This window comes from Amycolatopsis sp. A133 (assembly GCF_031082405.1).
In the GTDB taxonomy this organism is placed as follows: domain Bacteria; phylum Actinomycetota; class Actinomycetes; order Mycobacteriales; family Pseudonocardiaceae; genus Amycolatopsis.
Genome location: NZ_JAVHJU010000041.1, coordinates 56,836 through 114,506, shown reverse-complemented (window position 1 = coordinate 114,506; position 57,671 = coordinate 56,836). Strand labels below are relative to the sequence as shown.

48 protein-coding genes and 2 tRNA genes (2 of these 50 only partly in view) are annotated in these 57,671 nt (G+C 69.6%); 20 read left to right on the top strand and 30 right to left on the bottom strand.

The genetic code is table 11. The features are described 5' to 3' along the window. From Q5425_RS26595 to Q5425_RS26565, 7 genes are all read right to left on the bottom strand, one after another. Positions 1-431 carry the start of an oligosaccharide flippase family protein gene (locus Q5425_RS26595; RefSeq protein ID WP_308675034.1) on the bottom strand. 994 nt of this gene lie to the left of the window's left edge, so the window shows 431 of its 1,425 coding nt (coding positions 1-431); it begins with the start codon at positions 429-431; its stop codon lies off the left edge, out of view. Then, positions 428-1,687: a glycosyltransferase 87 family protein gene (locus Q5425_RS26590; protein WP_308675033.1), complete on the bottom strand. Its 1,260-nt coding sequence runs from the start codon at positions 1,685-1,687 to the stop codon at positions 428-430. The genes Q5425_RS26595 and Q5425_RS26590 overlap by 4 nt, the downstream gene beginning before the upstream one ends. 156 nt (positions 1,688-1,843) lie before the next feature. Then, a complete protein-coding gene (locus tag Q5425_RS26585) occupies positions 1,844-2,692 on the bottom strand; it encodes a hypothetical protein (protein ID WP_308675032.1) in 849 nt (282 codons plus the stop codon). Further along, positions 2,689-3,747 (bottom strand): glycosyltransferase, encoded by a 1,059-nt coding sequence (locus tag Q5425_RS26580; RefSeq protein WP_308675031.1) that lies wholly within the window; start codon positions 3,745-3,747, stop codon positions 2,689-2,691. Before Q5425_RS26580 ends, Q5425_RS26585 begins: the two co-directional genes overlap by 4 nt. Next, positions 3,722-4,954, bottom strand: a complete 1,233-nt coding sequence (locus Q5425_RS26575; protein WP_308675084.1) for an O-antigen ligase family protein — start codon at positions 4,952-4,954, stop codon at positions 3,722-3,724. The genes Q5425_RS26580 and Q5425_RS26575 overlap by 26 nt, the downstream gene beginning before the upstream one ends. Positions 4,955-4,956: 2 nt before the next feature. Beyond that, positions 4,957-5,922 (bottom strand): polysaccharide deacetylase family protein, encoded by a 966-nt coding sequence (locus Q5425_RS26570; protein WP_308675030.1) that lies wholly within the window; start codon positions 5,920-5,922, stop codon positions 4,957-4,959. After that, positions 5,919-6,755, bottom strand: a complete 837-nt coding sequence (locus tag Q5425_RS26565; protein WP_308675029.1) for a hypothetical protein — start codon at positions 6,753-6,755, stop codon at positions 5,919-5,921. Before Q5425_RS26565 ends, Q5425_RS26570 begins: the two co-directional genes overlap by 4 nt. 407 nt (positions 6,756-7,162) lie before the next feature. On the opposite strand from Q5425_RS26565, the gene Q5425_RS26560 reads away from it, so the two are divergent. From Q5425_RS26560 to Q5425_RS26545, 4 genes are all read left to right on the top strand, one after another. Next, positions 7,163-7,531, top strand: coding sequence for a hypothetical protein (locus Q5425_RS26560; RefSeq protein WP_308675028.1), 369 nt, complete (start codon positions 7,163-7,165; stop codon positions 7,529-7,531). A 114-nt stretch (positions 7,532-7,645) separates the two neighbouring features. Beyond that, on the top strand, positions 7,646-7,987 hold the full coding sequence (locus tag Q5425_RS26555) for a hypothetical protein (protein ID WP_308675027.1): 342 nt from the start codon (positions 7,646-7,648) through the stop codon (positions 7,985-7,987). A 77-nt stretch (positions 7,988-8,064) separates the two neighbouring features. Then, positions 8,065-8,391 carry an ANTAR domain-containing protein gene (locus tag Q5425_RS26550; RefSeq protein WP_308675026.1) on the top strand — a complete coding sequence of 109 codons (327 nt, stop codon included), beginning with the start codon at positions 8,065-8,067 and terminating at the stop codon, positions 8,389-8,391. Between the two features lie 404 nt (positions 8,392-8,795). Then, a complete protein-coding gene (locus Q5425_RS26545; protein ID WP_308675025.1) occupies positions 8,796-9,146 on the top strand; it encodes a hypothetical protein in 351 nt (116 codons plus the stop codon). Between the two features lie 267 nt (positions 9,147-9,413). On the opposite strand, the gene Q5425_RS26540 is transcribed toward Q5425_RS26545, so the two are convergent. Next, positions 9,414-9,617: a hypothetical protein gene (locus Q5425_RS26540; protein ID WP_308675024.1), complete on the bottom strand. Its 204-nt coding sequence runs from the start codon at positions 9,615-9,617 to the stop codon at positions 9,414-9,416. 176 nt (positions 9,618-9,793) lie between these two features. On the opposite strand from Q5425_RS26540, the gene Q5425_RS26535 reads away from it, so the two are divergent. Then, positions 9,794-10,360: a TetR/AcrR family transcriptional regulator gene (locus Q5425_RS26535; protein ID WP_308675023.1), complete on the top strand. Its 567-nt coding sequence runs from the start codon at positions 9,794-9,796 to the stop codon at positions 10,358-10,360. Here the strand turns inward: Q5425_RS26535 and Q5425_RS26530 are convergent. Then, positions 10,357-10,794: a hypothetical protein gene (locus tag Q5425_RS26530; RefSeq protein ID WP_308675022.1), complete on the bottom strand. Its 438-nt coding sequence runs from the start codon at positions 10,792-10,794 to the stop codon at positions 10,357-10,359. The genes Q5425_RS26535 and Q5425_RS26530 overlap by 4 nt on opposite strands. Before the next feature lie 234 nt (positions 10,795-11,028). On the opposite strand from Q5425_RS26530, the gene Q5425_RS26525 reads away from it, so the two are divergent. Beyond that, positions 11,029-13,905 carry a glycoside hydrolase family 9 protein gene (locus Q5425_RS26525; protein WP_308675021.1) on the top strand — a complete coding sequence of 959 codons (2,877 nt, stop codon included), beginning with the start codon at positions 11,029-11,031 and terminating at the stop codon, positions 13,903-13,905. A 160-nt stretch (positions 13,906-14,065) separates the two neighbouring features. Here Q5425_RS26525 and Q5425_RS26520 read toward each other — a convergent pair whose 3' ends face one another. Continuing rightward, positions 14,066-15,313 carry a glycoside hydrolase family 5 protein gene (locus Q5425_RS26520; RefSeq protein WP_308675020.1) on the bottom strand — a complete coding sequence of 416 codons (1,248 nt, stop codon included), beginning with the start codon at positions 15,311-15,313 and terminating at the stop codon, positions 14,066-14,068. A 243-nt stretch (positions 15,314-15,556) separates the two neighbouring features. Here Q5425_RS26520 and Q5425_RS26515 point away from each other — a divergent pair, with 243 nt between their 5' ends. Beyond that, positions 15,557-16,711 (top strand): toll/interleukin-1 receptor domain-containing protein, encoded by a 1,155-nt coding sequence (locus Q5425_RS26515; RefSeq protein ID WP_308675019.1) that lies wholly within the window; start codon positions 15,557-15,559, stop codon positions 16,709-16,711. A gap of 45 nt (positions 16,712-16,756) precedes the next feature. On the opposite strand, the gene Q5425_RS26510 is transcribed toward Q5425_RS26515, so the two are convergent. From Q5425_RS26510 to Q5425_RS26485, 6 genes are all read right to left on the bottom strand, one after another. Next, a complete protein-coding gene (locus Q5425_RS26510) occupies positions 16,757-18,301 on the bottom strand; it encodes an AAA family ATPase (protein WP_308675018.1) in 1,545 nt (514 codons plus the stop codon). 13 nt (positions 18,302-18,314) lie between these two features. Next, positions 18,315-18,797 (bottom strand): hypothetical protein, encoded by a 483-nt coding sequence (locus tag Q5425_RS26505; protein WP_308675017.1) that lies wholly within the window; start codon positions 18,795-18,797, stop codon positions 18,315-18,317. Between the two features lie 37 nt (positions 18,798-18,834). Next, a complete protein-coding gene (locus Q5425_RS26500) occupies positions 18,835-18,990 on the bottom strand; it encodes a hypothetical protein (protein ID WP_308675016.1) in 156 nt (51 codons plus the stop codon). A gap of 1 nt (position 18,991) precedes the next feature. Beyond that, positions 18,992-20,728 (bottom strand): hypothetical protein, encoded by a 1,737-nt coding sequence (locus Q5425_RS26495; protein WP_308675015.1) that lies wholly within the window; start codon positions 20,726-20,728, stop codon positions 18,992-18,994. Beyond that, complete coding sequence (locus Q5425_RS26490; RefSeq protein ID WP_308675014.1) at positions 20,725-21,183, bottom strand: hypothetical protein; 459 nt, start codon at positions 21,181-21,183, stop codon at positions 20,725-20,727. The genes Q5425_RS26495 and Q5425_RS26490 overlap by 4 nt, the downstream gene beginning before the upstream one ends. Before the next feature lie 98 nt (positions 21,184-21,281). Further along, on the bottom strand, positions 21,282-21,815 hold the full coding sequence (locus Q5425_RS26485) for a hypothetical protein (RefSeq protein WP_308675013.1): 534 nt from the start codon (positions 21,813-21,815) through the stop codon (positions 21,282-21,284). A gap of 345 nt (positions 21,816-22,160) precedes the next feature. Between Q5425_RS26485 and Q5425_RS26480 the strand changes: the two genes are divergently transcribed. Further along, positions 22,161-23,069 carry a hypothetical protein gene (locus Q5425_RS26480; RefSeq protein WP_308675012.1) on the top strand — a complete coding sequence of 303 codons (909 nt, stop codon included), beginning with the start codon at positions 22,161-22,163 and terminating at the stop codon, positions 23,067-23,069. Positions 23,070-23,143: 74 nt separating this feature from the next. Here Q5425_RS26480 and Q5425_RS26475 read toward each other — a convergent pair whose 3' ends face one another. From Q5425_RS26475 to Q5425_RS26445, 7 genes are all read right to left on the bottom strand, one after another. Further along, entirely contained in the window at positions 23,144-24,049 is a 906-nt protein-coding gene (locus Q5425_RS26475) for a sulfotransferase domain-containing protein (RefSeq protein WP_308675011.1), read from the bottom strand. A gap of 88 nt (positions 24,050-24,137) precedes the next feature. Then, positions 24,138-25,346 (bottom strand): cytochrome P450, encoded by a 1,209-nt coding sequence (locus Q5425_RS26470; RefSeq protein ID WP_308675010.1) that lies wholly within the window; start codon positions 25,344-25,346, stop codon positions 24,138-24,140. Next, complete coding sequence (locus tag Q5425_RS26465) at positions 25,343-25,876, bottom strand: ATP/GTP-binding protein (protein WP_308675083.1); 534 nt, start codon at positions 25,874-25,876, stop codon at positions 25,343-25,345. Before Q5425_RS26465 ends, Q5425_RS26470 begins: the two co-directional genes overlap by 4 nt. A 52-nt stretch (positions 25,877-25,928) precedes the next feature. Further along, positions 25,929-26,288, bottom strand: a complete 360-nt coding sequence (locus Q5425_RS26460; RefSeq protein ID WP_308675009.1) for a DUF742 domain-containing protein — start codon at positions 26,286-26,288, stop codon at positions 25,929-25,931. A gap of 1 nt (position 26,289) precedes the next feature. Beyond that, positions 26,290-26,706, bottom strand: a complete 417-nt coding sequence (locus Q5425_RS26455; protein WP_308675008.1) for a roadblock/LC7 domain-containing protein — start codon at positions 26,704-26,706, stop codon at positions 26,290-26,292. Continuing rightward, complete coding sequence (locus tag Q5425_RS26450; RefSeq protein WP_308675007.1) at positions 26,703-28,073, bottom strand: ATP-binding protein; 1,371 nt, start codon at positions 28,071-28,073, stop codon at positions 26,703-26,705. The genes Q5425_RS26455 and Q5425_RS26450 overlap by 4 nt, the downstream gene beginning before the upstream one ends. A 255-nt stretch (positions 28,074-28,328) precedes the next feature. Next, complete coding sequence (locus tag Q5425_RS26445; protein WP_308675006.1) at positions 28,329-29,612, bottom strand: hypothetical protein; 1,284 nt, start codon at positions 29,610-29,612, stop codon at positions 28,329-28,331. A 544-nt stretch (positions 29,613-30,156) separates the two neighbouring features. Between Q5425_RS26445 and Q5425_RS26440 the strand changes: the two genes are divergently transcribed. The 7 genes from Q5425_RS26440 (at position 30,157) to Q5425_RS26410 (ending at position 46,179) form a co-directional block, all read left to right on the top strand. Further along, the gene (locus tag Q5425_RS26440; RefSeq protein WP_308675005.1) at positions 30,157-30,519 is read left to right on the top strand and encodes a LuxR C-terminal-related transcriptional regulator; all 363 of its coding nucleotides are present in this window, start codon (positions 30,157-30,159) and stop codon (positions 30,517-30,519) included. A gap of 915 nt (positions 30,520-31,434) precedes the next feature. Next, a complete protein-coding gene (locus tag Q5425_RS26435) occupies positions 31,435-37,008 on the top strand; it encodes a LamG domain-containing protein (RefSeq protein WP_308675004.1) in 5,574 nt (1,857 codons plus the stop codon). Beyond that, entirely contained in the window at positions 36,960-42,758 is a 5,799-nt protein-coding gene (locus Q5425_RS26430) for an RHS repeat-associated core domain-containing protein (protein ID WP_308675003.1), read from the top strand. Before Q5425_RS26435 ends, Q5425_RS26430 begins: the two co-directional genes overlap by 49 nt. After that, positions 42,755-43,081, top strand: a complete 327-nt coding sequence (locus Q5425_RS26425; RefSeq protein WP_308675002.1) for a hypothetical protein — start codon at positions 42,755-42,757, stop codon at positions 43,079-43,081. Before Q5425_RS26430 ends, Q5425_RS26425 begins: the two co-directional genes overlap by 4 nt. A 1,187-nt stretch (positions 43,082-44,268) precedes the next feature. Further along, positions 44,269-44,481, top strand: a complete 213-nt coding sequence (locus Q5425_RS26420) for a hypothetical protein (protein WP_308675001.1) — start codon at positions 44,269-44,271, stop codon at positions 44,479-44,481. Between the two features lie 253 nt (positions 44,482-44,734). Next, a complete protein-coding gene (locus Q5425_RS26415) occupies positions 44,735-45,049 on the top strand; it encodes a hypothetical protein (RefSeq protein ID WP_308675000.1) in 315 nt (104 codons plus the stop codon). Positions 45,050-45,078: 29 nt separating this feature from the next. After that, a complete protein-coding gene (locus Q5425_RS26410) occupies positions 45,079-46,179 on the top strand; it encodes an integrase core domain-containing protein (RefSeq protein WP_308674999.1) in 1,101 nt (366 codons plus the stop codon). 349 nt (positions 46,180-46,528) lie between these two features. Here the strand turns inward: Q5425_RS26410 and Q5425_RS26405 are convergent. Beyond that, a tRNA-Lys gene (locus Q5425_RS26405) sits at positions 46,529-46,601 on the bottom strand. A gap of 164 nt (positions 46,602-46,765) precedes the next feature. Between Q5425_RS26405 and Q5425_RS26400 the strand changes: the two genes are divergently transcribed. After that, complete coding sequence (locus tag Q5425_RS26400; protein WP_308674998.1) at positions 46,766-47,956, top strand: Ig-like domain-containing protein; 1,191 nt, start codon at positions 46,766-46,768, stop codon at positions 47,954-47,956. Here Q5425_RS26400 and proP read toward each other — a convergent pair. The 3 genes from proP to orn form a co-directional block, all read right to left on the bottom strand. Further along, positions 47,953-49,380, bottom strand: a complete 1,428-nt coding sequence (proP, locus tag Q5425_RS26395; protein ID WP_308674997.1) for a glycine betaine/L-proline transporter ProP — start codon at positions 49,378-49,380, stop codon at positions 47,953-47,955. The two genes, Q5425_RS26400 and proP, sit on opposite strands and share 4 nt — an antisense overlap. Before the next feature lie 204 nt (positions 49,381-49,584). Next, positions 49,585-49,660: transfer RNA gene (locus tag Q5425_RS26390), tRNA-His, on the bottom strand. Between the two features lie 77 nt (positions 49,661-49,737). Further along, entirely contained in the window at positions 49,738-50,346 is a 609-nt protein-coding gene (gene orn, locus Q5425_RS26385) for an oligoribonuclease (protein ID WP_308674996.1), read from the bottom strand. A gap of 111 nt (positions 50,347-50,457) precedes the next feature. Here orn and Q5425_RS26380 point away from each other — a divergent pair, with 111 nt between their 5' ends. Then, positions 50,458-51,972: a helicase HerA-like domain-containing protein gene (locus Q5425_RS26380; RefSeq protein ID WP_308674995.1), complete on the top strand. Its 1,515-nt coding sequence runs from the start codon at positions 50,458-50,460 to the stop codon at positions 51,970-51,972. A 66-nt stretch (positions 51,973-52,038) separates the two neighbouring features. Continuing rightward, positions 52,039-52,416 (top strand): DUF3224 domain-containing protein, encoded by a 378-nt coding sequence (locus Q5425_RS26375; protein WP_308674994.1) that lies wholly within the window; start codon positions 52,039-52,041, stop codon positions 52,414-52,416. A 114-nt stretch (positions 52,417-52,530) separates the two neighbouring features. Here the strand turns inward: Q5425_RS26375 and Q5425_RS26370 are convergent, their stop codons facing one another. The 3 genes from Q5425_RS26370 to Q5425_RS26360 all read right to left on the bottom strand — a co-directional run bounded on the left by Q5425_RS26370 (position 52,531) and on the right by Q5425_RS26360 (position 55,763). Then, positions 52,531-53,553 carry a trypsin-like peptidase domain-containing protein gene (locus Q5425_RS26370; RefSeq protein WP_308674993.1) on the bottom strand — a complete coding sequence of 341 codons (1,023 nt, stop codon included), beginning with the start codon at positions 53,551-53,553 and terminating at the stop codon, positions 52,531-52,533. 98 nt (positions 53,554-53,651) lie between these two features. Continuing rightward, positions 53,652-54,974 carry a M20 family metallopeptidase gene (locus Q5425_RS26365; protein ID WP_308674992.1) on the bottom strand — a complete coding sequence of 441 codons (1,323 nt, stop codon included), beginning with the start codon at positions 54,972-54,974 and terminating at the stop codon, positions 53,652-53,654. 9 nt (positions 54,975-54,983) lie between these two features. Beyond that, positions 54,984-55,763, bottom strand: a complete 780-nt coding sequence (locus tag Q5425_RS26360; RefSeq protein ID WP_308674991.1) for a methyltransferase domain-containing protein — start codon at positions 55,761-55,763, stop codon at positions 54,984-54,986. Between the two features lie 148 nt (positions 55,764-55,911). Between Q5425_RS26360 and Q5425_RS26355 the strand changes: the two genes are divergently transcribed. Both Q5425_RS26355 and Q5425_RS26350 read left to right on the top strand, forming a co-directional pair. Next, positions 55,912-56,817: a DNA-3-methyladenine glycosylase 2 family protein gene (locus Q5425_RS26355; RefSeq protein ID WP_308674990.1), complete on the top strand. Its 906-nt coding sequence runs from the start codon at positions 55,912-55,914 to the stop codon at positions 56,815-56,817. Positions 56,818-57,069: 252 nt separating this feature from the next. Further along, on the top strand, positions 57,070-57,671 hold the 5' portion of the coding sequence (locus tag Q5425_RS26350; protein WP_308674989.1) for a M50 family metallopeptidase. 184 nt of this gene lie beyond the right edge of the window; only the first 602 of its 786 coding nucleotides appear in the window; its start codon is at positions 57,070-57,072; its stop codon lies beyond the right edge, outside the window.

Below are 57,671 nucleotides of genomic sequence, written 5' to 3'. Positions count from 1 at the left end.
CGGAAGTCCAGCTCCCGGTGCATCAGGCCCATCTGCACCCCGCCGGCGGCCGAGAACGGCAGGCCGAGCGCGGCCAGCCGGACCAGCCCGGCGGCGTCCGGGGTGCCGAGCAACGCCGTGAGCGGACCGGCGGTGGCCACCAGCGCGACGGCCAGCACGACCCCGGCGCCCACGCTCAGCGTGAGCACCGTGCCCGCCGTCCGGCGCGGGTCGCCTTCGGTCCGGCCGATGACGTCGTAGACCCCGATCGACTGGACGACCTGGCCGAGGTTCACCAGCGCGACGGCCAGGGCCACGGCCCCGAGCTGCCCCTCGGTCAGCAGGGCCGCCAGCACCAGCGTGACCAGCATCTGGCTGCTCTTGCTGACGAGGTTGACCACGCCCAGCCACAGCGAGCCGCGGACCGCGCGGGTCCCGAGAGTGGTCGTCACGCGGCCCGCACCCGCCTCGCGGCGACCACCGCCAGGCCCCACGCGACGACCACCGCGGCCCCGTCCACGGTGACCGCGGCCCGCGCCCCGAACAGCGAGACGACGGCGGAGTCCACTGTGTACAGATGGGCGAAGGGGACGGCGAGCGCGAGGACGGCGAGCCCGGCCGCGCTCCAGCCCGGTTCGCCCCGGTGGCGCCACCACAGCGCGGCGACGGTGGCCATCGCGGGCACGGCGATCAGCACGTCGCCGGGCTGGTGCACCACGCAGACCACCACGGCGAGGACGGTCAGCAGCTCGGCGACCGGCTCCGCGGCGGCGCGGATGAGCAGCGCGCTCGTCACGAGCACCCCGGCGAGCACCACGAGTTCGACGCCGGAGGGCGCCCAGCCGGTGAGGCGGAACAGCACGGCGGCGACGTCGATGCGTTGGGCCGTAACGGAATCCACCGCACCGTAGTCGGTGCCCCGCGCGTGGGTGAGGTTCGCGACGACGACGTCGAGGAACGGCCCGACCCCGCCGCCGCGCACAACGAGGAGCACGACGACCGGCAGGCTGGCGGCGGCGGCGAGCGCGGTGCCCGCGAGCGCCACCCGGCGTGAGCCGCGGGCGAACAACAGGACCGCCAGCGGAAAGCCGTACTGGGGTTTCAGCCACGCGAGCGCGAGCGCCACCGAAGCCCACCCCGGCCGGTCCCGCGCGGCGAGCAGGGCCCCGGCCGCGCCGAGGGCGATCAGCGGGTTGATCTGGCCGACGTAGAGCTGCGCCTTCCCGACCTGGCTGGTCACCAGCAGCGCCGCGACCACCGCCGTGGTGACCACGAACGGCACCGGCAGGTACCGCCGGACGGCACGGGCGGTCAACGCGGCCAGCGCGACCAGCAGCAGGAGCGAAAAGACGGAGAAGGCGACGGCACCGGCCCGGTAACCCGGCAGCGCGAACGGCGCGTGCAGCAGGAGGTGGTAGGGCTGGTAGAGGTTGAAGTCCTGCCGCACCGGCCAGTGCGCGAACATCGCCGCGGGGTCGTAGGGGTTGCCGCCGGCGAGGAATTCGCGGATCGGGAAGTAGAGGGCGTCCCGGAAGTCCTGCAGCCGTTCTTCCCCGAGGACGGCGGGAGTTGGCAGCGGGACCTGCCACGAAGGGGCCAGGGCGTGCCAGGCGCTCACGGCTCCGGCGACGGTCGCGAAGAGGAGGACGAGACGCTGCTTCGGGGACAGTCCGCGATGGGTGAGAGCGGGGCTCTGCGTCGAGGTCATGCCGGCACCACCGCCGCGGAGCGGGTGGGGCGCTGTTCCGGGGCTGGGCCGCCGAGCGCAGCGCGCTGTTGCGAGGTCATGCCGGCACCACCGCCACAGAGCGGGTGGGGCGCTGTTCCGGGGCTGGGCCGCCGAGCGCAGCGCGCTGCAAGGTAGTCACGCCAGCACCACCGCCACCAGCACCGCGTCCGCCGGCAGCACAGCGACCGCCGCGGTCAGCTCACCCTGGTGCCGTCCCGCCGTGGCCACCGCCACCACCGAAGCGCCGTCTCCCTGCTCCTCCGGCAGCCCCGCCGCCAGCTTCGCCGCCGTCTCGGAGAGCTCCGGCGCCACCGGCAGCACCCGAACCGGCCGCCCGGCCGCGCGGCACAGCACCGCCAGCCGGTCGCCGGTCGCCGGGTCGTCCTCGTGCAGCACCGCCACCGGGCGGTGCACCCCCGCCGCAACCAGTGCGCGGCGCACCGGGCCCGGCCCCGCAGCTCCCGGCGTCAGCCGGCGCACCGCCGCCGTCGCCAGCGCGGCCGCGATCGCGGCGACCAGGGCCAGCCCGGTCACCAGCGGCTTGTCCGGGGCCACCGCGACGACCTCGGGCCGCGGGTCGAGCGTCCGGAGCTTGCCGGCCGGGGCGAGCAGGTCCGCGTCGATCATCGCCTTGCCCAGCGCCGTCGCCGTCGCGCCCGCCTGCTCCGCCGTCGCCGCGCGCACCGAGAGCCGCGCCAGGCCGGACGCCGGGACCAGCTCGACCGACACGTGCCCGGCGAGCTCGTCGGGCGAATACCCGGACGCCGGGGCCGCCGCCTGCAGCACCGACGGGCTGCGCGCGAGCTCGACCAGCGCGGGCAGCGCCAGCGACACGACTTCGCCGTATGGCGCGCCGTCCGCCGCGGCGGGACCGGCGAGCAGGCTCACCCGGCCCTGGTACTCCGCGTCGCGCGTCAGGCCGACGATCAGCACGAGCGCACCCACCAGCAGCGCCGCGGCGACGCTCGAGACAACGGACTTCATCGGGCACCTCGGAGCAACTCGTCGTAGGACTTCATGAGCGTGTGCGGGTCGTAGTCGCGTTCGACGGCGCGGATCCCTTCGGCCGCCACGGTTTCCCGCCTCGCCGGGTCGAACAGCAGGTGGTTCAGCGCCGCGGCCGTCGCCGCCGGATCCGCGGGCGGCACCACGATCCCGCCGCCGCCGGCCAGCACCCCGCCGATCCCGCCGACGTCCGTCGCGACCGCCGGCCGTCCGGCCGCCATCGACTCCAGCACCGCCAGCGGCAGGCCCTCCCAGTCGCTGGTGAGGACGGTGACGTCGGCCGCGGCGAGCAGGTCCGGCACGTCCGTGCGGGTGCCGAGGAACTCGATGCGGCGGCCCAGCGCCTGCGCACGGCGCTCGAGGTCCGCACGCAGGCTGCCGTCGCCGGCCAGCCACAGCACGGCGTCGCCGTCGACCGCGGCCCAGGCGTCCAGCAGCACGTCGTGGCGCTTCTGCGGTTCGAGCCGGGCCAGGCAGAGCGCGACCGGCGTCCGCTCCGGAACCCCGAGGGACGCGCGGACCTCCGCGCGGCCGAACACCGGGGACCGGGGGAACACGGCGTTGCGGATCACCACCGGCCGGTCCAGCCCCGACGCCGTCAGCCGGTCCGCGGTGGCGGCGGAGACGGCGACGACCTGGGAGGAGGTGCGGCGCAGGATCCGGGCCGCGGCGGGGTAGTCCTCGTCGGCGACGCCGTGGAAGACGGTGAGCAGCGGCCGCCGCCGTCCGGGGACCAGCGCGAGGCGGGCCACCAGGCTCGCGCCGACGTTGTGGGCCAGCACGACGTCGGGCCGGAACCGCGCGATCGCCCGGCGGGTGGCCCACGCCGCCCGCAGCACCCCCGCCTTGCTGCGGCGGGCGAGCGGCACGGGGAACGCCGGGATGCCGTCCGCGGCCAGCGCGTCGGCGCGGAAGCCGCCGCCGCTGGCGACCGCGGACACCCAGCCGTACTCCTCGCCACGGGCCACCATGCCGGCGACGAGCGTTTCCGCCCCGCCCGCCCCCATTTCACTGATCACGTGCAGCACCCGCATCGGCGCTCCCCTCTCCTTCTCGGCGAATCCGGGTTTCGGCCGCGACGGCGAGCGCGGCCAGCGACCAGAACGGCAGGTAGTACTGCTCGGACAGGAACGTCGAGGTGACCGCGACGGCGAGCAGCGACGCCTGGACGGCGACCGCCTCCGTCCGCCGCGGGCCGGGCCCGGCCCGCCGGACCGTCCGCTCGCTCGCCACCGCGGCGGTGGCGGCCACCCCGGCGAACAGCGCGAACCCGGGCAGGCCCAGCTCCGCGGCGACTTCGAGGTACATGTTGTGCGCCACCGGGGTCTGCTCGTCGACCTCGGCGTTGTGCGACTCCGCGGCGTAGTGCTCGCGGAACCCGCCGGGCCCGACGCCGAGCACCGGGTGCGCGGTCAGCATCCGGGCCGCCGCCTGCCAGCGCAGCTCCCTCGTGTCCACATTGGACGCGGCGATGAAGCTCTTCTCCTGCAGGGCCCGGTCCAGCTGCGGCCCGGCGAACGCCCACGCGCCCAGCCCCAGCGCGGCGACCGCCACGGCCGCGGCGGCGAGCACCCGCCACGGCAGCACCCGCCGCACCAGCAGCCAGCCGACCGCGGCGGTCAGGCCCAGCGCACCGCCGCGGGAGAACGTCGCCGTCGCGCCGGCCACCAGCACGATGCCCGCGGCCGTCAAGACGAACCCGCGCCCCCGGCGGTGCAGCGCCGCGAGCAGGGGGACCGCCGCGACGAGGAAGTAGGCCAGGTCGTTCGGGTCCGGCTGCGGGCCGCTCGCGCGGGCTTCGCCCTCGGCGATCAGGCTGAAGAGGGCACCCGCCCCGGCGACGGTGGCGCCGGCGGCCGCGGCCAGCAGCAGCCACCGGATCGGGACCTCGCGGCTCGCGACGTCCGCCAGCGCCGCGGTGACGACCAGGAACGGCAGCCAGCGCAGGGTGTACTCGGCGGTGAACGGACCGGCCGCGTGCCGCGCCGCCGTCACCGCGAGGACGACGGCGAGGAGCGCGAGGACCGCGTGCAGCGGCGTCGGGCGAGGCGGCTGCCGGTGGCGGACCCGGATCGCGAGCCAGGCCACCGTCAGCAGCGCGGGCGCGACCTTGCCGAGCTGGCTCTGCACGGCCGTCAGGTAGCCCTCGACCGGCGCCAGGGCGACGGTCGCGCACGCGAGGACCCGCAGCAGGGCCGCTTCACGGGTTTCACGCGCCGAGGGCCGGACGACCGCGAGCATAGTCACCGCCCGGCGTCCAACCTGGTCACCGGCCGGGTGCGGCGCACGGCCGTCCGGCGGACGTACTCCCCGGTGCCGACGACGTCGAAGTGCTCGCGCAGCGCGGAAAGCACCCAGCCGAGCCAGGCCGCCTTCCGCCCGCCCGGTGCGGCCATGCCGGGGAAGAACTCCATCCCGGGGGCGTCGGCGGCGCCGAGGACGTCGGTGGGGTGCAGCAGCAGCGAAGGGGAGACCCCACGGACGAGGCAGAGCCGCAGCGCCGTCCGGAAGTACGCCCGGGCCAGCCGCGGCGAGATCTCGTGCAGCTGCAGGAGGTACGAGCCGTGGATCGGCGTGCGCAGCAGCGGCATCGTCGTCACCGGGAGCTCGACCAGCGCGCTGCCTGCGCCCGTTCGCCAGCGGTAGGCGTGCACCGGCGCCAGCACCCGGGAAAAGCCGCCGAACAGCTCGCCGACGCCCTCTTCCGAGGTCCTCGCGGTGCGGTTGTGGTAGGCGCGGGCCAGCGGACCGATCCACGTCGGCAGGGTGCTGGCGTCGTAGGCGTAACCGCGTTCGGCGAGCAGTTCGACCAGATCGCGCGTGACGCTGTAGCCGGGACCGCGGAACCCGCCCGGCCGCGGGGCACCCGCGGCGGCGATCGCGTCTTCGGTGCGGCTCAGCTCGTCCTCGAGCCGGTCGCGGGAGTAGCGGTGCAGCCAGGGTTCGTGGCCGAAGGAGTGGTTGCCCACCTCGTGGCCCGCCGCGGCGATCTCGGCGACCGCCTTGGCGCCGTCTTCGCGGACGACGTCGGCGCCCACGACGAAGACCGTCGTCGTGAGGCCGTGTTCGCCGAGGATCTCCAGCAGCCGCGGCACCGCGGACGGCAGGAAACTGGGCCGGTCCCGCCACGCGGGATCGCCGTGGGTCTTGAGGTAGGCCCAGAGGTTGTCGAGGTCGACCGAGACGCTCGCGAGCGGCCGCGGGCTCACGCGGCTTCTCCCGCGAGGGCGGCCGTGCCCGCGCGCGACTGCACGCCGAGCAGCAGGACACCGCACACGACCACGGTGAGCCCGAGCGCGACCCACGGCCCGTGGCCGCCGACGACGTGGTCGCCGAGGACGGCGATGCCGGTCACCGACGCGAGCACGATCGTGGTCGCGTCGGCGGTGGCCACGACCGCGGCCGCCGGCCCGCGCTGCAGCGCGGCCGCCATCGACGCCTGACCGAGCACGGCGGCCACCAGCATCAGCCAGGTCAGCGGATTTCCCGGCAGGGCCGCGAGATCGAGGTGGGCGAGCGTGCGGCTCGCGACCGCCACGACGGCGAACGCGACCCCGGACAGGACCGCGGCGGGCAGGAACGTCCCCCGCCGGCCGGCGGGGATCATGGCCAGCCCGATCGCCAGCACCACCAGCGCCAAGGCGGCGACCCCGGCCGGCGGGAGGTCCGACGCGACCGAGGCCGACGAGGACCCGGCCAGCACGACGAGCCCGGAAGCCAGCAGCACCAGCGTCATCGCCTCCGCGGTGCGGATCCGCCACCCCAGTACGAGCACCCCGAACGCGGTCGCCAGCCCGATGGCCGACGAAGACGCGGTCTGGACCAGGTACAGCGGCAGGGACGCACGCGCGAAGAACGCGAGCGCGAAGCCGCCCACCTGGCCGGCGAAACCCAGCAGGTACAGGCGATCGGCGGCCAGCCGGGCCAGCAGGCCCAGTCCCGCCCCCGGCCGGTTCCCGGCCCGCCGGGCGGCGACGCTCTGCGCGACGATCCCCACCGCGTACAGCACCGCGGACGCCACGAGCACCGCGTAATCCACCACGAACGACTCCTCACGTCCCGCACCGCCTACCGGGTGTCCGCGGCAAAGCGTAGGAACGCCGAAGCGGCTTCACTTTCGAAGGATGCCGTTCGGGAAATCATCACGCTCCGAAGTGGAATTGCCGGGACGAAGCAACCCCAAAGCGTGACGCGCCGAAGTGTCTGGACCTGGGCACCACGATGGGTGATAATCGTTCGGTGATGCCCCCGGGTGCCTTCCGGAGCGATGCGCCCGGAGTCTGATGATCCACCCGTTCGGGCTACAGGAAGCCCGGTCAGCGGGTCGCGGGCCCCACACGATCGGTGAATCGAGTGGAACGACCAACGGGCCATCAGTACGTTTTTCCCACCAAGGCGGAACGACGCCTTGAATGCCGCCGTGGCAATTGTCGTATCGAGGGAGAACCCATGCTGAAGAAAATCGGCTTCGTCGCCGCCACCATGGCGGCCGGGGCGTTCGTCACCGGCGGAATCGCCGCTGCCGGCACGCACGACGATGAAGACGGTCACCACCACGGCCACTACAGCTACGACCACACCGGCCAGGTCGGCCTGGTGAACCTGAACAACACCGACGTGCTGCACAACGTCAACGCCGCCGTCGGGCTGTGTGGCAACGACATCAACGTGCTCGGCGTGCAGGTGCCGATCCACGACTCGCTCAACGGCATCGGCGTGCCGATCCTGTCGCCGGGCGCGAGCGAGGCCGAGGGTGAGTCGCCGTACAACTGCGCCTCCAGCGGTCTCGCCGACGGCGGCACCGACCAGGGCCACTGAGTTTTCCGCCCCGGCGGAAAAGCAAAAGATTTCCCGCAACCGCAATGGCGCACCATCTGGCTGCGCCGTGAGTACCGCCCTGTTCAGGGGTGGGCATTTGAGGAGTTTTTTCTCGTGATCAAGCAGCTCGGATTCGTCACGACCGCACTGGCGGCCGGCCTGGCGGCGTTCGGCGGCGCGGCCTCCGCGGCCGACTTCTCCGTCCCCGCCGACCACAGCGAGCAGTTCGGCCTGGCCAACGTGCAGAGCCTCGACGCCCTGCACAACGTGAACGTGGTCGGCGCCGTCTGCGACAACAACATCAACGTGCTCGGGGTGCAGGTCCCGCTGCACGACGTCGCCGAGGGCATCGACGTCCCGATCCTGTCGCCGGGGGCGCACGAGGCCGAGGGCTCGACGCCGTCCAACTGCGCCAGCGGCAGCATCGCGGACGGCGGGACCGCGCAGGGCCACTGATCGACCCGGTGGGAAGCCGTCGCGCGGATGCTTTTTCCGTGCGGCGGCTTTTCGCTGCCGGGAGAAAGCCAGGACGAGTGGAGCACGACCGTGGCCGCTGCGCCGCCGGTGAGGCCGACCCGGCGGCCGAGAACGCGCAGTTGCGCGAGGCGCTGTCGTCCCGGCCGGTGATCGACCAGGCCAAGGGCATGGTGATGCTCCTTCGCGGCTGCACGGCCGCGGAGGCGTTCGGCGTGCTGGTCGCCGTGTCGCAGCAGAGCAACGTCAAGCTCCGCGACGTCGCCACGGTCGTCGTGGCCGCGGGCAGCGAGGCCGAACCGGGACTGTCCGATGAGGACGCCGAGCGCGCCGTCCGCGCGGTGTTGTGCGGTCTCGTGGGGGAGTGGCGTCGCGTGGAGGAATAGCGGCGGGGAACCGGCGAGGTTGTGCGTCGCCCGGCTGCGGGCTCGGCTGAGGGTCCACACCTCGCCGGTTCCCCGGTCGGATACCCGCTCCTGGGGTCAGAGGAACGAGTTTCCGTGCCGTCAGCCTACGGTCTCCGCCTCGTTCGCGTCGCTGTTCTCCGGGTGGTTGTGGCCTGAACGGGTGTGCGAATCCGCTCGCCCGGCGTCGAAAAGATTTTCCCGCGGTAAACCTGTCCGACCCGATCGGGCCAATCCATGCGCGGTCAAGGGCCTGGAGTGCGCACCCGATGGTGGTGTGAGGTGGAATTCACCCCGGTGGACCAGTACGTTTCCCTCACGCGGGACGGGAGAACACACACCTCGCCACCGTCCCGGCCGATGCACCGCCTAATCGAGGAGAACAAATGCTGAAGAAGGTTGGATTCGTCACGGCTGCCATGGCGGCCGGCGCTTTCCTGGCCGGTGGCGTCGCGGTCGCCGGTACGCCGGGCGACCACGACCACCACGATGGCCACACCGGTCAGCTCGGCCTGCTCAACCTGAACAACACCGACCTGCTGCACAACGTCAACGCCGTGGTCGGCGTGTGCGAGAACGACATCAACGTCCTCGGCGTGCAGGTCCCGATCCACGACTCGCTCAACGGCATCGGCGTGCCGATCCTGTCGCCGGGCGAGCACGAGGCCAGCGGCGAGTCCCCGGAGAACTGCGCGTCGGGTGGCGTCGCCGACGGCGGCACGAGCCAGGGCCACTGAGTCCCCGCGCCACGGCCGCCCGTTGTGTGTGCGGAAGCCGGCCGGGGCGCGGACTCCGGCGCTGCACGTGACGTCGTCCGGCGTGCCCGGAACAGGGAGCGAGCTGCACACTCCGGTTCCCCGTCCCGGGCACGCAGCGACCCAGTGTGACGCCGGCACGGGTGGGACCGGCCACCGGACCTGGGAATGCCGGTCCCACCCGGCGCAAACGAAAGCCGCGACCGACCCGTCGGTCGCGGCTTTGTGCTGTGCCGGGGAAGTCCGCGGCTACCGGCGGCCGAGCAGCCTGCCGACGACCCCGCGCCGGCGTCGCGGCTCCGGGACGGGCGTGGTACCCACCCGCAGCACGATGTCCAGCACGGCCGCCCGCTGTTCGGCGGCGGCGCGGGCGTAGCCGGGCGACGCCGCAACGGCGCGGCGAAGGTCGTCGGGGTCGGCGGTGCCGGTGTCGAACCCGGCGACCCGGGTCACGTCGATGGGGCCTCGGCACTGTGTTTCCACGCGTGAGTTCTCCTGCTGTCGGGCGTGCGGTCCGTGCCCTCGTTATCGCTCCGTTACTGCGCTCGCGTTACCGCCGCCGTGTCCCTCGGTCAGGTGAGTTGCGCCGGCGTGCCCGCCGAAGGGGATGCGCCTCGTACGATGCGACGGTGAGCTATTCGACCGACCCGCGGGCGGCGCGGAGCCGGGAGGCGATGATCGCCGCGGCGCGGCGGTTGCTGGCGGAGGAAGGGCTCGACGCCGTCACCCACCGGCGGGTCGCGGAGGAGGCCGGAGTCGGCCGGGCGACGGTGTACCGGCACTGGCCACGAGCCGACCAGCTGCTGCTCGACGCCATGGGCGGCGCGGACCTGCCGCTGTTCAAGGACCCGGAAGCACCGCTGCACCCGTGGCTGTGCCGCCAGCTGCGGCGGATGGCCGACGAGCTCGCGATCCCCTCCGTCGCCGCGGTTTCGCTGACGCTGGCCCAGTCGGCGCTGTCGGACCCCGAGGCGGCACACCGGCAGGACGAGTCGGTCCGGACGATCACGGATCGCCTCCGGGCCGCTGTGGAATCGGCGGTCGCGGCCGGCGAGCTGACCACGGACGCCGAACCGGCCGATTTGACGGCCATGCTGGTGGGCCCGATCGTCTACCGCGCCACGGCCCAGCGGCGCCCGTCGTCCGACGCGTTCATCGAGCGGCTCGTGGACAGCGTGGGAACCTGGCGGAGCTAGGCCGCCCCGGCGATGGCGGTGACACCAAAAGCGAAGTGCGCGGCCATCGCGGCGACCCGGATCCAGTCCGTGCGCAGCAACCGCGCGATGGCCGCGCGGTCGGCGGTTTCCCGGATGTTCAGCTGGATCGGCAGCTGGATCACGGCGAACGACAGCCAGGACGCGCTCAAGGCCGCCAAGCCACCCCACAGTGGCCAGGCGGGAATCGCGGCCGGAGCGGTGGCGAGCATGACGATCACCAAGCCGGTCAGCAGGACCTTCGGGACCACGTAGACGATTCCGCTGCCGTGGCCCTGGCTCGTCTGGACGGCCCGGAACTCGCCGGTGCCGACCGCCGCCCATCCGGAGAAGACGGCGAAGTGCTCCATCAGGCAGCCGGCCAGGCAGTAAGCCGACAGCATGCCGTAGCCGAGCAACCAGGTTCCAGTGGACAACGAAGATCTCCTCGGGCCGCGCCTCTGTGAGACACATGTCTCGTAGAACGGCATCGTGGCACGCGCGGCGCTGTGAGTCAACTGTCTCACAGATTCGTCTTCGTGAAACTTTCCGAAACTTTCGGTCCGGCGGCATGGGGGACCGGCTCATTGCCAAAGGTGCGCCGGAATGATTACAGTCCCCTCTCTGGGAGCGCTCCCACTTACGCCTGGCTCGACGACGAGGAGTGGCGAATGCGGGCAAGGAGATTCCGGACCGGTGTGGTGTTGCTGGCCGTGACGGCGCTCGGGCTGACGGCGGGTTCCGTGCCCGCGTCCGCCGCGGACTACGAACGGCTGCTCAACGGCACGTTCGCCGGCGGCACGCTCGACCCCTGGTGGGCCGGGTCCGGTACCACCGGCCGCGTCACCGGCGGGGAGTTCTGCACCGACGTCACCGGGGGCACGGCCAACGGCTACGACGCGCTCGCCGGCCAGAACGGCGTCCCCTTCGAGACCGGTCAGCAGTACACGTTGACGTTCGACGCGCACGCGACGACCCCGCAGCAGATCTCCGCTGTCGCGGGCGAGGCCGTGTCGCCCTACCGGCAGATTTCGCGCAACGACCTGACGGTCACCCAGACGACCCAGCACTTCACCGTCACCTTTACGTCCACTTTGGACTTCCCGAACGCGGGCAACGGCCAGCTGGCCTTCTGGTTCGGCGGCCAGGCCGCGGACAACACGATCTGCCTGGACAACATCTCCCTGATCGGCGGCGTGATCCCGCCCGGCGGCCTGCCGCCGACGAGCGGCATCCGGGTGAACCAGGAAAGCTACGTGCCCGGCCTGCCCAAGCACGCCACGGTGATCAGCAGCTCGGCGACCCCGGTGACGTGGACGTTGCGCAACTCCGCCGGCACCGCGGTGACCACCGGCCAGACCCGGCCGCGCGGCGCCGACGCCCCCTCCGGCGAAAGCGTCCACGACATCGACTTCTCCGCCTACGACACCGCGGGCACCGGGTACACGCTGGCCGTCGGCTCCGAAACCAGCTTCCCGTTCGACATCGCCGCGGACGGGCTCAAGAAACTGCGTTACGACTCGCTGGCCTTCTTCTACCACCAGCGCAGCGGGATCGCGATCGACGCCCAGTACGTCGGGGCCACCTACGCGCGCCCGGCGGGCCACGTCAACGTCGCGCCGAACCAGGGCGACAACAACGTGCCGTGCCGCTCGGACCTCAACTGCGGGTACACCCTCGACGTGCGCGGCGGCTGGTACGACGCGGGCGACCACGGCAAGTACGTCGTCAACGGCGGCATCGCGACCTGGGAACTGCTCGACGAGTACGAGCGCGCGCTGAAGCTCGGCGATGCGAGTGCGCTGGGTGACGGCAAGCTGGCCATCCCGGAGCGGGCCAACGGCGTGCCCGACATCCTCGACGAAGCCCGCTGGGAAGTCGACTTCCTGCTCTCCATGCAGGTGCCGGACGGCAAGCCGAACGCGGGCATGGTGCACCACAAGATCCACGACGCGCAGTGGACCAGCCTGCCCACCCGGCCCGAGCAGGACAGCCAGCCGCGCCGGCTCTCGCCGCCGAGCACGGCGGCCACGCTGAACATGGCCGCGGTCGCGGCCCAGGCGTCGCGGCTGTGGCGGACCATCGACCCGGCGTACTCGGCGAAGCTGCTTGCCGCGGCCGAGAAGGCGTACGCGGCAGCGAAGGCCAACCCCAACGTGCTCGCCGACCCGAACGACGGCACCGGCGGCGGCACCTACAGCGACAACACCGTGACCGACGAGTTCTACTGGGCGGCCGCGGAGCTGTTCGCGACGACCGCGAAGAGCGCGTACCGTACCGACGTCACGGGCTCCTCGCTCTACCGCGGCGCGAGCTTCAACACCCACGGCTTCGACTGGGGCTCCACGGGCGCGCTCGGGGACATCACGCTCGCCCTGGTGCCCACCGACCTGCCGGCGGCCGACGTCGCGGCGATCAAGACCGCGATCACCACGACCGCCGACAGCCACCTCGCCCAGATGGCGGCCATGGGCTACCCCGCGCCCTACCGCACGGCCGACGGCACGTACGAGTGGGGATCCAACGGCCTGGTGGCCAACAACGGCGTCGTGCTCGCCCTCGCGTACGACTTCACCAAGCTGGACAAGTACCGCGACGGCGCGTTCCAGGCCATGGACTACCTGCTGGGCCGCAACCCCGCGAACTACTCCTACGTCTCCGGCCACGGCGACCAGGCGGTGCAGAACGTGCACCACCGGTTCTGGGCGCACCAGCTGGACCCGTCGCTGCCGACCGCCCCGCCCGGGGCGCTCTCCGGCGGGCCCAACAGCGGCCTCCAGGACCCGACCGCGGCCCGGCTGCTCACCGGCTGCGCACCCCAGCGCTGCTTCGTCGACGACATCCAGGCGTACTCGGTGAACGAGGTCGCCATCAACTGGAACTCGGCGCTGGCCTGGCTGGCGAACTGGACGGCGGAGAAGTCGCCGTCCGCCGTGGACACGACCGCGCCGGCCGCGGCGGGCCGGCCCGCCGTCTCGTCGGTGTCGGGCACCGGGGCGACGGTGACCTGGACGGCGTCCGCGGACGCGGAGAGCGGCATCAAGGACTACGACGTCGTCAGCGTGACCGGCTCGGCCCGGAAGGTCCTCGCGACCGTCACCGGAACGAGCGCGACCCTGACGGGGCTCACGCCGTCGACCGCGTACACCCTGGTCGTGGTGGCCCGCAACGGCGCCGGCCTCACGGGTCCGGACTCGGCGTCCACGCAGTTCACGACGCTGCCGGACACCTCGGCGGGCGGCTGCTCGGTGGCCTACACGGCGACCAGCTGGACCGGTGGCTTCACGGCCTACGTGACGCTGACCAACACCGGGACCGCGGCGTGGTCGACGTGGGCGCTGAAGTTCGCCTTCCCGGGCACCCAGAAGGTGACCCAGGGCTGGTCGGCGACGTGGGCGCAGTCCGGCGCGGACGTCACGGCCACGGCGATGCCGTGGAACGCGTCGCTCGCCCCGGGCAAGTCGGTTTCGATCGGTTTCAACGGCAGCTACACGGGCAGCAACCCGCGTCCGGCGGCCTTCGCGGTGAACGGGAAGACCTGCAGCTGACGGCCCGTCCGGTGGTTCGATCGGCGAACCACCGGACACTCCGCTAGCGTCACACCCGTGGGCAGGCGCGCCTCCTCCCCCCTCGGCGCGTCTGCCCACACTTCTGCCTTCCCGGCCCGCGGGGCGAGGGTCCCCCGGCCGGGGGACTGGCCGCCGTCGGTCATCGACCGGCGAGGCCGCCCATGATGGCGTCGATGATGCCCTGGTGCGTCACCGCGTAGGTCCGCCGGTCGAACAGGCCGAAGCCGAATTGGCCGTTGGCGCCGTTGTCCCAGTAGACGGTGGCGGCACCGTACTTCTTGGCGGTGGCCACGATGGCCCGTGCGAAGTCGGCGCGGTACCGGTTGTTCGACGAATCGAACGAGGACTTGTCGATGGACCCGTATTCGCCGACGACGACCGGATAGCCCTTCGTGACGAAGGTGTCGCGCATCAGTTTCAGCTGGGCGTCCAGGTAGTCTTCCTGACCCCAGGTCGACTTCTTCGCCGGATTGGTGGCACTCCGGCCCCACTGCGTGATGTTCCCGTTTTCCTCGCCGGCGAAGTCCCACGGGCTGTAGTAGTGCACGGAAATCATGATCCGTTTTTCGCTCGCGGGAATGGACGAGGAGCGGAACTGGTCGGTCGGCAATGTGAAGCCGTAATTGCCCGCGGTGTAATCGATATTGGTGTTCCAGCCCGGGACGAGCAGCCAGCGCGAACTGTTGTTCCCGCCGGTCTTGCGCACGGTGTCGACGAAGATCTGGTTGTAGGCGTTGATGTTCGAATAGCACGGCTGCGTCGGGTTGCCGTACTGCCCGTCGAACTCCTCGTTCATGGACTCCAGCACGAGGTGCTGATCGTAGCCGGCGAACCGGGCCGCGACCTGCTGCCAGACCTTCTGGTACTTGGCCTTGATCGTCGCCTGGTCGGCCGCGTCGCAGATCAGCCAGGAGCCGGTGATGGTCTTGTAGCCGTCACCGTGCATGTTGACCAGCACGTACAGACCGCGCTTGTAGGCGTAGTCGACGACTTGCTGGATCCGGTTCAGCCAGGCCGCGTTGACCGGGTAGTTCGGCCCGGCGCCGATGTGGTTCAGGTAGGAGACGGGAATCCGGACGGTTTTGAACCCGGCGGCCTTGACCCTGTCGATCAGGCCCTGGGTGACGGCAGGCAGACCCCAAGCGGTTTCGCTGGGAACCCCGTTGGCGTTGGCTTCGAGCTGGTTCCCCAGATTCCACCCGGCTCCCATGTCGGCCACGACCTGCGACGCATTGAGCCGGCTCGTGGCGCCGGCCTCCACCCCGGGCAAACTCACGGCGGCGCCCAGCGCAACGGCAAGGAAGAGTTTCACTGCTCTCGAAGTCATGATGATACCTCTCATGCCCATTGGGGGACATATTCCAACATGGTTGATACCGGCCGTCAATCCTCACGGCGAAGAGGATCTTTTTGCAGGTGAGATCGGCGATCGAAGAAATCGAATAATCGAAAGAATCGACACATCCGGTCGTCGGTGGAGACCCGGACACCCGGACCGGCGGCCGCGACCTGTCCGTCCTGATCCAGGTGAAACAAATCGGCGTCCGGAGCGACTCTCACCGTGCCGGTGCGCTCCGGAACGACTGCGCCGTCGAAGAAGCCGGCGCTCGCCGGCCCGAGGGAGGACTCCGTGGTTTTGTCACCGGATGATCGAGTGGCGGGCAGTGTCCCGCTGTTCCCCGACGGCGTCGCGAAATCGATCGATTCGGCGCCGGACGGCATCGCGATCGGCCTGATCCGGTTCTCCGGCTGGCAGCTGCACCGGATCGACCCGCTGCCGGGCGGCTTCGCCGGGCACGCCGCCTACCTCGTCCGCGTGAACTACGAATTCGACGTGCCCGCGGAGGTGGCGCCCCCGGCCTGGGCGGAGGTGGAGTTCGCCTTCGACGCCGCCGAGGTGATGGTGGTCGACGCGATCCCCCGCGCGGTCGCGGCGGCCGAGCCCGCGCGCAGCTACGAGCTGACCGGGCAGCTGAACTTCGTCCGCCCCACGGCCGGGCGGTCCCCCTGGGCGGCCGACGCGAGCGAAGCCAACGTCGCGCTTCCCGCGGTCCGGCCGCACGTGGACTGCTTCGGGCTGGGGAGTTCGCGGGTGCGGTGGCGGCATTCCGGTGCCGTGCCCGCGGGAACCCACACCGCGTGGCTCGTCCTGCTGACCCCGCCGGACCGGACCGAGCTGCCGGTGCTGGCCGGAGGGGCCTACCAGCGGGCGGCGGACGCCGAGCCCGGCCTCCGCGCGAGTGGCCGTCCGGACGCGTTCACCGTCCGGCTCCCGGGAGCACCGGAACCGGAGGTCCCGGCCACGACGGCGGACGGCAGCGCGCCCCGCGTGTTCGTCTCGTACGCACAGGAGTCCGCGGCGCACAAGGAAGCCGTCGTGCGGTTGTGCCGGCTGCTGGTCGCCGAAGGGGTGGACGTGCGCGTCGACCAGGACGGCTTGGACCGCCGCCGCAACTGGGACCGGTGGACCACGACCCAGATCCTGCGCACCGACTACGTGATCGTCGTGGCGTCGCCGGCCTACCGCGCCGTGGGCGACGGCGAGCTCACCGACGAGACGCGCCACCGCGGCATCCGGTCGGAATACAGCCGGCTGGCCGACCTCCTGCACCGCTACCCGGACCGGTGGACGAAGAAGCTGCTCCCGGTCGTCCTCCCGGGCCGCTCGCCCGACGAGATCCCCTTGGCGTTCCTCCCGGCCATCGGCGACTACTACCCGCTGTCCGCGTTCACCAGGGCCGCCGCCGCGGATCTGCTGAGCGTCCTGTTCAGCGCTCCGGCGTAGCCCATCCGGACCCGGTTGCCGGGCCGGGAGGACACGGCGTGAGCGTCAGCCGAGCACCACGCGGCGCGAAGCGGCCTTCTCGGCCGAGTCCCGCACCTTCCCCGACGCCGGGATGGCCCGGTCGCGAAGCTGCCGGACCTCGTCGATGCGCTCCGGCGCCGAGCGCACCAGCGGCACGATGTTGCGGAAGGCGTCGCGGTAGAACTCGACCGGCACGTCCCGGTCGTCGGCGGCGGCGATCGCCTCGTAGCCGATCTCCTTGACGGCCGCCTCGACGTCGGAGCCGGCGAACCCGTCGCTGAGCCGCACGAGCTCCTCGACGACGTCGTCCGGCACCGGCACGCGCAGGTACTTGCGCAGGTAGATCTGGATGATCTCCCGCCGCTCTTCGGCGTCGGGCAGGTCGACGAAGAACATGTCGTCGAACCGGCCGCTGCGCAGCAGCTCCTGCGGCAGCGCCCGGACGTCGTTCGCGGTCGCGACCACGAATACCCGGGCCGGGGATTCCTGCAGCCAGTACAGGAACTGGCCGACCAGCCGGGTCGTTACGCCGGTGCTGTCCGTGCCCGAGCCGGCCAGCCCCTTCTCGATCTCGTCGATCCAGAGCACGCACGGCGCGACGGCGTCGGCCGTGGCGAGCGCCTCGCGGAACCGGCTCTCCGACTGACCGACGTAGTTGCCCAGCACCGAAGCGATGTCCAGCCGGTACAGCGGGAGCTGCCAGTCACTCGCGATGGCCTTGGCCGACAGGGACTTCCCGCAGCCCGGGACGCCGACCAGCAGCACCCCGCGGGGCGGCCGCATCCCGCGGTCGCGCAGGTCCATGGTGAGCAGCGGGCGCTTGCGGTCCAGCCACCGCCGCAGCCCGGCCAGCCCGCCGACGAGGTGGTCCCCGGCGCGCACCGGCACCCGCTCGATGCCGGCCAGCTCGCTGAAGATCGAATCCTTGGCCCGGCCCAGCTCGACCAGCTCCGCCTTGGTGATGGACTTCCGCACCACGAACGTGGCGAGGATGTTCAGCGCTTCGATCTTCGTGACGCCGGTGAGGATGGACGCGGCCTCCTCGCACTCGGCGGGACCCCACTCGATCCGGATTTCGCCCGCGTACTGGTGCAGGAAGTCCTCGATCTCCGCGCGCATCTCGTCCACGTCGGGCAGGTCGAGCGTGACCGCCATCCCCATCCGCTGCAGGGCGTTCCAGGTCGGGTCGGCGGTGATCACCATGATGCACCCGCCGTGTTCCTCGGCCAGCTGGGCGAGGTCGACGAACCGCCGTGAGATGTCGTTGTCGTCGCCGAGGTGCTGCACGTCGGTGAACACGACGGTCTGGTTCGCCCGCGCCTGGAACCATTCGCCCGCCAGGTCGAGCGCGCCGAGCAGCGACTTGTCGTCGGAGAGCACCTGCCGGTTCTTGAGGTCCCGCAGCCCCTGGCTGAGCGTGTGCACGACGATGTCGAGCTGCTTCTCCCGGGCCAGCTCGCCGAGCATCTCCAGCGCGCGGCCGCGTTCGACCGTGCGGACGGACACGAACGGGATGCGGGCCAGCAGGTAGGACTCGATGCGTGCTTTCGTCTCCGCCCCGTTGGGCATGAGCTCGTTCTCCCTAGTCGAGGATGACCCGGCGACCGCGCGCCGGTCCGGTGGGCGACGGCGCCGCCGTCCGGGTCAGTGCGGGTTCGAGGCTGTTCTGCCGGACGGCGTTGCGCAGCGGGGCCGGCGCGTCCCGCACGGAGTCTTCGAGACTCCGCTGCGCCGACGAGATCGTCTCCCGGAGCGCGTCGGCGACGCTGGTGCGCAGCTCGTCCGGAAGTCCGGGGTGGACGGTGAACGCGACCAGCGGGCCGAGCCGTTTCCGCGCGTCCGCGAGGACCACCGCGAGCACCGTCACCGCGCGCTCCGGGCGGGCGAGCAGCAGCTGCTGCTCGCGCGAGAAAGCCTCCTGCCACCGGCGCAGGCGGTCGTGGAACGCGTCCGCGACGTGGCGGGCCAGCCGTTCGGTCATCTGCGGCCCGAGCTCGGCGTCGATCGGCGGCAGGTGGCCCGACGGCAGGTCCTCGCCCCGGCCGAAGGCGGAAAGCCAGCTCACCCACGCGGCGTACGGTCCGGGTGTCCGGTGCACGCCGTCACTTCCGGGGGCGGCGGTGGAGGAACTCGGCGGGCGGCAGCAGGTCCCAGCCGGGCAGCTCCAACGCGACTTCGTCGTCCTTCAGGACGTGCTTGGGCTGCGGCTCTCCGGGACGCCCGGGGACTTCCGGGCCACCGGTCATCGCTCTCGGCATTTCACGCTCCTCGCTTCGCGCCGGGCGCCGGGGCCGCGAACGCCGTGCTGTTCAACCGGTTCAGGTACGTCCGCAGGTCCGCGGCGAGCGCGAGCTCGCGCTCCCACTCGGCCCGCAGGTCCACCAGCTCGGCGATGCCGCCCCGCAGCTGCGCGACCGCGACGGCCCGGCGTTGCTCGCCCTGGCGCCGCAGTTCCTGACGGCGGGCCGGGAGCGCGCGGGCCTGGTAGGCGGACCAGCCGGCGAGGCCGGCCGTGGCGAGCAGGAAGAACACCGCGAGCCCGGGGTTGTGCGCCAGCCCCGCCCACAGCGCCAGCAGCAGCACCATCCCGGCGGTGATCGCGGAGGCCAGCGGCGGGCCGGTGAACCGCACCTTCGCGACCGCGGCTTCGGTTTCGGCGTCGATGTGCGCCGCCAGGCCCGCGACGAGGTCCGCTTCCCCGGTGGTCCGGTCGATCCGCGCCGACCAGCCCTCGAGCTCGAACGCGACGGACGCGGGCTGCGCGGCGATGTTGGCCGCTTCCAGCCGGCCGGCGCCCTCGACGATCCAGTCCTTCGCCAGTGCCACCGCGAACCGCCGGGTGCCCGGCGAAGTGCCGGCGCGCGGGTCGCCGACCGCCGCGTTGCTGAGCAGGGTGAGGAAGTCGACCTTCTCCTCGTGCAGCGGCGCGGCCGTCCGGACCGCCGTCGCCGCTTTCGCCTTGTCGCCGTCGGCCTTGACGATCTCCTGCAGCTCGTGTTCCTTGCGCCGCAGCGGCGCTTCTTCGACGTCGTAGCCGGTGACGAGCCCGTCGAGGATCTCGTCGACGCGGTTGCGCAGGTCTTCGCTCTGCGGCAGCTCGCCGGTGAACAGGGCCCGGAAGCGCTCCTCCGCCGTGCGGTGCACGGTCGCCCCTTCGTAGAGCTCCTTGAGGTCCGGCCAGGTGGGACTGATGGCCGGGAGCACGGTGTAGCGCGGGTCGACCGGCCGCCGGTCGGCGTCGAGCAGGCGGGCCCACCGGTCCACCTGCCGGTCGACGATCCCGCGGTCGTCGGCGAGCCGCTCGTACCACTCGCCGAGCTGGCGCATCACCAGGTGCTTCGATTCGTGCCCGAACGCGCCGGTGCTGACCGCGTCGAGGATCACGGTGAACTCGCGGGACAGCCCGGTCGGGTCCTGGCGCGCGGTGTACTGGCGCAGCCACCGTGCGGTGGCCTCGTTGCGCCGGTGCCGGCGCAGGACGAGCGCGAAGAAGAGGGCGGCTTTGTCGTTGTCCCGGCGGGTCGTCTCGACCAGGGCCTTCTGCGCCAGGTCCGGGTCGTCGCGGATCCACGCGGCGACGGCCACCAGCGCGGGGGCGAGCCAGTACCGCGGGGTCACCAGCATCAGCTCTTCGGACAGCTGCCGCATCGTGCCGTGCGTGACGATCCCGACGTCCAGGGCCTGCAGCGTGCCGGTCGCCAGCCGGCGCACCTCGGCGAAGTGCCCGAAGTTCGTCTCGAGCTCCTGCCGCACCTGGACGATCTCGGTGTGGGCGACCTGCACGTTGTGCCGGAGCTCGTCGCGGCGCAGGAACTCGGTGAACTCCGCGCGCAGGCCCAGCAGCTCGCCCCGGGTCCGGTCCTGGGCGTCGGCGACGTGGACGATCGACTGCTGGAGCACGGCCTGCTTTTCGTGCAGTGCGTCCTGCGAGGCCGCGAGCCGGCTGACCGCCCGGTCGACCTGGCTGAGCTGACGGGAGATGAGAACCTCGTTCACGATTCACCTTCCAGGAGCACGACCGAGCCGTCCGCGCGCACGCAGACGAGCCGGTCCGGGTAGACCTCGACGGCCAGGTAGGCCGGTGACCCGGCGAGGGCGCGGGCGCGTTCGAGGGCCGCGGGCAGCGCCTGCCCGCGGCGGTAGTGCTCGATGATCGAGCCGTCCAGCGCCAGGGTGTGCACCTCGAACGGCTCGCCGAGAAAGCACCGGGCCACGATCCCGAACGGAATCGTGTGGTATTTGTCGGCGAATTCCCGGCGCACTCCGTCGACGAACTCGTCGATCTCCACCGCGCTGAGACTTCCCGATGCGTCGAGCGCGCGAACCGCGCGGAGGTAGTTCTCGGATCGACGGTCCGATTTCAGCCTGCCGCCGGACGTCGCTGTGCTGTTCGTGGTGCGCGGCGATCGGGAAAGCATCCCGTTCTGCCGGGTGATCAATGGTTTCGGCACCGTGCCGGCTCCCTGGGGTGAGGTATTCCTGTCCCTAGTCGTCGCGCGATCGACGTCTATTACGGCCGGCTCCAGCGTCACCCGGATGGCCCAAGGGATCAGCCGGCCACCAGGACGAGCAAGGCGGCCGCGGCCGCGAACCAGACCGCGGCGGTGGCGCCCGCGACGACCGGCGTGAGCCGGGCCGGCGCGGGCACCCGGGGCCGCAGGACGCGGCCGGTACCGGTGAGCACCAGCTGCCGCACGGCCGGCCGGCCGGCCCGGTCACGCCGTCCGTAGGCCTCGACGACGGTGCCCGGCTCGGGTGGGGCGGGGACCAGCCGCCCGGTCACGACGCAGGTGTGTTCCGCGCCCGTCACGTCCTTGAGCACGAGGTCGGCGACGTCCACCGTCCGCGACCGCGCACGCTCCTGCAGCGGCAAAACCCAGGGCCACCAGGGTTTTCCCGGCTCGCGGGCGGCCGCGGGCAGCGTCGCCCACAGGCCGGCGCCGAGCAGCGGGAGCACCACGGCGGCGGCGCAGCAGACGGCCAGCAACGGCCCGATCGGCGCGTGCGCGAGCACGGCGACGGTGAGCGCCGCGGTGGTGAACGCCGCCCCGATCCGCGTCGCCCACAGATACCTCCGGTCCATGACGGGTTCCTGACGGACGGTGGCGGACCGGACCACCGTCCCGGTCGCGAGGCGGCCGGGAACGCGGGCCGGCGGTTCCGTCCCGGCCGCGACCCGGCCGGTGGCGACCGGGCGGCCGCCGCAGGCCGGGCAATCGGTGTCCGTCGTACTGAACGGTGTTCCACAGGAAAGGCAGGAAGCCGGCATGATCGTCATTCCTCGTCATCGCGGCGTTTTCGGAACCGGCAGGCGCCGGGCCGAAACAGAACACGAACCGGATGCGATTGTGTCGGGTGATGGCGCGCCCCGGAAGTCTCGATTGAGAAACGCTCACGGCGCAGCCCGCCGACGTGAAAGGTGCCCGAAGTGAACGGATCTCCGGTTTTCGACGCCCCCGGGAACGAGCCGGCCGCGCGCGGTTCGCTGTGGGGTCCGGCGCGGGCTCCCGCCGACGCACCGGAATCCGCGGGTTTCCCGGCCGACGGCCCGCCGACGGAACCGATCGCGGTGATCCCGCCCGAGGCGGCCGGGGAGCCGCCGCTCGCCGCCGGCGGGGCGAAGAACCCCGGCCGGGTGAAGGTCGTGATCGGCGCCGGGGTGGCGGCGTTCGCTGTGGTGACCGCGGTCATCGTGGTGTCCGCGGTGACCTACGAACCGGCACCGCCGTCCGGCGCCGGCAGCCAGGCGCTGGGTGCCGGGAGCGGCGCGGGCGCCTACTCCACCTACGTCCCGACTTACGCGCCCACGTACGCCCTCACGGAGACGCCCACGCCGGCGACGTCCCCGTCGGTCACGGCCACCTCATCGGTCACGGCTACCTCATCGGGCGCGGTACCCGACGGCTACCGGCGGGTGACCGGCCCGGCGGGCGTGTCGGTCAGCATCCCGGCCGGCTGGTCGGTGCAGCCGGGCGCGTTCGCGACGACGGACGAGGCCGACGCCCCGGACGGCTCCGGCTCGATCATCCGGTACAGCGGCAGCCCCACGCCGGTGCTGTCGTTGCTGAACGCGGTGGAGCAGCTGGAGAAGAACACACCGGCCATCCGCAAGGGTTATGAACGCGTGCGCCTGGACCAGCTCACCACGGACAACGACGGCGACGTGGTGTGGGAGTTCCGGTTCACCGCGAAGACGGGCGTCCAGCGGCACGCACTCGGCTGGTACTGGCGCGCGAACGGCCACGACTACGCGGTCTACGCGTCGGTCGACGAGTCGCGCTGGACGGACTTCCAGCCGACCCTCGACGTACTGGTGCACACCGCGGGCCCGCGGTGAGCGGCCGGATTCCCCAGCCGTGACAGATCGGGGGAAGCCGGCGATCTCGGACTCGCTGTCCGGCCTCGTCGGCGTCAGCGCGTCCCCGACCAGCCCTTGTGAAGCCACTCGGCGAGATCGGACGGCGCGAGCCCGGCCACCCGCCGGTGGTAGTGGTCGACGGCGGCCGGGTCAAGCAACTCGCGCCACTGACCGCTGGTCCCGGAGCGGAAAAAGTCCTTGTTGCTGCGCCACAGCTTCGCGTCGACCCCGGGGGCCAGTTCGTCGGCCCGGTTCCGCATGCGGTCGAACGTCGCCGCGGCCGCGAGCTCGTCGAGCCGCTGCTGGGTGGTGTCGATCGAAAGCGCCGCGGCCAGCTGCCGCAGCTGGCCGGGCAGGTCGGCTTTCAGGTCCACGTAGTGGAACAGGGCGGTCTGCGGCGATTCGCGGTGTTCCCGGAACGTCCGGACGTGGTGGACGAGGTTGGCCAGGCTCACCCCGAACGACGCCGACTCGGGGGTGAACTCCGCGTCCGCCCACTCCCGGAACCGCTCGTGCGGGTCTTCGGCGGGCGGTGCGCCGACTTGCGGGCCGAGGCCGCCCAACGCGATGGCTTCGGGGTCGAGGTTGGCCGTCGCGTGCTCGAACGACAGCATCGCGTCGCGCGGGTCGCGGCCGACGCAGAGGTAGGTCACCCCCGCCTCGAACGGCAAGCCGTCGAGCGGGGTGTGCGTTTTGACAAAACGCCGGTGCTGCTGGGCTTCGAGCCCGGCCAGGATCGCGGCGGTGTCATAGGTCGTCGCGTCCAGCCAAGGCGAGATCTCGGTGAGGGGCCGGGGAAGGCCGGCCGTGTCGAAGACCAGCAACGCGCACAGCATCTGCATCCACGTCGTGCCGCACTTCGGTGGCGTGCTGATCACCACGTCTCCGGCGCGGAACCGGAAACCGGCCCACAACGCGCTGTCGGACACCACCGTGCGATACCGCCGCAATTCGGCCATTCCCGGTCCCCCGGCTGTGGACGCCGTCGCTCGCATCGGAGGCCAGGATGCCACGGCCACCGCCGGGCGGGCTACCGCCGCCCGGGCATCACCGGGCCAGGGTGAACCGCACCGGCAGCGCCGCCAGCCCGCGGAACAGCGGCGACGGCCGCCACTCCAGCGCGTCGGCCGGCACCGCCAAGACCACGTCCGGGAGGCGGTCGAGGAGAACCTCGATCGCGGCCTCGGCGATGACCTTGGCGATTTCCTGGGCCGCGTACGGGCACCGGTGATCGCCGTGGCTGAACGACAGGTACGCCTGGTTGCCGGTCGACGCGTGCGGGACCGGCCGGACCAGCGGGTCCCGGTTGGCCGCCGCGAGGCCCAGGATGAGCAGGTCGCCCGTGCGGATCTGCCTGCCGCCCAGCCGGAGGTCGTGGACGGCGAACCGGCCGGGGAAGTTCTGGGTGGGCGTGTCCTCCCAGAGCACCTCGGTCAGCGCCTGGCCGACGCTCCGGCGGCCGCCGGACAACGTCATCGCGAACCGGTCGTCGGTGAGCATCAGCCGCAGGGTGTTGCCGATCCAGTAGGCGGTGGGCAGCTGCCCCGCGTTCATCAGGTGGAGCAGGTCCTCGGTGATCTCGTCGTCGGCGAGCGCGGCCGGGTGGGCCAGCAGCCGCGACGTGACGTCCGGCCCGGGAGCGCGTCGTTTGGCCCCGACCATGCGCCGCACCCTTTCCCGGACGCGCGCGTAGGCGTCGTTCGCGCCTGCCCCGGCGGCGTGCGTCCGGTAGACGTCACGGACCAGGTCGGCGGTCTCCGCCTCCGGCACGCCGATCATCCGCGCGACGACGGGCAGCGGTACCCCGTCGGCGTACTGGGTGATCAGGTCCGCCTCGCCGGATCCGGCGAAGGCGTCGATGAGCTCGTCGGCGACCTGCTGGGCCCGCGCGCTCAGGTCGAACTGGTCGACGGCGCCGAGTGCGTCGTCGAGCGCCTCGGCCCGCCGCCGGTGTTCGGCACCCTCGGCGAACATCATCGTGGGCTGGTACCCGATGAGCGGGAGCAACGGCCAGTCGGGCGGCACGCGGTCCCAGGCGTTCCAGCGCCGTGAGTCGCGCCCGAAGACCTCGGGATGGCTCACGACGTACTGCACCTCGCGGTAGCCCAGCACCAGCCACGCCGGCACGTCCCCGTCGAGCAAGACCGGGGCGACCGGCCCGTGCGTGCTGCGCATCTGCGCGTAGAGATCGGCGGACTTCTGCTGGAACTGCGGCCCGTACAGCGGCGTGGCGGCTGCGGGCTGGGCGGTGGTCATGGCGTGGTCTCCCGGGCGGAGGACAAGGCGACGAGGTGGTGGACGAGGGTGAGCAGGACGGTCTTGCCCGAGTCACGCCGCCGGGCGTCGCAGTCGATCAGCGGGACGTCGGGGGACAGGTCGAGAGCCTGCCGCACCTGCTCCAACGTGTGCTCCGGCTCGCCGAAGTTGTTGCGGGCGACGATGAACGGCGTCCCGTGGTGCTCGAGGCGGTCGATGGAGTACCAGGAATCGGCCAGCCGGCGGGTGTCCACCAGCACGACGGCGCCCAGGGTGCCGGTGAACAGGCGGTCCCAGAGGAACCAGAACCGTTCCTGGCCCGGCGCGCCGAACAGGTACAGCACCATGCGCTCGTTGAGGCTGATCCGCCCGAAGTCGAACGCGACCGTGGTGGTGGTCTTGCCGGGCGAGGCGCCGTCGTCGATCCCGACGCCCGCCTGCGTCATGGTTTCCTCCGTGCTCAGCGGGCGGATTTCGCTCACGGAACCGACCATGGTCGTCTTGCCGGCCCCGAACCCGCCGACGATCACGATCTTCAGCCCTTCCGCGGCGGTGCCCGGCAGCGGGGTGCGGGCTTCTTGCTCAGAGCTTCTGCAGTCCAACGAGTACCTGCTTCAGGGTGTCGAGATCGGGCAGATCGGTGTCGACGGGCGCCGCGGACGGATGACGGGCGGTGATCCGCCCGGTGTCGAGCAAGTCGCACAAGAGGATCTTCACGACGCTGACCGGGAGGCCCAGCTCCGAGGCGACCTCCACCATCGCCGTCGGGTGCCGGCACAGCCGCAGGATCTTGCCGTGCTCGGACTGCATGCCGGGGACCGGATCGGATTCGCTCACGATCAGCGTGACCAGGTCCAGTGCGCTTTCGTTCGCGCGGCTGCGCCCACCGGTGACGGTGTACAACCGGTCCGGGTCCTCGCGGTGGAGGTCGTCCGAGGTCATGTCATCCGGCCGGGTGCTGCGGCTGCAGGCGCGGCGGGGCGGTCAGGTGCTCGCCGAGCTGCTCGACGAGCTCGTTCATGTTGTGGCCGATGACGCCCACGTCCGCGTCGTCGGCGGCGATCACGGCGAGGTGGGCTCCTTCGCCGGCCTCCACGATGAACAGCATCCCCCCGTGGAACTCCGTCATGGACTGCCGGACGCCGCCGGTCCCGTCGCCGAACTCGACGGACGTGCCGTACGCCAGGCTCTGGATGCCCGAAGCGATGGCGGCCAGCTGGTCGGCCTGGTCGATCGTGAGCCCGCGGGTGTGGCAGAGCTTGAGGCCGTCCTTGGACAGCACCAGGGCGTGGCGGGTGCCCGGCGTCTTGCTCAGGAGGTTTTCCAGCAACCAGTCCAGGTCGTGCTCTGTGGTGTTCATCGGCTGTCCTCCGAGGGAGCGGAAAGGCGGGTTGCCCGGCCGGCCGCGTGGAACGCACTGAACTTCGCCCCCGCGTCGGCCCGGGCCCGTGCGGGACCCGGCGCCGGCGGCGGCACCGGCTTGGGCGCGGCCGCCAGCGTCTGCCCGCGACGCCGCTGCGGCAGCCCGGACGACGTGGTCTCCACCTTGGATGTGGCCGTGGCCGCGGCGGCCGCGGGTTCGGCGGGCGGCTCTCCGGCGGGCGGGGTGCCCACCTCCGCCGGGCTCGGGGCGTCCGGTCCGGGCTGGGTGATCAGCTCCCGCGGGATCATGACCACCACTCCGGTGCCGCCCCGCGCGGACGGCCGGAAGTGCACGCTCAAGCCGTGTTTGCGCGCCAGACAGCCCACCACGGCCAGCCCCAGCCGGGTTCCGGACAGCGTGGTCAGGTCCAGCGGTTCGGAAGAAACCGCCCGCACGGCCCGCTCCAGCGCCGCGGGGCTCATGACGAGGCCACTGTCCTCGATGGTCACCACGACACCCGCCTGGACCTCCTCGACGTACACGTGCACGTCCTCCGAAGGCGGGGAGAAGCTGGTGGCGTTGTCCATCAGTTCGGCCAGTGCGTGCATGACGCCTTCGGCGGCGTACCCGGCGATCGCGACGGTGCTGGTCGAGTGCGTGCGCACGCGCTGGTAGGCGCTGATGCGTCCCATCGCCCCGCGCAGGATGCTTTCCATCACGATCGGCTTGGTCCAGCGCCGGCCGGAACGCGCTCCGGTCAGCACCGCGATGCTGTCCGCCAAGCGGCCCGCCTGCGCGGTGCTGTGGTCCAGGTCGAGCAGGTCGCCGAGGACGTTTTCGTCGTACCGGCCTTCCATCTCCCGCAGGTCGGCGAGCATGCTGGTGGCCAGTGCCTGCACGCGGCCGGCGGCGTTGGCGCAGGCCGCCATCGTGGCCGCGCGCATGCGCTCGCCCCGGCCGATCTCCTGCGCGACCGTCTCCAGCAGCCGCCGGTGGGCGCCGTCGATCGAGCCGGGCACCTCGGCGAGGGCGGTGTCCGCCGACGCCCCGTCGCGCACCCGCCGGACCACGGCGGGCAGCGTGTCGTCGGCGAGCCGGGCGACTTCCCCGTCCAGCACCGCGATCCGGCTCCGGAAGTGGCGCGCCGCCCGCACGCAGTACGCGGCGACGGTGACCGTCGCGCACACCACCGCGGCCGCCACCCCGCCGTACCAGGTCACGAACATCCGTTCCGCCGCGGGCGCGGTGGCCGTCGTCCACCACCACACCCCACCGGTGACGACGGCGGCGGCCGGCAGCACGAGCAGGGTTCGGCCCACCGGCAGGCGCTTCGCGTGGTGGGGAGCGGGTGACTGCACTGACATCGATCGGGTCCTCGTGGCGGTCGGAGACAGGGACTTCAGGCGTGCGGAGCCGAATCGCACCACGCAATTCCCTGCGGTGCCGCCCCGGCCGTGCACTGGGTACCGGGACGGCGCATCGAGGCCGGCCTCGCCTATGGCGAGCAAGACCCTAGCGCCGATCTTTCACGTCCGTAAGAGTCAATCTTCGCGAGCCGGCGATGACAGGACTTCGCTGGTTGCCGCCGGTTCCGGGAAGTCATTCCCCAACGGTGGTGGCTAGAGCATGCCCAGCGACGGCAGCCTTTCCGCCCGCCTCTTGCCCATGACCTTGGCGGCCAGCAGCAATTCTTCCGGAGTGAGCGGCTTCATGGCTTTGCTCGTCATGAACCGGGGCGGCAGGGGCGGTGGTGGCGCGGGCTCCTGCAGGGGCCGGGTCACGTGGGCGAAGATCCGCTTTTCCTTTTCCAGGATCTCTTTCAGCCCCTGTTTCCAGTCCGGAGATTCGATTTCGAAGCTCAGCTGCGGCATGCCGATCATGGGCACCCAGCTGACCCTCACCTGGTGCGTGCCGTCGACGTAGTGCAGGGTGAGGTCGGTTTTGATGTGCGCACGGAGCAAACTGTCGAAGGCGTACAGGCAGCGGGGCAAGAGGATGAACTCCAGCGCGCCGGCCGGCATGGAGCGGCTCACCCGCACTTCGTGCGAACCCTCCTTGGGCCGATCGAGTCCCATCGCCGCGAACGTCGACCGGTTGCCGGCGTCGGTCGTCTCGGTCGGCCCGCCGAAGATGGCCGAATTGGCGGCCCGCTCGGCCAGGAGTTTCTTCAGCCCCGCGCTTTCGCCACGCGATTTCATGACGGCCAGGTATTCCAGCGTCGCGTGCCGGCGCGAACCCTTGCGCTCCTCCTCGTAGGCTTCGAGGGGCATCTCCAGGTCGGCCGCGATGGACGTCTTGGCCTGGCCGGTCTCGTCCGGCCGGAACGAGTCGGGGCGCTGCCACTTCTCCGGAACCTGCCGGCCGCCTTCTTCCACGTACTTTTCCATCCGGACGCTCATGGCCTGGTGTTCGAGCAGGCCCGCCACCTGGGTGGCGTCCTGCGTCGCGCCGGTCTCGGACTGGCTGACGCTGATCTTGCTCGCCGTCGGAGCGGTTTCCATGTCGATGGATTGCTGGGCGCGGATCTGCTTCCGTTCGCGGTCTTCTTTGGTGAGGATTCCGTTGTTCGCGATGGAGATGATCGCCTGGGCCAGTTTGACCCGCTCGGCCAGGCTCGACCGGACCCCGTCCAACCCTGCCGCCGTGGTGGCGGTGCGGACGATGTGGTCGTCGATCATCGACTTGGCCGCGGCGGTCTCCCATTCGTCTTTGGCTGCGACGCCCAGCAACGCGAAGATTTCGACGGGGGACCGCAGAATTCCCCCGGGACCGGCCACCGACCGTTGCACCGCGGGCCCGGCCACCTCGGCGGAATCGCGCAACCGGGAAATCGAGTTCGCCAGCGCGGAATTGCCGGCCGTCCGCTGGAGGTGCAGCAGGTTCGCCGCGTCCGGCGCCGGCAATTCTGCTCGCCGCACTTCGGGTTTCCGGTGGATCTGGTGATCCGAAACCCCGCGCCGGTCACGATCAGTGCCCATGTGATCACGGTACCGCGGGGGGCGAAGACCTGTCAGTGTCCCTTTCGGGCACGTTCGCCTGCCCGAAAGGGTGGAGCAGTACCTGCTGCACAGGATGATCGGACCGCTTAGCCGCAACGCTGGGCCGAATGCCTGCGCGGCAATCGGCGGATTGCGACGGATGGCGTAACCGCGGATCGGCTATTGCTGCCAGGGGGTACGTGGTGACAAGAACTGTCTCTTTTCGCGCGCGCAAAAAGAGAAGCGGGGTCTCCCGGTCGATAGCCCGCTCGCGGTGACGACGGCGGTCCTGTGCGTGGCTTCCGAATCGAACGCGGCGTCGGTGGCGAGCGTCGCCGGCCCCGCCGCGCAGCAGGCCCCACGGTGCCGCGCTCCACGCCGGCGTCGCCTCGGGTGACACGAGCCGAGCGTCCGCCGGCTGCCGGCAGGCGTCGACGACACACCGTCGCTGATCACCGCCGACCCCATCGTGGAGCTGCTCTCGTCCCGCGTCGCGAGCGTGCGGCAGCTCGCGCAGGACGCCTTGGTCACGCCGGACGCCGGCTCGATGCGTGAAGCCCTGCAGCGGATCGTCGCCGGCTGCCGGCAGCTTCAGTCGGACCTCGTGGAGCTCACCCTCGACATCGACAACGGTCCGGAGGAACGGTTCCGGTCCCTCACCGCCGCGGAGCAGGGTGTCGCTGTCCTCTTGGCCGGCAACATGTCGAACGACCAGATCGCCCGCGAGCTCGGCATCAGCCTCCAGACCGCGAAGACCCACGTGCGCAATATCCTGGCCAAGTACCGGATGAGCGGGCGCGCAGCCGTGGCCGAGGACGTGAAGAAGCGGTGATACCGCGCATTCGCACCACAATGGACAGAGCCGAAGTGGACGAAGTGATTCCGGATACCACAAAACCCCAGGTCAATGAGGATCGACCTGGGGTGGTGGAGGGTGCGCCATCAGGGACTCGAACCCCGAACCCGCTGGTTAAGAGAACGCGTTTTGGGGTGTCGGGCGGTGCCGAGTGATGTCGGACAAGACCTTTTCGGCTGGTCACTGGACATCACTTGTGCCGGACTGTGCCGCGTTCTGTCGCCGTGTGCGGGACCTCTCGGGCACTTCTCGGGCACGTGCGTGCCGGATTCTGTCGGATGTATCCGCGCAGGTTGATGGCGGCGGGCGTGGGTGCGGGTTGCCGGGAGGTCGGTTGCTGTGTTGAGCCCGAGCGAGGGGCGCGATCCGGTGTTGTTCGATGCGGTGGGTCCGTGGTCGGCGGGTCGGAGGGGGGACGGGTCCTGCTGCAGGCGCTGGCCGTCGCAGCCGTCACCGTGCGTCCGGCTGGCGTTGCCCAGACCCAGACCGCCGACTCAGTCAGTGCTTCGGCAGGCCACTGGCGCCGTAGCGTGACAACATCAGCGGCCAGTTCGTCGCGGGTACGTTGGTCTGTTGCCGAGGCCCTGGCCCGATCAGCGCCTGGCCGAGGCGGCTGACGGCGACTTCTACTGTGCGAGCACGACGAACGAAGTTCGTCACGACGTGGAGATGGTGGTCGCCCCTCATTCCTGCCTGGGACCACTCAACAGTTGGAACCTGGCAAAACGGGCAAACGCCATCCAGTGATCGTCGCGGTAACTCGAACATGCGATCGATCACCTGGTTGGCGGCTTTTGCCGAGCCTTGATGATCGTGAATTGTTCTCCTTACTTTGTGGTTGCGTGGCGTCGGGGACGCGCGTCGACCGGACCGAGGGGGTCCTCTGCCGTGGTGCGTCGTGAGCTGGCGCGTGGCTTCAAGCTGCGCGCGCTTTGCCTGGTCTTGGTTGTCCTGACCGGTGTGCTAATAGTCGTGACGGGCAGTGAGCCCGCTGGTCCGACTGCTGTTCCAGTCGCCTCCGCTCCGGACGAAGCCGCGGCGTTCGCGGCCGCGCGGCTGCAGGGGACGCCGGTGGAAGTGGCGAATCTGACCACCGAAACCAAGCGGGTGCTCGCTGGGCCGAACGGGCTGCTGTCCGCTGAGCTGTCTGCCGTGCCGACGCGGATACGGCGTGGTGACAAGTGGGTTCCGGTCGACACGACGCTCGCACCCTCAGCAGGGGGGTTGATCCGTCCTCAAGCGACAGTCGGGGATCTCGCTTTTTCCGCCGGTGGCGATGCGCCGTTGGTCGAGTTCGCGCGGGACGGCAAGCGGATGAGCTTGTCGTGGCCGGGACGGTTGCCGAAGCCGGCACTTCAAGACGGTGCTGCCACGTACCGTGATGTGCTGCCTGGCGTGGACCTGGTGATGCGGGCACACGTCGACGGGTACCAACAGCACCTGGTCGTCCGAGACAAGACGGCGGCGAAAAACCCTGCGCTGCGCAATGTCGCTTTTACCCTCAAAACGGATGGCCTGCGGGTCGACACCGATGCCGAAGGGCGGCTGCGGGCGCTCGACGATGCCGGGAAATCAGTGTTCGTGTCGCCGTCGGCGTCGATGTGGGATTCCCGCGGCCCCGAGGTTGCTCCGGCCCGCGTGGGTGTCACGGTGGACGGCTCGACGCTGCGGCTGAAGCCGGACATGGCGATGCTGGAAGATCCGGCGACCCGGTTCCCCGTCGTGGTCGACCCGGACATGAAGTCGTGGAACCAGTCGATGTGGGCGAAGGTGTTCTCCGGATACCCGAAGCAAAGCTACGTCAACGGTACGAACGACGGCGACGCCTGGGCCAAGTCCGGACAGTGCTACGGCTCGAGCTGCAACAGCATCAAGATCGCCCGCACGTACTTCCAGTTCGACACCAGTTTCCTGGCCGGCCGCGCGATCACGAGCACGGCCTTCGACACCACGGTGGTGCACGGGCCGAAGTGTGCCACCGCAACCCATCAGCTGTACTACGCCGACTGGGGTCTCGGCTGGGACACCAGCTGGAACAACATGCCCTCCGGGCATTGGGTGGCGGACGCCGGGGTCAGCGGCGGTGACAGCTGCGGGGGCAACCAGAGCGTCCGATTCAGTCCGCAGGCGGGCAACATCAACCCCGGCGGCGTCTCGACCTACTTCATGCGCGCGGCGAACGAGTCCGAGTCCGCCGACTGGCGTCGGTTCGATGTGCCGAGCACGTTGTTGCGGGTCTGGTACAACACTCGTCCGAACCCGCCGTACGACATGAAGACGGACCCGCCGCTGCCGACGCCGTGCCGCTGGTGTGGTGGCGTCCCGTACGTGGCGGACAACTCGATCCGGCTGCTGACCCGCCTGTCGGACCCGGACGCCAACGACCAGCTCCACCCCATCTGGGACATCTACGGAGGACCGAGCACCGACCACCGCGACGTCGGACCGAACCAGGCCTCGGGGGCGTATTTCAGCACCGATGTGGATTTGCGCAGCCGCGACGGCCAGCGGATCACCTGGACGGCGTGGGGGAGCGACGGCCGCGACGGCGGCGACTGGCGCAACGGGCCAGGCCCGTTCATCGTCGACCAAGTGGGCGTCGACAAGCCACCGGTCGTGTCGGCACCGCTGTACCGCGAAGACAATCTGTGGCACGGCGGGGTGGGCGTACCCGACACGTTCACCTTCGGCGCCAACGGTGTAACCGACGTCGATCACTTCCTGTACGGCTGGAACGACCCGCCGACAACATCGGTCGACGCCGACGCACTGGGCGGCAAGGCATCGGTAAAGTTGACCCCGCCCGGTGACGGACCGCGGGACCTGTTCGTGCAGAGCGTCGATCGGGCAGGTCACCGCAGCTCGAACAGGGTGTACCACTTCTACGTACGGGCGGGGAACGGGCCGCTGGCCCAATGGTCGTTCGACGGGAACACCAAGGACACCGCAACCCTCGGGTTCCGTGATGCGACCCTGCACGGCAACCCGGCCTACACCCCGGGCGCGATCGGTTCCGCGATCGGCCTCGACGGCGTCGACGACTACGCCACCGCCCCCGTTTCGGCGAGTACCGGGACGAGTGTCACCTTCGCCGGGTGGGTCAATCTCGCCCGGAAGACCAGCGATTGGTCGGTGCTGTTGAGCCAGAACGGCACGACCGCCTCGATGGTCACCCTCGGCTACCCCGGCAGCGGCATCGACAAATGGGCCTTCACGCTGCGGACTGCGGACAGCCCTTCCGCGGCGACGACCACTGTCTTGTCCACTGAGCCGGCCCAGGTCGGAACATGGACCCACCTGGCTGGTGTGTATGACGCCGCGGCCGGGCAGATCCGGCTGTACGTCAACGGCGATCTCGCTGGAACACAGCCCTGGACCACGCCGTGGGCGGCGGCCGGCGAGTTCGCCGTCGGCCGTGCGGTCGGCGGCGGCTACCTGCCCGGCGCGGTTGACGAGGTCCGCTCCTACGACCGCGCGCTGAACGACGCCGAGGTCAAATCGATCGTGACCCGCGACAACGTCACCAGCGGGTACTGGAACTTCGACGAAACCGGCGGCACAACCGCCCGCAACGCCACCGCGGGCGGCGAAATGGCAGTCCTGCAGCCGGGCGCGACTTTTACGCAGGCCGGTGCAGTCAATGGAGCGGCCAGCTTCGATGGCACCCGAGGCTATGCCGCCACCTCCGGCCCGGCGTTGCGGACTGATCAGAGTTTCACCGTCGGAGCGTGGGTCAAGCCGAGCAAGATTGCGGACATGGCGGCCGTCACCCAGGACGGAACGACCGTCAGCGGCTTGCACCTCAAGCAGGCCAACGGCTCGTGGATCTTCGGGATGAACTCGGTCGACGCCACCAGCAGCACACCTTTCGACGCGCGGTCGGCGGCAGGCTCCGTCCAGGCCGGGGTGTGGACGCACTTGACTGGCGTCTACAACAGCACAGCCAAGACCGTTACCTTGTACGTCAACGGTGTCCAAGCCGCCACCGCCGCCGCGCCCACGACACCATGGACGGCGAACGGGCCGTTCGTGATCGGTCGTGGGCAATACGGCGCAGCCACCGGCTTCTGGTCAGGCGACATCGACGAGGTCCGCGCCTATACCCGCCCGCTGGCCGCCAACGAAATCCAGGGCATCGTAGCCCAGAACGACGTCACCGCGGCGACCTGGAAACTCGACAGCAACGCCCAGGACACCTCCGGCAACGGAAAGAACGGCACGGTGAACGGCCGTGTCGACTGGGCGCCGGGCCAGACCAACAACCCGGACCCGGGCGATCTCGCAGCGAGCTTCAACGGCTCCATTGGCTACATCAGCTCGGCTCCGGCCGTTGACTCCGGGAAGAGTTTCTCGGTCACCGCCTGGGTCAAGTTGGGCAGCAAGACCGCGGACTGGGGTGCGGTCGCCAGCCAGAACGGCACCCGGACCTCCGTGTTCACCCTCGGCTACAGCGGATCCACCGACGACCGGTGGGCGTTCGGCATGAACGGCAGCGACGCCGACTCCCCGTCCTCGACGCCCAGGGTGCGGTCGGCGCAGCCGGTCCAGACCGGGGTTTGGACCCACCTCGCCGCGACCTACAACGCTTCCACCGGTGAGATGCAGCTGTTCGTCAACGGCACGCTCTCGGCAACGGGGACGATGAGCACGCCGTGGAACGCCACCGGCGAATTCGACATCGGCCGCGCGAAGTGGGCCGGAAACTGGGCCAACCAGCTGGTCGGTGCGGCCGACGACGTCAAGGTCTACAGCCGCGCCCTGTTCACCGACGAGATCCGCACCATGGCCGGCCGCGACCTCGCCCTGGTACACGACTGGCAGTTCGACGAATCGAGCGGGACCAACACTGCCGACTCCATCGGCGCGCGGCCCGGCACGCTCGGCAGCACCGGGGCAAAGCTGATGCCAGGCCGGGTCGGCAACGCCGTGAAGCTCGACGGCAGTACCGGTGCCGTCTCCACCACCGGCGTCGACCTGCGCACCGACGACAGCTTCACCGTGTCTGCGTGGGTCTATCTCGACCGCAAGAGCGACGTGGTATCGAAGTTCACCGCGGTCAGCGTCGATGGAAATCGGGCCAGCAAGTTCCGCCTCGGGCACGTTGCGGATGACATGAGCGCGTTCTGTTTCGACGGCATGCCAGGCGACTCGAATGCCTGCGGTAAGTGGGTGTTCGAGATGGCCGAGTCCGACAGCGACAACGCCGTCGTGACGAGGGCGGCTGTGTCGACCTTGTCCGCCGAGATCAACACGTGGACGCACCTGACCGGTGTCTACGACAAGCAGTCTCACAAGACGTGGCTGTACGTGGACGGCGAGCGGGTCGGTGACGGCACTGTGAACGCGGCCTGGCAGGCCACCGGTGGTGCCGCGTTCGGACGTGGAAAGGAAGCGGGCCAGGCCGCGCAGTTCTGGCCCGGCTCCGTGGACGACGTCCGCCTCTACGCGGGTGCCTTGGACCGGGACCACATCTCCTCGCTCTACGGCTCGTACCCAGCCCTGGACACGAGCCCGGCGACCTTGCCGACCGCGAACGTCGCCAAGTGGGGCTTCGATGAGAATGTCGGCGCGGCACGGGTCCAGGACATGAGCGGCCAAGGTCATGACGCCGTCTTGTCCGGGGGCTACCGGTGGGCCGGAGGCCGCAGCGGTGGCGGAGCCTGGCTGGACGGCATCACGGGACACGCCGTCACGTCCGGGCAAGTCGTCAACACCGGCCAGAGTTTCTCGATTTCCGCGTGGACGGTGCTGTCGAAAGCGGACGGCGCCAACTACACCGTCTTCGGCCAGAGCGGCGCGGCGGTCAGCGGGTTCCAGGTGCAGTACAACGGCACGCTGCACAAATGGGCGGTGGTGGTCCCGCAGTCCGATCAGAACAATCCGGCTGTCACGGCCGTCGTGTCGAACGTCGCGGTGGTCACGAACGAGTGGACCCACCTCGCGATGAGCTACGACGCGGCGCAACACGTCGTCAAGCTCTACGTCAACGGAGCACTCACCACAGTCCAGGTCGGTGTCACCTTGACCAGTGCCGCCGGCCCGTTCACCCTCGGAAGCGGCAAGTGGAACGGCTCCGACACGGGGTTCTTCCCCGGCCCCATCGACGACGTCCGCGTGTTCGGTCGAGCGCTGAGCGACGGTGAGGTCCGCAAGGTGGCGGCGGATGTCGACGAGGCAGCGGCGGGTGACTGGCACTTCGATGCCGGAACCGCTGCGTCTTTCCCGGCGTCGACACCATCACCGCGAACTCAAGCGGCTGTTACGGCGGCACGGTCGACACCCTCCTCGGCTACACCTTCACCACGTTGCCCGCCGTCTCGCCGGCGTTCCCGGCACCTCCGGGCTGATCGGTCGCACGACCGCATCCCCGAGTCCACTCCGGGCTCACCCCACCTTTCACCGTCCCTGGAGGAACGATGCGACCGGCCGCCTTCAGCCGTCCGAGAACGCTCACCATGGTGCTGACCTGCACCTTGGTGATGACGATGGTCAGCACAACCGGCATCGCGAACGCCGCCATCGGCCCGAGCGTCCCGCTGCCGGACACGGCGTCCACGACCGTCACCAAGCAGACCATGACGCCCCGGGCGCCGGACGAAGCGAGCGCGCACGCCTTGAGCGGTAACCAGGCGAGTGGATCGACTGCTCCGGACGGGGGCGGAACGAGCAAGGCGACCTCGCTGTCACCCTCGGCGACCTGGGACGTCTCGGAGCAAACCGGTGACTTCACCTGGTCCTATCCGCTGCGCGTGCCGCCCGCAGCAGGCGGCCTGGCTCCAGACTTGGCGCTCGGCTACAACTCGGCGGCAATCGACGGGCGCACCAGCGCGACCAACAACCAGGCCTCCTGGATCGGCGACGGCTGGGAGCTCAACCCCGGCTTCATCGAACGCACCTATGGATCGTGCGTCGACGACAAGGAAGGCGGCACCACACCACCGCAGGTGGGCGACCTGTGCTGGAAGAGCGACAACGCCACGGCTTCCTACAACGGCAACGGTGGCCCCCTGATCCACGACACGGCCAAGAACGTCTGGCGCCAGAAGTCCGACAACGGCGCCCGCATCGAACACCTCACCGGCGCGGGCAACGGCGCCCACGACGGCGAAGCGTGGAAGATCACCACGCTCGATGGCACCCAGTACTTCTTCGGCGTCACCTCGGGTGCGAACTCGACCTGGACCGTGCCGGTTTACGGCGATGACGCGGGTGAGCCGTGCCACGCAGCCGATGGCAAGTTCGAGAACTCCGCATGTGTTCAGGGCTACCGGTGGAACCTCGACAAGGTCGTCGACCGGCACGGCAACATGATCCTCTACACCTACGACGTCGAGACCGGAACCTACGGCCAGAACGTCAAGGACACACCGGTGTCGTATGTCCGCGGCGGAACCCTCAAAGAGGTCCAGTACGGGCTGCGAAACAATGACACCGCGCCGGCGTCGGGCAAGGTCGTGTTCGTCACCGCGGATCGCTGTGTGCCCGGCAGTAGCCTGTGCACCTTCGACCATCCGGAGAACTGGCCGGATGTCCCGCTCAGTGACCGCTGCGGAGCGACCGGCTGCAAGGACCACTACTCCCCGACGTTCTGGTCCACCAAACGGCTCGCCAAGATCACGACCAAGGTCCGCAAGGGTACGGACTACGCCGACGTCGACAGCTGGACGCTCGAGCAAACCTTCCCCGACCCGGGTGACGGCGAGAAGGCCGCGCTGTGGCTGAAGGGCATCACCCACACCGGCCTGGTCGGTACCCCGATCACGCTGCCGGCCGTCACGTTCGAGGGCAAGAAGCTGGCCAACCGGGCCGACAAGGGTGACGTGTCCGACGGGATCGGTCCGCTCAACCGCTACCGGCTCTCAGCCATCGTGTCCGAATCCGGCGGCGTCACCACCATCAACTACGCGGCACCCGACTGCGGCCCCGGGGCCCTGCCGGACAAGCCGGAGACCAACTCCAAGCGCTGCTACCCGGCAACCTGGTCGAAGCGGAACTATGCCGAGCGCACGGACTACTTCAACAAGTACGTCGTTGCCTCGGTGGTCCAATCCGATCGGATCGGCTCCAGCGCTGAGCAGGTCACCAACTACGACTACCCCGACGGCGCAGCATGGCACTTCAGCACCTCCGAGTTCACACCGGAGGACAAGAAGACCTGGGACGACTTCCGCGGCTTCGGCCGCGTCATCGTCCGCACTGGCAAGTCAGACGACCTCACCGGTCCCACCAGTTACGCTGAGAGCCGCTACTACCGCGGCATGAACGGGGACAAACTCCCCAACAACGGAACCCGCTCGGTCACGCTGTCCGACAGTGAAGGCGGCGCGCACGCCGACGAAGACTGGCTGCGCGGCTTCTCGTTCGAGAGCATCACGAAGAACGGCGAGAACGGGCCAGTCGTCAGCAAGTCCGTCACCGACCCGAGCTGGACCGGCCCCACCGCCACCCGAGGACCGTTCAACGCCTACCTCGTCCACACCGGCACTGAACGCACCTTCACCGCGCTCGCCGTCGGCGGATGGCGCACGACCAAGGTCACCACCGAGTACAACCAGTACGGGCTGCCAACCAAGGTCAACGACCTGGGTGACATCAACGTCGCCGATGACGACCAGTGCACGACCACGATCTACGCGCAGAACACCGCCCTGTGGCTGATGCAGTTCGCCTCGCGCGTCGAAACCACCGCCGTCAACTGCGGCCAGACCCCGCAGTATCCGCGCGACACGATCTCCGACACCCGCACCTCCTACGACACGCGCAGCGACGGCACACCGCAGCCCAACGGCACACCTCCGACCAAGGGCGACATCACCCTCGCGGAAGAAATCGACCACTACGACGGCGCCACCCCGCAGTACCGGACCGTCGCCACCACCAGCTACGACGTGCACGGGCGCGCGACCGCGGTCACCGACGCGGACGGGAACACGACGAAGTCCACCTACACGCCGACGACCGGCGGACCGGTGACCCAGCTGGTACTCACCAACGCCCTCAACCAGAAGACCACCAGGGTCTACGAGCCCGCGTGGGGGACGCCCCGAACCGTCACCGACCTCAACAACTGGGTCACCGAGACCACGTACGACGCACTGGGACGCACCACCGAGGTCTGGGCGCCGAACCGGGCCCGCTCGTCCCACCCGCAAGGCTCCGCCCGGTTCGCCTACGACATCCGCAACGACAAGCCCAGTGCCGTTTCCACCACCCGGGTCGGCCCCAACGGCAACTTCACCACCTCGACCACGATCCTCGACAGCCTCTACCGCACCCGGCAAGTCCAAACCCCGGCACCCGGCGGTGGGCGACTGCTGGTTGACACCCGGTACGACTCACACGGCCGCACGTTCAAGACGACCCAGCCGTTCTACAACGACCAGCCGGTCGACACCGACCTGTGGGTCGCCGACGACACCGAGATCCCCGGCTTCACCGCCACCGAGTTCGACGGTGCGGAACGGCCGATCGCGGCCATCTACAAGACCGATGCCAACGAGCGCTGGCGCGCCACCACGACCTACGGTGGCGACCGGATCAGTGTCACCCCGCCCGGTGGCGGCACCCCGACCACCACGATCACCGACGCTCGTGGCCACGCCCGCAACCTCCGCCAGTACCACGGCGCCGAGCCGACCGGTGACTACGACGAAACGACCTACACCTACACCCCGGCCGGTCAGCTCGCCGGACTCACCGACTCCAGCGGCAACCACTGGTCCTACGGCTACGACCTGCACGGCTCGCTGAGCCGGACCGTGGACCCCGACCGCGGAACCACGACCTACACCTACGACAAGCTCAACCAGCTGGCCACCAGCACCGACGCGCGCAACGTCACGCTCGCCTACAGCTACGACCACCTCGGCCGCAGAACCGGGCTCTACCAGGGCAGCACCACTGGGCCCAAGCTCGCCGAATGGGGCTACGACACCGCGTACAAGGGTGTCGGGCAGCCTGCGTCGTCGACCCGCTGGGTCAACGGCAACGCCTACATCAAAAAGGTGTACGCGTACAGCCCGCTGGGCCAGCCCGCCATCCTGGGCACCGTCATCCCTGACAGCGAGGGTACCCAGCTGGCTGGCACCTACTTGACGAACACCACCTACGCCGAAGACGGCACTCTGGGCGGCGCCAGCATCCCGAAAGCCGGGGACCTCCCCGTGGAAAGCATGCTCTACGTCCACGACGACCTGGGCAACGCGCTCACCACGAGCGGCGGAATCAACAACGGCACCCAGGAATACGTCACGGCATCCGACTACACCAAGTACGGGGAGCTGCAGCGCATTCAGCTCGGCGTCACCGGTCACCGCGCCTGGCTGTCGGCCTTCTACGACAAGAACACCCGTCGGCTGGACCGCACCGTCGTCGACGCCGAACTTTCCCACGTCATGCAGGCCGACAACCACTACACCTACAACCCGGCCGGCGCCATCACCTCGATCGCCAACACCCCACTCGACCAACCCGCCGACACCCAGTGCTTCCGCTACGACTACCTGCAACGGCTCACCGAAGCCTGGACACCGGCCACCGAACCGTGCAGCACCGAACCGGCCACGACCGGGCTCGGCGGCCCGGCCCGCTACTGGCAATCCTTCACCTACGACAAGTCCGGCAACCGCACCACAGACACCCAGCACAACGCCAGCGGCGATGTCACCCGCCGCTACACCTATTCGGCGCCCGGAACGCCGAAACCGCACGTTCCGAGCTCCATCACCTCCTCCGGCTCCGCCGGCACCACCCAGTACACCTACGACCAGGTCGGCAACACCAAGACCCGTCCTGGCGCCACGGCGCAGCAGACGCTGGACTGGGACACGGAGAGTCGGCTCAGCACGGTCACCGAGGGCAGCTCGCAGACCAGCTTCCTCTACGACGCCGACGGTGGCCGACTGATCCGCCGGGACCCCACTGGCACCACCCTGTACTTGGGCGAGCAGGAGGTCCGGGTCGAAAAACAGTCTGGGATCGCGAAGACAACCCGTTACTACAGCCACGGCGGCGCGACGGTCGCGGTGCGGACCGGCGGGAAGCTGAGCTGGCTGGCCGGCGACCACCAGGGCACCACCCAGATCGCGATCAACGCCACCGACGACACCGCCGAGCCGAAAGTCCAGCAGCGACGGCAGACCCCGTTCGGGACCCCGCGCGGAACGAACGGCGAGCTGCCTGGTGAACGCGGGTTTGTCGGCGGCACGATCGACCAAGCCACCGGTCTGACCCACCTCGGCGCCCGCGACTACGACGCCGACCTGGGCCGGTTCGTCTCCCTCGACCCGATCCTGAACCCCGCCGATCCTCAGCAGATCAACGGCTACAGCTACGCCAACAACTCGCCGATCAACTTCAGCGACCCGAGCGGTCTGATCATCCAGATGGACGGCCGCCCCGCCTGGATCGGCCAGGACGCGATCGCCAGCATGAGCCCAGCCAAGGCGGCCCGGGCCCGGAACTACAACGCAGGCGTCAAGACCAACTGGAAACGCGCCCCCGCACAGCGTCAGCGCTCCCAGCGCGAAGAACTACTTGCGACACCAGCACTCGGGCATGGGTTGTCTAAGGAACAATTCAAGGACTTTCGTTCTCTTGGCTATGAAGGGTCCAGTGCATTCACGTGGCAAGAAGCGACAGACTTCGCCAATAAAAGTCCGGTGGGGAAATCGACGGTCTGTGACATCCTGGGAGGACCTCTTGATAAATGCGTATTGGGGGGTAAGCTCAGTGGATTAGCGGGTCTCATTTACGATGTCTTCCTGGCTGACATTCCTGAATGTGCGACTGGACAGGCTGAAGCATGTGTTGGCGTGGCTGCTTCGGTAGTGCCGGGTGGCGGCATGGGAAAGTTGGGTAAGGCCGCCGAAGAAGCCGCGAAAGCCGCGAAAGCGGGCGAGGCTGCCGCAAAAGCCGGGACGCGATCGATCGACGACCTGCTCCGGCCCGGCGGGGTGGCGATCGGCAAGGCTGGGACGGACGACACGATCCGTGAAATCACGGGTGGTCTGTCCGATGTCGAGGCAATGTTCCAGCAACTCAGCCACGGCGGCACGGTCGTCGCCCAGAACTCCAAACTGACACGTGTAGAGTTGCCGAATGGCGGCGGGTTCGTGCAACTTCGGACGGTCATGTCCCGGAGCCCGGACACCGCTGCCACGATCGACGTGAACATCCCTGGCCTCGATATCAGGAAGCTGAAGTTCAACCCATGACCAATGACATGACTGTGGCCGCTTCAGTGGCTATTCTGGTCCATCGAGAACTTGATGACGACTATGTGGGCCTGTGGACGCTGCCATGGCATATCCGGCGCGCACTCCCGGAAGCAGGCGATGCGCAAATACGTGAGATCGCCGCCGCTGTGTTGGAGGCGCTGGTGGCTGCAGGCGCCGCCATCGGCGACCTCGATGAGACGACGGGTACCTTTGATCCGTGGGAGACTCGGGGGGCAGTCGAGGCGGTCATGTCGGCTTGGCGGGCTCTTGGGCGCGATCCGAACCTCGGGGAGGTGGCCTGGATCGCCCGCACGTCCTGATACTTCTCATCGTCGGCGTCGCAGCCGTGCTCCTCGACGGTTGCCGCACGGGACGCCGTCATCACCCAGGACGCCGGTGAATTCGCCGAATGCCCTCGGCGTCGATTCCTGTAGGCACGGAGTGGCGGATGGTCACGCGTTGGCAGGCGCTTCGCACGACAGGCGCCGCGACGGACAGCGCACCACCATCTCGGTTTAGCGTCGAGGTTAGGGTGCAGCAGCGGGTCGGACAGGACGGCACAGGTCAACAGCGGCTGGATTATTCGAAGCGACGGATCATGTACCGTACCAGAACTCGACGCTGCAGCCGTGACCTGACGTTCGTCACCAGCGGCACCCCGGCATGCTCGCCGGCAACAGGACCGTGTTGATCGCCGAGGTGCTGGCGCTACGGCACGAGGTCGCCGTGCTGCGTTGCCAAGCCGGCAGCCCCGTCCTACTGGCCAGACCGGGCGATCCTCTCTGCCCTCGCCAGGCTGCTACCACGCCCGCTCAGGCCGCGAAGGTGGGCGACGCCGCCGAAAATGGCAGGACGCTGTGGCGGTTGACGAAAGACGGAGCGACCGCGATGAAGCGTGGGGGGCCATTCAACACAACGTTCTACAAGAGTGCGTCAGACGGGCACCTGGTGGACTGCGGACATGGCGGGGCATGGTCGCACTCCCGTTGCTTTCAAGGTTTATGAAGAGAACAGCAAGGGATCGCAATGGATCGCGGATGTCGATAAGTATGGAAACTACGTTGAAGGGAAAAGGAAGGGTGCCACGGGGTTCTTCATCCCTTGGTCAAATCTGAAAGGTCTGAAGTAGTGGCCATCACTTCGGCCGATGAGTTCATTAGGTTACGCTACAGTGAGGATCCGGAAGAGTATGGCAGGGCTGCGAGTGAGAGTGCTCCACTTGCGGTATGGATGGAAATCATTGAAATATACCCAGACGCGCGGGTATGGGTGGTGCAAAATAAAACTGTACCCATCGAGGTTCTCGAAGTTCTTGTTAGTGATTCCGATGTCAGGGTCAGGCATGCGGTAGTGATGAAGCGAAAGTTGACGCCGATACTTCTTGCGCGGCTATCGGTGGATGATGACGAATCCATCAGGATGCGAGTTGCCATGCATAAGAATACTTCTCGTGAGACCCTGGAAAGTCTACGAAACGACTCCTGGGACCGTGTTAGGGAGGCGGTGCGTGAGCGACTTGCCACGCATGGTTGAGGTATTCTCGGATCCGCGAACGCCGGCGCGCGCACCGACCGAGGACCTGCTCTTGCTCGGCGGTGCGGCGATCGACAAGGCCAGTGCGGACAACATGATCCGCGAAATCACGAACCGTTTTGGAAAGGTGTTCCGACATGTTGGCGGGGACGGTGTCGAACGCGTGCTGATCCAAGCCCATGGATAGGTGAACGGTGTGCTCGGTCGTTCTGAGTGGTTGGTCGACGGTGCGGACAAACTGACGCATCAGATGTTCGTACGTGACGGGACGGTCAACGGAGTTCTGATCAAGCCATGAGCAGCGATGACTTGGTGAAGTTCACAATCCCGACAGAGTTCGTCACCGCGCGGGTGGCTCGGGAACCGAGCGGTCGTCAAGGTGGCCTTGGCTGCTTACGAAGCTGGTAGGAACTTGCCTTCGGCGCAGGAGGAATCTGTCGGTGTCCTATTTCGACATCCGGGGCTATCAGCCTCGTTGGCTGAGCGGGTGCCAAGCCATCACCGTCGCCCATGGCCGGCGGCTGCGCGCGTTGGTTGGCCGTCGCCTGCGCCATGTTTGGTTGCTGTGGGACCTCGACGCCGACGAATGGTTCGCCGATGGCCCGGTCCTGCTGGACTTTGACGGTGAGCAGGCCGAGGTCAACCATTACGAGTTCGACGATCTGTCGATCACCTGGAACACGATCGACCCCGTCAGGCAACCCTGTACGTGCCGAGAAATGCATCCGTGCAGGTCAAGGGGCATCGGCGGGTGACCGCTCGCGGTCCGGCATGATCGCGTCTCGTGTTGGTTCGCTTCGTCTATCTCGCCGTTGTCCACGTGTTCGCTGTGTTGCGGCTACTGTCGATGACCGACCGCGAGAAGGACGTCGAGATCCTCGCCCTGCGCCACCAACTGACCATCTTGCAACGACAGCTCGGTGACCAGCGCCCGCGACTTCGTGCCGAGGACAGGATGTTCCTTGCAGCGTTGCTGGCGCCGCTGTCCCGCGGGGTGCTGCGCCGACTCCGGCTCATGGTCACCCCGGACACGGTGCTGCGGTGGCATCGCGACCTGGTGAAACACCGTCACGCCCGCGTGAGCGTGAACCGAGGGCCGGGGCGTCCGCGTACTCTCACCTCGATCCGTCGCCTCGTCCTCCGTCTGGCGGCCGAGAACCCCTCGTGGGGCTACCGACGCATCCACGGCGAACTCGCCCTGCTTGGTGTCAGGATCGCTCCCTCGACCGTGTGGGAGATTCTCAAGGCCGATGGTGTCGACACGGCGCCGCAACGGGCGACCGTCAGGTGGGCTGACTTCCTGCGCTCCCAGGCGGAGGCGATTCTGGCGATGGATTTCATCGAGACCGTCACCCTTACCGGGCAGCGGCAGTACATCCTCGCTGCGATCCACCACGCGGGCCGGCGGGTCCGCGTTCTCGGTACCACCGCGCACCCCACCCATGCCTGGGTGACGCAGGCTGTCCGCAACCTGTTGATGGACCTAGCGGATGCCGGAAACGTCGCGCGGATGAGGTTCTTCATCCGCGATCGCGATGCCAAGTACCCCGTGTTGATCGATGAGATCCTCCGCGACGCCAAGATCGCCACTGTGCTGACTGGCGTCCGGATGCCTCGGATGAATGCGATCATGGAACGTTGGGTGAAGACGCTGCGGGCCGAACTGCTGGACCGCACGTTGATCTGGAACGAGGCCCACCTCCGGCACGCGTTGCGCGAGTACGAGCGGCATTACAACCTGCATCGAACCCATCGATCGCTGGCCGCCGGAGCGCCCCTGCGAGCCCGGCCTCAGGCCCTTGAACCCGAGCGGATCGAACGCCTCGTGATCCGCCGGCAGGACCGCCTCGGCGGAGTCCTCCATGAGTACAGACATGTCGCTTGACGTGCATGGACGTAATTTTCGGCACCCACACGGTCACGCCAGCATCGTCCTGACGGCAGACACCTACACCAGCGTGCTCCCCTCGCTGGCCCAGGCCTGCGCAGAGGCAACCGCGAGCTTGGTTCGCCGCGCCGGCTACGACCGGGGGCGGAAGATCTGCAGGTCAGGTGCGAGGTCTGCCCGGCAAGGGCGACGTCGAGCGGTCGGACGCGGTCCGCGCTTCATTCACACTGGCGGAACCCTGGGCCGGCCCCACAGCGGCCCCAGCGCGGACCCACAGATCAACAAAGCCCACCGACAGCGACCCTGAAATTCAGGGAATCTGTTGGTGGGCTTTGCTTTCCGACTGTGCGCCATCAGGGACTCGAACCCCGAACCCGCTGGTTAAGAGCCAGCTGCTCTGCCAATTGAGCTAATGGCGCTGGTGTCTGCCGGGGTTTCCCTCGGCGACGTGGAAAAGATTAGCACCCCTCCCGAGGCCCGTTTCAGGGGGGTCCCCCAAGCGGCTTCGGGCATTGCCGCCCACGCGTCCCGGCTGGTCGGGCACACTGTAGTCGGACATCGACGGCTAAACGGGCGGGTGGGCATGCGGGGTAGGACGATGCGGCTGCTGGTGGCCGCCGGGGTGATCGGGCTCACGGTGGCCGGGTGCAGTAGTAACCCTTCGGGTGAATCTCCGCGGGAGACGGCTCCCGTGAGCAGTGCTCCGCCCAAGCCCGCCCCGAAGCCTGCCGTGCTCACCCTGACTCCCGCGAAGGACGCCAAGGACGTTGCGCCCGGGGAGCCGGTGAGCGTGACCGTTGCCGACGGGAAGGTCGGTGACGTGAAGCTGACCGGGACCGATGGCAAGGCCGTGGCCGGGAAGCCGCGGGCCGACGGCTCCGGGTGGGACTCCGCCGAGCCGCTCGGCTACAACAAGACCTACCGGCTGACCGCGACCGCCACCGGCACCGATGGCAAGCCCGTCACGTCGGAGTCGGCCTTCAGCACCGTCCGGCCCGCCCGGCAGCTCGGTGTCTCGGTGAACCTCGTCGAGGGTGAGACCGTCGGGGTCGGGCTGCCGCTGATCTTCACCTTCACCGGCAACGTCGCCGACAAGGCCGCGGCCGAGAAGGCGCTGAAGGTCACCGCGGAGCCGGCCACCGAGGGGGCCTTCCGCTGGTCCGGCGACAAGCAGGTGACCTGGCGGCCGAAGGAGTACTGGAAGAGCGGCACGAAGATCAAGGTCGACGCCGCCGTCTACGGCAAGCCGCTGGGCAACGGCAGCTACGGCCGCGAGGACAAGCGCGTCAGCGGCGCCGTCGGTGACAAGCTCGTCGCCGTCGCCGACGGGGGGACCCACCAGATGACGGTGACCATCAACGACAAGGAGGTCAAGACCATGCCGACCTCCATGGGCAAGCCCGGCCACAACACGCCGCAGGGCACCTACACCGTGATGAGCGAGCACACCGGCTACACGATGAACTCCGCCACCTACGGCGTGCCCGAAGACGCGCCCGGCGGCTACAGCACCTTCGTCCAGTTCGCCGTCCGCCTCTCCTACAGCGGCATCTTCTACCACTCCGCGCCGTGGTCGGTGCGGCAGCAAGGGCACAGCAACGTCAGCCACGGCTGCCTGAACCTGTCCACCGAGAACACGAAGTGGCTGATGGACACGTCCAAGAAGGGCGACGTCGTGACGGTGCAGAACAGCGGCGGCCCGAAGCTGGAGCCGACCGACGGCTGGAGCGTCTGGCAGCTGTCCTGGGACGAGTGGCGGACGGCGGCGAACTAGCCCGAGCCGCGGACCAGCTCCCGCGCCTCGGCCTCGGTCGACACCGCGGGACCCGAGCCCCACAGCGGTTTGTTCGCCGTCTCGCGGCTGAAGTACACCGCGACGGCGCCGATCGCGCCCGCCGCCATCAGGTACCAGGCCGGCCAGTAGTCGTGGCCGGTCGCGGAGATCAGCGACTGCATCACCAGCGGGGTCGTGCCGCCGAAGAGCGACACCGAGATGTTGAACGCGATGGACAGCGCGCCGTACCGGATCGCCGTCGGGAACAGCGCGGGCAGCGCCGCGGGCATCGACACCTCGAAGCAGAGCAGGAGCAGGCCGAGCCCCATCAGCCCGAGGAACGTCAGGACGAGGCCGCCGTCGTGGACGAGCAGCATCAGCGGCCAGGACAGCACGAGGAACCCGAGGCAGCCCGCCATCATCACGGGTTTGCGGCCGACGTGGTCGGTGATCCGGCCGCCGGCCATGATGATCAGCATCATCACGACCATGACGACGATGATCAGCAGCAGCCCGTGGGTGGCGTCGAGGTGCAGCTGCTCGGACAGGTAGGTCGGCATGTACGAAAGCAGCATGTAGTCGGTGACGTTGAACACGAGCACCAGGCCGATGCACACGAGCAGCGCGGGCCAGTACTCGGTGAACATCTTCCAGAACGGCTCCCCGGACTTCCCCCGCTTCTCGGCCTCCTCGGCGTGTTTCTGGAAGGCGGGAGTCTCCTCCAGCTTCAGCCGCATGTAGAGCCCGATGATGCCGAGCGGCCCGGCCACGAGGAACGGAACGCGCCAGCCCCAGTCGAGCAACGTCTCGTGCGGCACCCAGGCCTTCATCCCGGTCACCACCGACGCCCCGAGCACGTACCCGGACAGCGTCCCGAATTCGAGCCAGGAACCCATGAACCCCCGCCGCTTGTCCGGCGAGTACTCGGCGATGAAGGTGGTGGCGCCCCCGTACTCCCCGCCGGTGGAGAAGCCCTGCACCATCCGCGCGAGCACGAGCAGGATGGGCGACCAGACCCCGATGGTGGCGTAGGACGGAATCAACCCGATGCAGAGCGTCCCGACGGCCATCATGATCATGGTGACGGCGAGCACCTTCTGCCGCCCGATCCGATCCCCGAGCGGCCCGAAGACCAGCCCTCCGAGCGGCCGCATGAGGAAGGCGGCGGTGAAGGCCCCGAAGGTTCCGATCAGCCGAACCTCAGGAGACACACTGGCCGGGAAGAACACCTCGGCAATGGTGTCGGCGATATAGGCGTAGACGCCGAAGTCGAACCACTCCATGGCGTTGCCCAGCGCGGCGGCACCCACCGCGCGCTTGAGCATCGACCGGTCGACGACGGTGATGTCCTCGTATCGCAGCTTCTTCTTACGACCCCGGATCTTCGGTGCTGAACGTGCCACCAGAACACCGTGCACCGCCACTCGGCCGCTCGCACGTTGAGCCATCCGGTCGTGAGGGTTGCCACGGATGGCCCGATTCGCCCGTGAGCTCACATCGCCAGGCGGCGGTACGGATGGGGGTCCGGGGGCGAGCCCCCGGCGGGGGTGTGGGGGTTCGACCCCCACAAAAAGGCGAAACCCCAGGCTGAGGAAAGGTTGCGAAGCAACCGACCAGCCTGGGGCCATTGGGGTGAGCGACGGGTTTCGAACCCGCGACCTCCTGGACCACAACCAGGTGCTCTACCAGCTGAGCTACGCCCACCATCGTCGAGGGGATCCGCTTGCGATCACCTCGCTGGCAGTAATCGTAGCGGGTGCCCTCGACCGCTTTTCACCGGGTCACCTCAGGTGCTGTTCCTGCACTTCAGCGGCCGCGGCCTTGGCTTCTTCGCTGGTGGGGCCGGGCTGGGGGACGAAGGCGACGCGCCGGTAGTAGTCGAGTTCGCCGATGGATTCGCGGATGTCGGCGAGGGCGCGGTGGGCGAGGCCCTTCTCCGGCTTGGCGTAGTAGATGCGGGGGTACCAGCGGCGGACGAGTTCCTTGACGGAGGAGACGTCGACCATGCGGTAGTGCAGGTGGGCGTCGAGCGCGGGCATGTCGCGGGAGATGAAGCCGCGGTCGGTGCCGATGGAGTTGCCGGCGAGGGGGGCGGTGCCCGGTTCGGGGACGTGCTCGCGGATGTAGTCGAGAACGCGGCGTTCGGCTTCTTCGAGGGTCACCGCGGAGGCGCGGACCTCTTCGGTGAGGCCGGAGTGGGCGTGCATCTCGCGGACGATTTCGGGCATCCCGCCGAGTTTTTCCTCGTCGGCGTGGATGACGATGTCGATGCCTTCGCCGAGCACGTTCAGTTCTGCGTCGGTCACGAGGGCGGCGATTTCGATCAACGCGTCCTTGCCGAGGTCGAGCCCCGTCATTTCGCAGTCGATCCAGACTAGGCGGTCGGTCACCTGGTGACCCTAACCCGACAAGGGGATGAGAGAGGCGTTACCTGCGCGTACGGCGCGTTACGCTCGCCAAGCCGGGTTCGGTGTGGTGCAGGACACAGATCGGGGAGCGCAGTGGCCGAGCAGGAGTCGCCGGCGAGGGAGATCGCCGCTGGTTATGCGAGTGAGGGTGCCGCACTGGAGCTGGGTGCGGTGGTGGTCGACGGGCAGGTGGACGCGGCGGCGGCCGTGCGCCTGCCGTTGGCGACGCTGAACCGGCACGGGCTGGTCGCGGGCGCGACCGGAACGGGCAAGACGAAGACGTTGCAGCTGATCTCGGAGCAGTTGTCGGCGGCCGGGGTGCCGGTGGTGCTCGCGGACGCGAAGGGTGATCTGTCCGGTTTGGCCGCGGCCGGCGAAGCGAACGACAAGGTCGCGAAGCGGTCGCAGGAGCTCGGTGACGACTGGGCGGGCACGGCGTTCCCGGTGCAGTTCCTGTCGCTGGGCACCGGCGGGAAGGGGGCGCCGATCCGGGCGACGATCACCAGCTTCGGCCCGGTGCTGCTGGCGAAGGTGCTGGGACTGAACGAGACGCAGGAGTCGACGCTCGGGCTGATCTTCCACTGGGCGGACCAGCGCGGCCTGGCGTTGCTGGACACGAAGGACCTCCGGTCGGTGATCACGCACCTGACCGGCGACGAAGGCAAGGAAGATCTCAAGGGCATCGGCGGGGTCTCGGCCGCGACGGCCGGGGTGATCCTGCGCGCGCTGTCCAATCTGGAGGCCCAAGGCGGCGAAGCCTTCTTCGGCGAGCCCGAGCTGGACGTGCACGACCTCATGCGGCAGGCCGGCGGCCAGGGCGTCGTCACCCTGCTCGAGCTGGACAACCTCCAGGCGAAGCCGGCGTTGTTCTCGACGTTCCTGATGTGGCTGCTGGCCGAGCTGTTCGAGGAACTGCCCGAGGAAGGTGACCTCGACCAGCCGAAGCTCGTGTTCTTCTTCGACGAGGCGCACCTGTTGTTCGCCGACGCGTCGAAGGCGTTCCTCGAGCGCATCGAACAGACCGTGAAGCTGATCCGGTCGAAGGGCGTCGGCGTGTTCTTCTGCACGCAGCTGCCCACGGACGTCCCGAACGCCGTGCTCTCGCAGCTCGGCGCGCGGATCCAGCACGCGCTGCGGGCCTTCACCCCGGACGACCAGGAGGCGCTGGCCAAGACGGTGAAGACCTACCCGAAGACGAAGTTCTACGAGCTCGACACGGCGTTGACGTCGCTGGGCATCGGCGAGGCCGTCGTCACGGTGCTGTCGGAACGGGGTGCGCCGACGCCGGTGGCGTGGACGCGGCTGCGGGCGCCGCGCTCGAAGATGGGCTCGATCGGCGACGAGGCGGTTGCCGCTTCGGTCGCTTCGTCGGACTTGCACACGAAGTACGGCGAGCCGATCGACCGGGAGTCGGCCTACGAGAAGCTGGCCGCGAAGGTCGCCGCCGGTCCTGCGCCCGAGGCGCCGGCTCCGGCGTCCAAGAAGGACGAGCCGGGGTTCCTCGAGTCCGCCATGAAGAACCCGGCCGTGAAGTCGTTCATGCGGTCGGCGGCGAGCGCGCTGGGCCGGGAGATCACGCGCGGGCTGTTCGGCAACCGCAAGCGCTGACAAAACCTGACGCAAGCTGTCAGGTATCGCTGGCAGGCTGGACGCACCTTCGAAAGGAAATCAGCCATGACCAGCACTGCCACCGCGTCGTTCGTCCTCGACAAGTGGGAACCGCAGGCGACCGACGAGGCAGCCGGCAACGAGTTCGCCCGGGTGGCGATCGCCAAGACGTTCACCGGCGCGGTCGAGGGGACCAGCACCGTCGAGATGCTGACGGCGTCCAACGCCACTTCGCGCGCGTACGTGGCCTTCGAACGTCTCGAGGTTTCGGTCGACGGCCGTAAGGGCGGCTTCGTCCTGCACCACTCGGCCGACGACTCCGGCCTCACGCTGAAGATCCTCACCGGCTCCGGCTTCGGCGAGCTGGCCGGGATCTCCGGGACGGCGAGCATCGAGATCGACGAGGAGAAGAACCACCTCTTCACCCTTACCTACGCCCTCTGAGCAGCACGAAGGCCGTTTCGAGAGCCCCCGATCGACTCTCGAAACGGCCTTCGCGTGATCTCCCGCTCCCCGAAGCGGGGGGACGGACCGCCCCGACCACGGCCCGTCCGCGTCCTAGTTGTTCACGATCTGGTCGACGATCTTCTTGGCGTCGTTGATCGGGATGGCGAAGCCGATCCCGACGCTGCCTGCCGAACCGTTGGCCGAAGCCGAGGGGCTGTAGAGCGCCGAGTTGATGCCGATCACGTTGCCCTGGGCGTCGACCAGCGCGCCGCCGGAGTTGCCCTGGTTGATCGCGGCGTCGGTCTGGATCGCGGTGTAGCTGGGCGAGTCGCTGCTCTGGTTCGACGTGCGGCTGAACGGCGAGCGCTGTTGCTGCTCGCCCTGCCCGATGTCGGACAGGTTCCGGTTCAGCGCGCTGACGATGCCGGTCGTGACGGTGTTCTGCAGGCCACCCGGCGAGCCGATGGCGACCACTTCCTGGCCGACGACGAGCTTGCTCGAGTCGCCCAGCGACGCAGCCGCCAAGCCGGCGGCGTTCTGGGCCTGGACCACCGCGATGTCCGCCTTGGTGTCCGCGCCGACCACGCTGGCCTGGTACTTCTTGCCGTCGGACGTGGTGATGACGACGTTCTGGGCGCCGTCGACGACGTGGGCGTTGGTCAGGATCCGGCCGTCCGAAGTGAGGATGACGCCGGAGCCGATGGCCTCGCCCTGATCGGTCGTGACGTTGATCTGGACCACGCTCGGCGTCACCTTCGCCGCTACGGCGCTGACGTCGCCGGACGTCGAATTCGAGACCGTCTGCCCGTTCGCGGCCGGCGTGCTGAGCGACGTCGTCGCGCCGTCCGCCGAGTTCGTCGTCAGCCCGACGATCGCCGCGCCGCCGACGCCGCCGACCAACGCGGCGCCGAGCGCGGTCGCGCTGACGATCATCGCGACGCGGCCGCCCTTGCGCGGCTTGGTCTTCAGCGCCGTGGGGGCCTGCGGATCCGGCGGCTGCGGGGTGAAGAGCGGATTCGGCGCGGCCTGCTGCTGGTAGGCGTACTGCGCGTACGGCCCGTACTGCTGGGTGTGCTGGTGCGGCTGGTGCCCACCGGGTGAGGCGGGGCCGGGCCGACTCTCGTTCTCGGTCATGGCACAAGGTTCGCGCCCGTGCTTGTGAGCAGCCTGTGGAAATACCTCAGGCTTTGCTGAGAAGAATCAGCTGAGAAAACTCAGCCGCTCCTCAGGCGTCAGGCGAAGAACGACGGGACGTCCAGCGCTCCTCCCGCCGCTTCGAACTCGTTGTGCACTGCCTTCCGCAGTTCGGCGTCGCCCAGGTAGTCGGCGGCGGTCAGGGCCAGGCCGAGCGCGCCGTCACGGACTCCCGCGTCACCCGTCGCCGATCCCGCTGCGGCCGCGAACTCCTTGGTGTGCAACGCAACCGTCGGGCCTGAGATCGCCAGCATCGGGTGCAGGGCGGGCACGCGATAGGAGATGTTGCCGAGGTCGGTGGAGCCGGTGAGCGACTCCGGCACGATCCCCGGCGGGAGCGGTTTGCGGCCGGTGAGCACCTGGTTGACCGACCAGCGTGCGGCGAGCGCGGTGTTGAACCGGATCGGCAGGTAGGCCGCCTGGGCGTCCCAGATCAGCTCGACGCCGCAGCCGGTCATCGCCGCGGCGCCTTCGGCGATCGACGTCATGCGGGCGGCGAGGTCGCGCAGGGTGTCGGGGCTCTGGGACCGGAGGTAGAACAGCAGCGCGGCGCGGGCCGGGATGACGTTGGGCCGGGCCCCGCCGTCGGTGAACACGCCGTGGACACGATCGCTCTGCGGGAGCTGCTGGCGCAGCGCCGAGACGCCTTGGTACGCGGCAACGGCGGCGTCGAGCGCGTTGCGGCCCATGAACGGCTGGGCGCTCGCGTGGGCACCGACGCCGTGGAAGACCATCTCCAGCTGGCGGCGCCCGAGGAACGGGTGCAGCGCGACGTCGTGGCTGAACGGGTGCAGCATGATCACCGCGTCGACGTCGTCGAACACACCGGCGCGCGCGAGGATCTCCTTGCCGCCTCCGCCTTCCTCGGCGGGCGTGCCGATGAGGCTGACGCGACCGCCCAGGCGTTCGGCGACGGCCGCGGCGCCGAGGAAGCCGCCCGCGGCGGTGGTGCAGATGACGTTGTGGCCGCACGCGTGACCGAGCCCGGGCAGCGCGTCGTACTCGGCGAGGACGGCGATGTGCGGGCCCTCCTGCTGCGGGGTGCTGACGCGCAGCGCGGTGTCGAGCCCGCCGACGCCGACGGTGGCTTCGTGGCCGTGGCGTGCCAAGAGGTCGGCGAGGGCGCGCACCGACCGATGTTCGGCGAACCCCTCTTCGGGGTGCGCGTGCAGATCTTGGCTCAACGCCACCAGATCGGGTGAGGCGCGCTCGACCACGGCGGTCACTTCGGCCCGCGTCGCCTCGTCCGCGCCGGTGTGCGGCGAAGCCGGCGGTTCCGCAGCCGCGACGGCGTCGGCGGTGGCCTCGACCAGGGAACGCAGGTAGCTGTCGTCGGGCGGGACGGGTTCGGCGTGGGTCATGGGGCGATGCTAACCGCCACCCCCGACAATCCGCGGCGCTCGGCCGAGCCGGCCCGCCACGATCTGCGTGACACCGGCGTACCGCTCGGTGATTCCGGTGAAGCCGCGGGCACGCAGGCTCGCCGCGATTTCGCCGCGGTCGAACATCTTCTGCCCACTCACGATGCCGCCGGCCGACTCGATCAGGCGCGCGGGCTGCCAGGCCCGGCGGGCACTCGTCAACAGCACGATCCGGCCGCCCGGCTTCAGTACGCGCGCGAAGGAGTCCAGCGCGGTCTCCGGCTCGGCGAACATGTGAAGCGCGGCGAAGCAGCAGACGCCGTCCATTGTGGACTCGTTGAAGGGGAGGTGCACCGCGTCCGCGCGCAAGTAGACGACGGTGTCCGGGCCGCCCTCGGCGACGGCTTTCGCGAGCATGGTGCGGGCGCCGTCGAGCCCGACGGCGAGCCCGTCCGGGCCGACGGCCGCGCCGAACGCGCGGGTGAACCGGCCGGTTCCGCAGGCCACGTCGAGCACCGTGTGCCCCGGTTGCAGGTCGAGGAGCTGCGTGGCGAGCCGGATCTCGCCCGCCATGCCCGGCCCGAGCGGGCCCTTGAGCGCGCGGCCGAGAGCTGGGCGCCAATACCGCTCGTAGACCCGGGGGAGCACGGTCGTGCGCATGAGGCGCTGCGTGAGCCCGGTCGGCGGGCCGGCCTGGTCCGCGGCGCCGAGCAGGTCGAGGTAACCGTCTTCGATCTCGGCCGGCGTCCCGAGCAGGGGCTTGAGGCGGTCGAAAGCGCTGGTCGGCACGGGTCCTCCCGGATTGCGGATACCGGCAGTATGCCCAGGTTTCCGCCACTCGATCGAGTGAACAAATCCGGGCTCAGGCGTTCGACGCCCGGAATTGTCGGTGCCCCTTCCTAACGTCGCAGGCGAGATCCCGATCCGAGGAGGAACGATGACGACGATTTCCCGGCCCTGTGGCGAGATCGCGGTCCGCGGCGCGTTCGACCTGGCCGCGGCGGCCCGCTTCCTGACCGGCTTCGCGCCTGCCGGACAGCCGGAAGCGGAACCCGGTGCGCTCCGGGTGGCCTTCGCGCTCGAGCGGGAATGGACACCGGTGGGTGCGGTGCTGCGGCAGAGATCGCCCGGCGAGGTCGCGGTCGAGGTCCACGGCCCGGCCGAGCACACCGAAGCGGTGGTGGCGCAGGCGAGGAGGATGTGTTCGCTGGACGTCGACGGCACGGCGTTCGCGGCGGCCGGTGTCCGGGATCCGCTGGTCGCGCTGCTGCAGGGACTGCATCCGGGGCTGCGCCCGGTCCTGTTCGCGTCGCCGTACGAGGCGGCGTGCTGGGCGGTGCTCAGCCACCGGATCTGGATGACGCAGGCGGTCCGGCTGCGCCGCCGCCTGACCGAGCGCCACGGCGTCGAGGTCGACGTCGGCGGGAGCATGCTGAGGTCGTTCCCGGCGCCCGCCGTCCTGGCGGAACTGGAGTACTTGCCGGGGCTGGCGGGACCGAAGATGCAGCGGTTGCGCGGCATCGCCGAAGCGGCGTCCGAGGGAATGCTGGACGCGGCCACCTTGCGGGCGATGCCGGCGGAGGAGGCGCTGAAACAGCTGCAGCTGCTGCCCGGCATCGGCCGGTTCAGCGCGGAGCTGATCCTGATCCGCGGCGCCGGCCACCCGGACGTCTTCCCCCGCAGCGAAACCCGTCTCCACGAGATCATGCGCGAGGCGTACCACGTCCCGGACGCGGGAGTCGCGGAGCTGGCGGAGATCGCGGAGGCCTGGGCGCCGTTCCGGAGCTGGGTGTCGTTCCTGTTCCGGGTCGAGGGCGAGGCCCGGATGAGGGAGTCGCGATGACCTGACCCCGCGGCGGCCGGCTCGCCCCGGTGCCGGCGGTGGTGTGCGCGGCTCACCGAGCCCGGATCCGGCTTGGTGGGGCTGTGCGGTGGACGTTCGGCGACCCATCGGCCGCCGCGTCCGGTCAACCCCGGCAGACGTGCTGATCACCCCGACCGAAAGGAGACCGCAACGACCCAATACCGGAAGCCGCGATGTGGCGATCGGTGGGGACTCACCGTAGCCAGATGTCGCCTGTGGTGAGGTGTCCGGGTGAGCTCGCCCGTTCATCTTGCGCTCGGCGGCCCGGCCGGTGACGCCCTGTCGGCTTTCCGCACGGCTGCCGCCACCGACACCCCGCCGGCCGGTTCGCTGCTGGAACAGGCCCAGGCCCCGGCGGTGATCACCCTGGTCGCCGGCGGCGTGGCGCTGCTGGTCGTGCTGGCCGGCGGGACGCCGTGGCGGCGGGCGCGCAACGTCGTCACGATGGTGCACGAGGCCGGCCACGCGCTGGCCGCGGTGCTCGTCGGACGGCGCCTGCAGGGCATCAAGCTGCACTCGGACACCTCGGGCGTCACCGTTTCGCGCGGCAAGCCCGAGGGGCCGGGCATGGCGTTCACCGCGATGGCCGGGTACCTGGCGCCGTCGGTGCTGGGGCTGCTGTTCGCGAGCTTGCTGGGCGCCGACCTGGTCGGCACGGTGCTCGTCCTGATCGCGCTGCTGCTGCTCGGCGTGCTGGTGATGGTCCGCAACGCCTACGGGGTGTTCACGGTGGTCGCCAGCGCGGCGGTCCTCGCGCTGGTCGCGTTCGTCGCGCCGGTGGAGGTCCAGGCCCCGTTCAGCTACCTGGTGACGTGGTTCCTCCTGGTCGGCGG

What these genes read in the sequence shown, in the direction of transcription:
- Q5425_RS26590 (WP_308675033.1), bottom strand. Translation starts at nt 1,687, where the DNA reads ATGACCTCGACGCAGAGCCCCGCTCTCACCCATCGCGGACTGTCCCCG.
- Q5425_RS26585 (WP_308675032.1), bottom strand. Translation starts at nt 2,692, where the DNA reads ATGAAGTCCGTTGTCTCGAGCGTCGCCGCGGCGCTGCTGGTGGGTGCG.
- Q5425_RS26580 (WP_308675031.1), bottom strand. Translation starts at nt 3,747, where the DNA reads ATGCGGGTGCTGCACGTGATCAGTGAAATGGGGGCGGGCGGGGCGGAA.
- Q5425_RS26575 (WP_308675084.1), bottom strand. Translation starts at nt 4,954, where the DNA reads ATGCTCGCGGTCGTCCGGCCCTCGGCGCGTGAAACCCGTGAAGCGGCC.
- Q5425_RS26560 (WP_308675028.1), top strand. Translation starts at nt 7,163, where the DNA reads ATGCTGAAGAAAATCGGCTTCGTCGCCGCCACCATGGCGGCCGGGGCG.
- Q5425_RS26545 (WP_308675025.1), top strand. Translation starts at nt 8,796, where the DNA reads ATGCTGAAGAAGGTTGGATTCGTCACGGCTGCCATGGCGGCCGGCGCT.
- Q5425_RS26525 (WP_308675021.1), top strand. Translation starts at nt 11,029, where the DNA reads ATGCGGGCAAGGAGATTCCGGACCGGTGTGGTGTTGCTGGCCGTGACG.
- Q5425_RS26510 (WP_308675018.1), bottom strand. Translation starts at nt 18,301, where the DNA reads ATGCCCAACGGGGCGGAGACGAAAGCACGCATCGAGTCCTACCTGCTG.
- Q5425_RS26500 (WP_308675016.1), bottom strand. Translation starts at nt 18,990, where the DNA reads ATGCCGAGAGCGATGACCGGTGGCCCGGAAGTCCCCGGGCGTCCCGGA.
- Q5425_RS26485 (WP_308675013.1), bottom strand. Translation starts at nt 21,815, where the DNA reads ATGGACCGGAGGTATCTGTGGGCGACGCGGATCGGGGCGGCGTTCACC.
- Q5425_RS26475 (WP_308675011.1), bottom strand. Translation starts at nt 24,049, where the DNA reads ATGGCCGAATTGCGGCGGTATCGCACGGTGGTGTCCGACAGCGCGTTG.
- Q5425_RS26470 (WP_308675010.1), bottom strand. Translation starts at nt 25,346, where the DNA reads ATGACCACCGCCCAGCCCGCAGCCGCCACGCCGCTGTACGGGCCGCAG.
- Q5425_RS26460 (WP_308675009.1), bottom strand. Translation starts at nt 26,288, where the DNA reads ATGACCTCGGACGACCTCCACCGCGAGGACCCGGACCGGTTGTACACC.
- Q5425_RS26455 (WP_308675008.1), bottom strand. Translation starts at nt 26,706, where the DNA reads ATGAACACCACAGAGCACGACCTGGACTGGTTGCTGGAAAACCTCCTG.
- Q5425_RS26450 (WP_308675007.1), bottom strand. Translation starts at nt 28,073, where the DNA reads ATGTCAGTGCAGTCACCCGCTCCCCACCACGCGAAGCGCCTGCCGGTG.
- Q5425_RS26430 (WP_308675003.1), top strand. Translation starts at nt 36,960, where the DNA reads ATGCGACCGGCCGCCTTCAGCCGTCCGAGAACGCTCACCATGGTGCTG.
- Q5425_RS26425 (WP_308675002.1), top strand. Translation starts at nt 42,755, where the DNA reads ATGACCAATGACATGACTGTGGCCGCTTCAGTGGCTATTCTGGTCCAT.
- Q5425_RS26400 (WP_308674998.1), top strand. Translation starts at nt 46,766, where the DNA reads ATGCGGGGTAGGACGATGCGGCTGCTGGTGGCCGCCGGGGTGATCGGG.
- Q5425_RS26375 (WP_308674994.1), top strand. Translation starts at nt 52,039, where the DNA reads ATGACCAGCACTGCCACCGCGTCGTTCGTCCTCGACAAGTGGGAACCG.
- Q5425_RS26370 (WP_308674993.1), bottom strand. Translation starts at nt 53,553, where the DNA reads ATGACCGAGAACGAGAGTCGGCCCGGCCCCGCCTCACCCGGTGGGCAC.
- Q5425_RS26365 (WP_308674992.1), bottom strand. Translation starts at nt 54,974, where the DNA reads ATGACCCACGCCGAACCCGTCCCGCCCGACGACAGCTACCTGCGTTCC.
- Q5425_RS26355 (WP_308674990.1), top strand. Translation starts at nt 55,912, where the DNA reads ATGACGACGATTTCCCGGCCCTGTGGCGAGATCGCGGTCCGCGGCGCG.